The following is a 41,644-nucleotide window of genomic DNA, read 5'->3' on the forward strand; positions in this document are numbered from 1 at the left end:
CCAACGCGAAGGACAAGCCAATCGTCATCCCCACGGACGCCATGGCTTTGGTGCGATTCTCTTCCTGCGTCAGGTCACTGAGCAGCGCCATCAAAACACTGGCGATCGCCCCTGCTCCTTGCAACAGGCGCCCAAAGATAACGCCATAAATATTATCGCTTAATGCTGCAACGACGCTGCCAAGACAGAACACACCCAAACCGATAAATATTAACTTCTTGCGGCCAAAACGATCGGACAACGCCCCAAAAGGCACCTGCATCACAGCCTGACTCAAGCCATATACGCCTATGGCGAGGCCAAGCAGTGCGGGCGTTGCGCCCTCAAGCTCTCTCCCCAACACCATGAAAACCGGCAGCACCATAAACAACCCAAGCATTCGCATGGCGTACAGCGAAGCCAGCGCGGAGACAGCGCGGCGCTCCTGGGGCATAAACCTCTGCGTCTTTTGCATTTAACTACCGTACCAGTCCATCAAAAAGCGCATATTGTAGCATTTGACCAGCCACTTATTAATCGATTCGCAGTGGCTTTGCCCATCCTGTTTCCGTACTTATATAATGACCGGCTGTAAATTCCGGAGGTGAAAAGAATTTTATGGACACGATCCAAGTCCGCGGAGCCCGAACCCACAATCTTAAGAATGTCGACCTGGACTTGCCGAGAGACAAGCTCATCGTCATTACCGGGCTGTCAGGCTCAGGCAAGTCATCCCTGGCTTTCGATACGCTCTACGCGGAAGGCCAGCGGCGCTATGTGGAGTCACTATCCACTTACGCCAGACAGTTCCTGTCCATGATGGAGAAGCCGGACGTTGACCACATAGAAGGTCTCTCCCCCGCTATTTCCATCGAACAGAAATCCACCTCCCACAACCCTCGCTCCACTGTCGGCACCATTACTGAAATTTACGATTACCTGCGTCTGCTATATGCACGCGCCGGCGAACCTCGCTGCCCGGATCACGACATCGTTCTCGAAGCCCAGACAGTCAGCCAGATGGTGGACCGTATCCTGGAGTTGCCTCAAGACAGTAAATGGATGTTGCTGGCTCCTGTAATACGCAATCGCAAGGGCGAACATCTGCACGTGATTGAAGGCCTTCGAGCGCAGGGCTTCATTCGAGCGCGCATCGACGGCATCGTGACAGATCTCGACGACATTCCCCAACTGGATAAAAAGCGCAAGCATACAATTGAGGTCGTCGTCGACCGACTTAAAATTCGTGAAGACATCCAAACCCGCTTGGCGGAGTCCCTCGAAACCTGCATTGAGCTGGCGGAAGGTGTAGTCATCGCAGCACCAATGGATGGTGACGGAGAAGAGCTTATCTTTTCGGCGTTATTCGCCTGTCCCGAGTGCGGCTATAGCGTCAGCGAGCTGGAGCCAAGAGTATTTTCCTTCAACAATCCCGCCGGCGCGTGCCCCAGCTGCGACGGTCTCGGAGTGAAGCAGTATTTCGATCCTGACAAGCTGGTGGAGCGTCCAGAGCTGACGTTGGCGGAGGGAGCGATCAAAGGATGGGACAGACGCAGCGTATTCTACTTTCAAATGCTGACCAGCCTAGCCGAGCATTATGATGTCGACATAGAAACGCCTTTTGAAGCACTTCCCGAGTCGTTTCGAAATGCGCTTTTAAAAGGCAGTGGACGAACGGACATCAAGTTCAAATATGTAAATAGCCGCGGAGACATTGTCTTCAGAGAGCACCCATTCGAAGGCATATTGCCGAATATTGAGCGCCGTTACCGGGAAACGGACTCACAAATGGTGCGCGACGAGTTGTCTAAGTTCCTTACTCAAAAGTCCTGCCCAGATTGCCACGGCAGCCGATTGAAGCGCTCTTCTCGTCATGTGTTTATCGACAATAAGAGCCTGCCTGACACCTCGCACATGGCCATTGGCGACGCCAGTAACTTCTTTCATCACTTGTCGCTGCCGGGTCGTAAAGGTGAAATTGCGGCGAAAATCGTTAAAGAAATTCAGCTACGCCTTCAGTTTCTCGTTAACGTTGGTTTGGACTACCTCACCTTGGATCGCAGCGCGGAAACGCTTTCCGGTGGCGAAGCCCAACGTATCAGATTGGCCAGTCAGATCGGCGCAGGCCTCGTAGGAGTGATGTATGTTCTTGATGAACCATCCATTGGTCTCCATCAAAGAGATAACGACCGCTTACTGGCCACACTGACGCATCTGAGAGATCTCGGCAACACTGTCATCGTGGTTGAGCATGACGAAGACGCCATTCGTATGGCGGACTATGTCGTGGATATTGGTCCCGGCGCGGGAGTTCATGGCGGAGAAATCGTTGCGCACGGCTCTCCTGAACAGGTCATGGCTAGTGATAAATCCATCACAGGTCAATACCTCAAGGGAACGCGATGTATTGCGATACCAGAACAAAGAGTCCAGCCGGACCCAGACAAGCAACTGATCATTAGCGGGGCCACCGGGAATAACCTGCAGTCGGTCACGCTAAAAGTTCCTGTCGGACTGTTTACCTGCATCACTGGTGTATCAGGGTCAGGTAAGTCCACATTGATCAATAGCACTCTGTATCCAATCGCCGCCACCAAACTTAATATGGCGACCACTCTAACCGCCGAGCCTTATGAGTCAATAGAAGGTCTGGATCACTTCGATAAAGTTATAGATATCGACCAAAGCCCAATAGGACGCACTCCAAGATCCAACCCTGCTACCTATACAGGCATATTCACTCCAATTAGAGAGCTTTTCGCAGCGACTCAAGAAGCAAGGTCTCGCGGTTACAAACCGGGAAGATTCAGCTTTAACGTACGTGGAGGGCGCTGTGAAGCCTGTCAGGGAGACGGAGTCATCAAAGTTGAAATGCACTTTTTGCCTGACCTGTATGTCCCCTGCGATGTATGTAAAGGGAAACGCTATAATCGTGAAACTCTTGAAGTCACCTACAAAGGCAAGTCCATACATGACGTGCTGGAAATGACAGTAGAAGACGCTCGAGAATTTTTCGACGCCATCCCAGCAATCGCCAAAAAGCTGCAAACGTTGATTGACGTGGGCCTCTCCTATATCGGCCTTGGCCAGAGCGCGGTCACTTTGTCGGGGGGCGAAGCCCAGCGCGTTAAGCTATCTCGTGAGTTATCCAAGAGAGATACGGGTAAAACCTTGTACATTCTTGACGAACCCACCACAGGCCTGCATTTCTTTGATATTGATCAGCTACTTAAGGTATTGCATCGTCTGCGTGATCATGGAAATACGATTGTTGTCATTGAACATAACCTTGATGTCATTAAAACAGCGGACTGGATCATCGACCTGGGCCCAGAAGGCGGAAGCCGGGGCGGATTGATTATTGCCGAGGGTGCGCCTGAAACCGTAAAAGACAATGAGAAGTCTCATACCGCTCATTTCTTGAAACGCATTCTGGAAAGTTAGCTACCTAGCAGAGAATGTCAGGGAGTAGCGATAAATCAAAGCTCCCTGATCTAAGAAAATGCCTGCATTTGATTCAGGCATAAAAAAAGCCGCTAAAAGCGGCTTTTTAATATCCGAGAAGAACTTACTCTTCGTTGTCGCCTTCGGCTTCAACTACCGGACGGTCCACTAGCTCAACAAAAGCCATTGGAGCGCTATCGCCCGGTCTCAGACCACACTTGAGAATACGCAGATAACCACCAGGGCGATCTTTGTAACGAGGACCAATCTCTTCGAACAGCTTGGTCACAGCATCTCTGCTTCTCAGACGGGAGAAAGCAAGACGGCGGTTTGCAACAGAATCACTTTTAGCCAAAGTGATCAGCGGCTCAGCCACTCTTCTCAGTTCTTTCGCTTTGGGCACCGTGGTTTTGATCAGCTCATGCTCTACCAACGATGCCGCCATATTCCGGAACATCGACTTGCGATGCGCGCTAGTCCGGTTAAATTTACGACCACTTTTACGATGACGCATCTTCTTTATCCTTCAACTACACTGTTGGCGCGCATTAGCCGCCTAATACCCGATCATCGCCCCGAATGCTGGCGGGAGGCCAGTTTTCAAGACGCATACCTAAAGACAAGCCGCGTGAAGCAAGCACGTCTTTAATTTCGGTTAATGATTTCTTTCCCAGGTTAGGAGTCTTCAGAAGCTCCACCTCAGTGCGTTGAATGAGATCACCGATATAGTAGATGTTCTCAGCTTTTAAGCAGTTCGCTGAACGCACAGTCAGTTCTAAATCATCAACCGGCCGCAGAAGAATCGGATCGATCTCTTCTTGCTCTTCAACTTTTTCTGGCTCATTTTGCTGATCAAAATCTACAAAGACAGCAAGCTGCTGTTGCAGAATTGTCGCCGCCCTACGGATTGCTTCCTCAGGGTCAATCGTTCCGTTTGTTTCCAAGTCGATAACCAACTTGTCCAAATCGGTACGCTGCTCAACCCGAGCGCTTTCAACGTTATAAGCAACACGGAGCACTGGGCTGAAAGAGGAGTCAAGCTGCAATCTTCCAATTGCTCTTGTCTCATCATCAGCTGAGTTCCGTTGATCCGCAGGCTCATAACCACGCCCACGAGCCACTTTCAGTTTCATCTTAACGTCGCCATTTGAGTTAAGGTTGCAAATAACCATATCTGGATTTGCAATCTCAACATCATGATCAAGCTGGATATCGCTAGCCAGTACTGGCCCAGCGCCCTTCTTGTTCAGGGACAACGTTGCTTCATCGCGGTTGTGCATCTTGATGGCGAGATTCTTCAAGTTCAGAAGAATCTCAATCACATCTTCCTGCACACCTTCAACGGTGCTGTACTCGTGAAGAACGCCGTCGATCTCAACTTCGACGACAGCGCAACCCGGCATTGAAGACAGCAAAATGCGGCGTAATGCACTTCCTAAAGTATGCCCGAAACCGCGTTCGAGCGGCTCCAGGGTCACCTTTGCGTGAGTCGCATTGATTTGATTCACCTCGATAGTACGAGGTGTAAGAAATTCGTTTAATGAACGCTGCATAGACGCCCCTACTGGCTAAATTAGTTGCTGGCCTTACTTAGAGTAGAGCTCCACAATCAGGTTTTCGTTAATATCTGGAGACAGATCAGTACGTTCAGGAACTGACTTGAAGGTTCCAGACATCTTCGCAGCATCAACTTCAATCCACTCCAGAGTTGCGCGTTGTGCGGCTAACTCGAGTGAGCCTTTAATGCGAAGCTGATTCTTTGATTTCTCGCGAATGCTTACTACATCGCCAGGCTTGACCTGATAGGACGGAATATTTACAGCCTTACCATTTACCAGAATCGCCTTGTGTGACACCAGCTGACGGGCTTCGGAGCGGGTGGAGCCGAATCCCATGCGGTATACAACATTATCCAGACGACGCTCTAACAATTGGAGCAAGTTCTCGCCTGTAGCGCCTTTAATACGGGCTGCTTCTTTGTAGTAGTTACGGAATTGCTTTTCCAAAACTCCGTACATACGACGTACTTTTTGCTTCTCACGCAACTGTAGACCATAGTCGGAAAGACGACCACGACGCTGGCCATGTTGCCCAGGAGCAGTCTCCATGTTGCACTTGCTGTCAAGTGCGCGAGCTCCGCTCTTCAAAAACAGGTCTGTGCCTTCACGGCGAGACAATTTACATTTCGGTCCGATATAACGAGCCATTAGACTTCTTCCTCTTTAAACTCGACGCTTTTTGGGAGGACGGCATCCGTTATGTGGGATCGGAGTAACATCAGTGATGTTAGTGATCTTATACCCACATGCGTTCAATGCACGAATTGCGGACTCGCGACCGGGTCCAGGTCCTTTAACCAAAACATCTAGGTTTTTTAGGCCGTATTCAGCAGCCGCATTACCGGCTCTTTCAGCTGCTACCTGCGCAGCAAAAGGTGTGCTCTTTCTGGAACCACGGAATCCGGAACCACCAGAAGTCGCCCAGCTAAGTGCGTTCCCCTGACGATCGGTAATGGTTACGATAGTGTTGTTGAATGAGGCGTGGATATGCGCTACGCCGTCAACAACGGTCTTTTTCACCTTCTTACGGGTACGTGTACCTGGTTTTGCCATGCTCTATTCCTGATACTTATTTACGAATAGGCTTACGAGGACCTTTGCGGGTGCGCGCATTTGTCTTAGTGCGCTGCCCTCGTACCGGCAAGCTATGACGGTGACGTAAACCGCGATAGCAGCCAAGATCCTTCAGCCGTTTAATGTTCATTTGCACTTCACGACGCAAATCGCCTTCAACAACCATCTTGGCGATCTCGTTCCTCAGTACGTCCAGCTGCTCCTCAGACAGGTCTTTGACCTTGGCCTGGGGGCTAATGCCGGTTCTCTCACAAAGGCCACGTGAAGTGGTGCGCCCGATCCCATAAATATAGGTCAGGGACACTTCTGTGTGCTTGTTATCGGGGATATTGACACCCGCTATACGTGCCATCCATCTTACTCCGCATAAATGTTATTGGTAATAATTACCAACAAATTAAAAGGCGCAGAATGATAGCGCCTTCGTGTATACAAATCAAGCAACAGAGCTAAATATTAGCCTTGTTTCTGTTTGTGTCTTGGTTCTGTGCTGCAGATTACCATTACCGCACCATTACGACGGATAATTTTGCACCCACGACACATTTTCTTAACTGATGCTCTAACTTTCATTGCTATTCTCCAGTCTCACGCCGATTACTTAAAAACTTGCTCGACTATCGGACCAAACCGCTCTTGCCGTAATTTTTCAGGTTAGACTTCTTCATGAGTGAATCATATTGATGCGACATGAGATGAGACTGAACCTGAGCCATGAAGTCCATGACTACAACGACAACTATTAATAAGGAAGTTCCACCAAAGTAAAATGGTACATTCCATGAAACTACTAAAAACTGAGGCAACAGTGCTACAGCAGCAATATAAAGAGCGCCGAACACGGTCAAACGAGTAAGAACGCCATCAATATATTTTGCAGTATTTTCTCCCGGGCGAATGCCAGGAACAAATGCACCAGAACGCTTCAGATTATCAGCAACTTCCTTAGGGTTATACATTAATGCCGTATAGAAAAAGCAGAAGAACACTACTGCTATTGCAAATAGAATAATGTATAGCGGCTGGCTTGGACCAAGCGCCTGCGAAACAACCTGCAACCACTCCATTCCTTCGCCTTTTCCAAACCATTGCCCCAACGAAGCGGGAAACAACAGAATACTAGAAGCGAATATAGGAGGAATTACACCAGCCATGTTCACTTTTAAAGGAAGATGGCTGCTTTGCTGAGCATATACCTTACGCCCTTGTTGACGACGTGCATAATTAATTGTGATTCGGCGCTGCCCGCGCTCCATAAAGACCACGAAGGCTATAATCGCAACTGCGAATACCGCAACTGCAATTAGAGTCAGAACACTCATTTCGCCAAGACGTGCTTGTTCAAATGTTTGTCCAACCGCACCTGGCAGGCCCGCCACAATACCAGCGAAAATTAGTAACGAAATACCGTTACCGATACCCCGCTCGGTAATTTGCTCACCTACCCACATCAAAAACACTGCGCCACAAACGAAGGTAACGACAGCGACAAAGAAGAAGCTCGGTCCGGTTGTAAAGGTTACCCCTTGATTCGCCAGACCGACGGAAATACCAAACGCCTGAATGGTCGCAAGTAGCACTGTACCGTATCTAGTGTACTGGCTGATCTTGCGTCTACCCGCTTCCCCCTCTTTCTTCAGTTGCTCCAGCTGCGGACTGACAACAGTCAACAACTGCATAATGATCGATGCAGAAATGTAAGGCATGATACCCAGAGCAAAAATACTCATACGTTCCAGGGCTCCCCCTGAAAACATATTAAATAAGCTCAAGATAGTGCCCTGATTCTGATCAAAGAGCGCCGCGAGTCTATCGGGATTAATTCCTGGTACAGGTATGTGAGCGCCTACTCGATATACGAGTATCGCCAACAGTACAAACCAAAGCCGAGCACGAAGCTCGGCGAGGCCTTTACCTGCACCTGCGGGTAATGCGTTTAGTTTGGCCATTTATTCCTCGACTTTGCCACCTGCGGCTTGGATTGCTTCTTGCGCGCCTTTGGTCACTTTCAGTCCTTTAACAGTCACCGCACGGGTAATCTCTCCGGACAGAATAACCTTGACCTGCTTAGCCTGCTGATCAACGATGTTAGCCGCTTTCAACGCCGCCAAATCGATAATATCAGTACCAAGGCTGTCGATTTCACTCAGTCTAACTTCTTCAGAGAAACGGCCAACCCTTGAGGTGAAGCCGAACTTTGGCAGACGACGCTGCAAAGGCTGTTGACCGCCTTCAAAGCCAGGTCTGATAGTTCCGCCAGAGCGGGAAGTTTGACCTTTGTGACCACGGCCACCGGTTTTACCCAGCCCGCTACCGATTCCGCGCCCTAATCTTTTAGGAGACTGCTTAGAACCTTCGGCCGGCTTGAGAGTATTCATTTTCATATTACTCTCCTTCCACCTTCACCAGATAGTTAACCTTGTTAATCATACCTCTTACGGCAGCAGTATCTTCCACTTCCACAGTATGATTAATTTTTCTCAAACCCAAGCCGCGAACGCAGTCTTTGTGCTTAGGCAGGATTCCGATCGTACTCTTTACCAGAGTTACCTTAATAGTCTTTGCTGCATTGGCCATGACTTACCCCAGAATCTCTTCCACAGTCTTACCACGCTTAGCTGCAATCTCCTCAGGAGCTTGCATGGCCTTCAGGCCTTCAAACGTGGCGCGAACAACGTTAACAGGGTTGGTTGAGCCGTAACACTTAGCCAATACGTTTTGCACTCCAGCTACTTCCAATACAGCGCGCATTGCACCGCCAGCGATAATACCAGTACCTTCAGAAGCAGGCTGCATAAACACCTTAGCAGAGCCATGACGCGCCTTGACTGGATACTGCAAGGTATTGCCGTTCAAGGTTACCGTGATCATGTTCTTACGGGCGGCGTCCATAGCTTTCTGAATCGCAACAGGCACTTCACGCGCTTTACCACGACCAAACCCTACTTTACCGTTCCCATCGCCAACTACGGTCAAAGCTGTGAAGCCGAAAATACGACCACCTTTAACAACCTTAGCCACGCGGTTGACCTGAACAAGCTTCTCCTGGAGCTCTGCTCCTTTTTGTTGCTCGTTATTTGTCATATATTCAACCTCTTAAAACTCGAGTCCGTTTTCCCGCGCAGCATCAGCTAACGCTTTTACACGACCATGGTACTTGAAGCCGGAACGGTCAAAAGCCACTTTGGTAATGCCTGCAGCCTTAGCTCTTTCCGCGATCATTGCGCCAACTTTACCTGCAGCTTCTACGTTGCCGGTAGCGCCTGCACGCAAATCTTTATCCAGAGTGGAAGCTGTGGCCAAAACCTTGCTTCCATCCGCGCTGATAATTTGCGCGTAGATATGACGCGGCGTCCGATTGATGCTCAATCTGTCGACACCGAGTTCACGAATTTTATAACGGGTTTTCTTAGCCCGACGTAACCGAGAAATCTTTTTGTCACTCATAGCCGCGCCCTACTTCTTCTTAGCTTCTTTAACTCGAACTTGCTCGCCGGAGTAGCGAACACCCTTTCCTTTATATGGTTCAGGCGGTCTGATACTACGGATTTCAGCAGCAACCTGCCCAACTTTTTGCTTATCGATACCACGAATCACAATTTCAGTTTGGGTGGGAGTCTCAGCCGTAATTCCCTCAGGAATTTCGAATACTACAGGGTGAGAAAAGCCAAGAGTCAGGTTGATCGCCTTGCCTTGAGCCTGCGCTCTGTAACCTACACCGATCAGTTCCAGCTTGCGCTCAAAACCTTGAGTAACGCCAAGAACCATGTTGTTGATCAGCGCACGAGTGGTTCCAGCCAGAGCTCTTGCCTGGTTGGAGCCTTCTTTCGGGCCAAACGTCAATGCGCCATCTTCCTGCTTCACCTCAACAGAAGGATGAACAGACAAAGAAAGAGCGCCTTTACCGCCCTTGATATTAACCAGCCGACCGTCGAACTTAACCTCTACGCCAGCGGGAATCTGTACTGGATTTTTTGCTACCCTAGACATGATTCACTCCTAGAAGACGGTACAAATAACTTCACCACCAACGCCGGCTTTACGAGCTGCTCTATCAGTCATAACGCCTTTGGAAGTGGATACGATCGCGATACCCAAACCACCGTTTACGGTAGGCAGGTCATTAGCGGCTTTGTACTGGCGCAGACCTGGACGGCTCGCTCGGCTAATATTTTCAATAACCGGAGCGCCTTGGTAATACTTCAGTGTGATCTCAAGAACAGGCTTTGCTTCTTCACTAGCTTTATAGTCAGTGATAAAGCCTTCTTCTTTTAAGACGTTGGCCACAGCGACCTTCATCTTTGAGGAGGGCATACGCACAGTTTCTTTTTCCGCCATCTGTGCGTTACGGATACGGGTAAACATATCCGCCAAGGTATCTTGCATACTCATTTAATAGCTCCAAACATTTTAGTTGTGCAGCGCTTTCGGCCTCACGGCCGAAAGGCGCTTACCAACGGTCGAGCGTTACCAGCTTGCCTTTTTCAAACCAGGCACATCACCACGCATTGCGGCTTCGCGAAGTTTAATACGGGACAGACGGAACTTTCTCAATACCGCATGCGGACGACCAGTTACTTGGCAGCGATTGCGCAGTCTTGAAGGACTAGCGTCTCTCGGAAGCTTCTGCAACTTCATCTGCGCTTCCCAACGCTCTTCATCAGAGACATTCGGATTTGCAATAATGGCCTTCAACGCAGCGCGCTTCTCAGCGTATTTCGCTACGGTTTTTTCACGCTTGAGCTCACGCTCGCGCATTCCAACTTTTGCCATATCAGTTCACCTTATTTTCTGAACGGGAAGCTAAACGCGTTAAGTAGCGCTCTGCCTTCGTCGTCAGTGTTTGCAGAGGTCGTAATGGTGATATCCATTCCGCGGACTTTATCGATCTTATCGTAATCGATTTCCGGGAAGATAATCTGCTCTTTCACGCCCATAGAGTAGTTTCCACGTCCGTCGAATGACTTCTGGTTCAGACCACGGAAGTCACGTACACGAGGGATAGCTACATCAACAAGACGCTCAAAGAATTCCCACATACGATCGCCACGCAAAGTAACTTTGCAACCGATAGGAAAACCTTGACGGATTTTAAAGCCCGCTACGGATTTGCGAGCTTTGGTTACTACAACCTTCTGACCGGTAATAGCTTCCAAGTCCGCTGCCGCCGCTTCGATCTGCTTTTTATCGCCAAGAGCTTCGCCGACACCCATGTTAAGGGTAATCTTCTCAATACGAGGCACCTGCATAACGCTGCTGTAGGACATTTCCTTCATCAGCGCAGGAATAACCTCTTTCTGATATACCTCTTTATACTTTGGCATAATCAACCACCTAACCTTTAGTTATCGACAAGTTCGTTTGTCGACTTGAAGATGCGCACTTTCTTACCGTCTTCAAGAATCTTAAAGCCAATACGATCAGGCTTATCGGTGGCTGAATTAAAGATCGCCACGTTTGAAGCTTGAATGGGCGCCTCTTTCTCGACGATGCCGCCAGCAGTACCCAACATAGGGTTTGGCTTGGTATGACGCTTAACCATATTGACGCCGCTGACAACCAGCTTGCCGTCTTTCTGGACGCGATTTACTTTACCGCGCTTCCCTTTATCTCTACCTGCTATGACGACAACTTCGTCGCCTTTTCTGATCTTGTTCATATCTGGTCTGACTCCTATAGCACTTCCGGGGCCAGCGAGATAATTTTCATAAATTTCTCGCCACGCAGTTCCCGAGTCACCGGCCCGAAAATACGAGTACCGATGGGCTGTTCCTGGTTGTTCAAAAGAACAGCGGCATTGCCATCAAAACGAATCAAGGAACCATCCTGTCTACGTACGCCCTTACGGGTGCGAACTACGACAGCTTTAAGAACCTGACCTTTCTTTACTTTCCCGCGGGGAATAGCTTCTTTAACAGAAACTTTAATCACATCGCCGATACTCGCGTAACGACGGTGTGAACCACCCAGCACTTTAATACACATTACTCGACGGGCTCCGCTGTTGTCGGCCACGTCAAGCACGGTTTGCGTCTGAATCATCGGTTATCTCCACCTAACAGCTTTGCTTGACTAGACTTTTTCGGCCCGCTCAACAATGTTCACAAGCTTCCATGACTTAGTCTTGGAAAGAGGACGAGACTCTTGAACTTGAACGGTATCGCCAATACGACACTCGTTGTTCTCGTCATGAGCATGAAGCTTGCTTGAGCGCTTAACATACTTGCCGTACAGGGGATGCTTCACGCGACGCTCAACCAAGACCACAATGGACTTATCCATTTTGTCACTAACGACCTTACCGGTCTCAGTGCGCACGCTTTTCTCGTTCGCGGTCATATCACTCACCTGCCTTCTGATTTAAGACTGTCTTGACACGAGCAATGTCGCGACGCACTTTACGCAGAAGATGGACTTGATTTAATTGGCCCGTCGCCTTGCGCATCCGCAAGTTGAATTGCTCTTTCAACAAAGAGATCAGTTCATCACCGAGCTCTTCCTGAGTTTTGTTTCTCAATTCTGCAGCTTTCATTTACATCACCGTTCTTGTCACAAAAGTAGTTGCGACAGGAAGTTTAGCCGCTGCAAGCGTAAACGCCTCGCGGGCCAATTCCTCACTTACCCCCTCCATCTCGTACAGCATGCGGCCTGGCTCAATTTCCGCCACCCAGTATTCAACTGGACCTTTACCTTTACCCATACGGACTTCTAGAGGTTTCTTGGTAATCGGCTTATCCGGGAATATACGAATCCAGATCTTACCGCCACGCTTAATACGACGAGTCATAGTACGACGCGCTGCTTCGATTTGTCGGGCAGTTATGCGTCCACGTCCAGTCGCTTTTAAACCAAATTCACCAAAACTTACTTTGTTTCCGCGTTGCGCCAAGCCAGTATTGCGGCCTTTGTGGACTTTGCGGAATTTCGTACGCTTAGGTTGCAACATTTCACTGCCCCCTACTTAGAACTTTTCTTTTTAGCTGCTTTCTTTTCAGCGCGAACCTGTTCGATACCACCCAGGATTTCGCCCTTAAAGATCCATACCTTCACACCAATTACACCGTAAGTGGTATGCGCTTCGTGCGTAGCATAGTCAATATCCGCACGAAGGGTGTGCAAGGGCACGCGACCTTCACGGTACCATTCGGTACGAGCAATTTCTGCACCGCCCAAACGGCCGCCGACTTGAATTTTGATACCTTTGGCGCCCTGACGCATCGCGTTCTGAACTGCGCGTTTCATTGCACGACGGAACATAACGCGACGCTCCAGCTGACCGGCAACGCCAGAAGCAACCAGTTTAGCGTCCAAATCAGGCTTACGAATCTCTTCTATGTTGATGTGTACAGGTACTTTCATCAACTCGCCCACTTCCTGGCGCAATCTATCGACGTCCTCACCTTTCTTACCAATCACAATGCCCGGACGAGCAGTATGAATAGTAATCTTAGCGTTTTGAGGTGGACGCTCGATAATGACTTTGCTAACAGAAGCCTTTTCAAGCTTCTTCATCAGAAATTCACGAACCTTGATATCAGTCAGCAAATGATCTGAATAGTTCTTTTTGTCTGCGTACCAGACTGAATTGTGATCTTTAACGATCCCCAGCCGAATACCGACTGGATTAACCTTTTGACCCATCTGCTATCTCCTACTCTTCGGCTACCTTGACGGTGATATGGCAAGTCCGCTTGAAAATGCGATCCGCCCGACCTTTCGCTCTAGGCTTAATCCGCTTCATTGTAGGACCTTCGTCTACGCAGATAGTGGCCACCTTCAGCTCATCAACATCCAGCCCTTCATTATGCTCAGCATTGGCGATAGCTGACTCCAGCACCTTCTTGATAATGCTAGAAGCCTTCTTGGGACTAAAGGTCAATATATCCAACGCTTCTTCAACCCGCTTACCGCGCACCTGATCTGCAACTAAACGAGCTTTCTGAGCAGATAAGCGAGCACCAAATAATTTTGCCGCTACTTCCATCTCTATACCCTCTTACCGTTTAGCTTTCTTGTCTGCAGCGTGTCCGCGATAAGTACGTGTGGCTGCAAATTCACCCAGTTTATGGCCGACCATGTCCTCAGTCACATAGACAGGAACATGTTGGCGACCGTTATGAACTGCGATAGTCAAGCCAACCATTTCAGGAAAAATGGTGGAACGACGAGACCAAGTTTTAATTGGCTTCTTGTCTTTAACTTCTACCGCTGTCTCCACTTTCTTGAGAAGGTGAAGATCAATAAATGGACCTTTCTTTAAGGAACGTGGCACGAGAGACCCCCTTACTTAGCTTTGCGACGACGCACAATCATTTTGTCTGTACGCTTGTTCTTACGAGTTTTGTAACCCTTCGTAGGAACACCCCAAGGAGTAACCGGGTGCTTACCGAAGTTACGCCCTTCACCACCACCATGTGGGTGGTCTACCGGGTTCATCGCAGTACCACGAACGGTAGGTCTTACTCCACGCCAGCGTTTGGCGCCAGCCTTTCCGTATACGCGCAGGTTGTTCTCGCTATTGGACACTTCGCCCAAAGTTGCGCGACACTCAACAAGCACTTTACGCATTTCACCAGAACGCAAACGGATCGTTGCATAAGCGCCTTCGCGAGCGACAACCTGAGCTGAAGCGCCAGCGCTCCTAGCAATCTGAGCGCCCTTACCTGGCTTCATCTCGATACAATGAACAACAGAACCGACAGGAATGTTTCTCAGAGGCAAACAGCTTCCCACGCGGATCGGCGCTTCTTGACCAGAAGCAATTGCGTCACCTACAGACACGCCCTTAGGAGCAATGATGTAACGACGCTCGCCATCCGCATACTTCAATAATGCAATATGCGCGGTACGATTCGGATCATATTCCAAGCGCTCAACAACAGCAGGAATGCCGTCTTTGGTGCGCTTAAAATCAATTACCCGATACAACTGCTTATGACCGCCGCCCTGATGACGCACAGTGATTCGACCAGCGTTGTTCCGCCCGCCGTTTTTACGTTTTTTCTCAGTCAACGACGCTAAAGGAGCGCCTTTATGTAGCGACGGATTTGTAACGGCCACCACATGTCTACGACCGGGAGATGTTGGTTTAGTTTTAACAACTGGCATTTTCGCTCCCCCCTTACTCGACATCTACAAAATCGATAGATTGACCGGAGGCAAGACGAATATATGCCTTACGAATATCGTTACGCTTACCCATACCACGCGCAGTGCGCTTGGTCTTGCCCTTGATATTCACAACCTGCACCGACTCAACCTTAACATCAAACAAAGCTTCAACCGCTTTTTTAATCTCGGGCTTTTTGGCATCGGCCGCCACACGGAAGACCACCTGATTGTTGATTTCCGCTAACAATGTGGCCTTTTCCGAAACATGGGGGCCAAGCAAAACCTTATAGAGCCTTTCTTGGTTCATCCCAACATCTCCTCAATTTTCTTAAGCGCAGAGACAGTAACCAAAACCTTGTCATGCGCAATCAGGCTGACAGGGTTAATAGCAACAGCGTCACACACGTCGACATGCGGAATGTTACGGGAAGCCAAATACAGGTTTTGATCAACCGCATCCGCTACTATTAATACATTCTCCAGCCCAAGATCTTTCAACTTCGCATTGAACTGCTTGGTCTTTGGAGCTTCAACCGCCATTTCTTCGACAACAACCAAGCGCTCCTGCCTAACAAGCTCAGACAGAATTGACTGCATTGCTGCGCGATACATCTTTTTGTTCACTTTTTGGGAGTGATCCAACGGCGTAGCTGCGAATGTTTTGCCGCCACCTCTCCAGATAGGGCTGCGAATAGTGCCCGCACGAGCGCGACCACTACCTTTTTGACGCCATGGTTTCTTTCCACCGCCGCTTACTTGGGAGCGCGTCTTCTGGGCTTTTGAACCCTGACGACCACCAGCCAAATACGCAGTAACTACTTGGTGAACCAGAGCTTCGTTAAAATCTCTTGCAAAGGCCACGTCAGATACTGAAACAGTACCCTTACCCGCACCATTAATCGTTAACTCCATCTCTCACCCCTCTTATGCTTTAACCGCGGGCTTGATAACCACGTCTGCGCCGGTCGCTCCAGGAACTGCGCCCTTAATCAGAAGCAAACCTTTCTCTTCGTCGACTCTTACAACTTTCAGAGTCTGCACAGTGACGTTTTTATTACCCATCTGGCCAGCCATTTTCTTGCCTTTGAACACTCGTCCAGGAGACTGGTTCTGACCAATAGAGCCAGGAGCGCGATGAGAAAGAGAGTTACCGTGAGTGGCATCTTGAGTAGAGAAGTTCCAGCGTTTGATTACGCCAGCAAAACCTTTACCCTTTGAGCGTCCAGACACATCAACTTTTTGTCCGGCTTCAAAGATAGTGACGGAGACTTCGTCGCCAACCTTATACTCAGCAGAGTCAGTGGCGTCCAAAGTAAATTCACAGACAACACGCCCAGCCTCAACGCCAGCTTTAGCAAAATGGCCCGCCATAGGCTTATTTACACGTGACGCTTTAACTGAACCAGAAGTCACCTGGATTGCCCGATAACCGTCGACCTCAAGACTCTTAACCTGAGCAATGACGTTTTTCTCGACCTGAATCACAGTGACCGGGACGGCTGCGCCGTCATCTTCAAACAAACGAGTCATGCCAGCCTTACGGCCAACCAAACCAATCGCCATTTTTCACCTCTTAGTGCACGGGGCTTTCACCCTCTATGGCCACATACAAAAGTGTTACACCAATGAAGCGACGCAACATGCGTCAATCTTGCTTAGCCTAAGCTAATTTGGACATCAACGCCCGCAGCAAGATCCAGCTTCATTAGTGCGTCTACAGTTTTTTCTGTAGGCTCAACAATATCCAACAGACGCTTATGTGTGCGAATCTCATACTGATCGCGCGCATCTTTATTTACGTGCGGAGAGATCAACACCGTAAAGCGCTCTTTTTTGGTTGGCAAAGGAATTGGCCCGCGAACTTGCGCACCAGTACGTTTTGCCGTATCAACAATCTCTTGCGTGGACTGATCGATCAAACGATAGTCGAACGCTTTTAGCCTGATTCTAATTTTCTGGCCTTGCATTTATTTACTCCGAATCCAACGACGGAAGACAGCCATACCCTACAAAAAGGAGCCGCATTTTAAGCAGCTGGCTATTTCCTGTCAAGAGCACTTTTTAAACAGCTCAATAAAAAAGGGGGAGCGAACTCCCCCTTTTACCTTATGACTGGCTAGTCTTACTCGAAAATTTTAGCAACAACGCCAGCGCCCACTGTACGGCCGCCTTCACGAATCGCAAAGCGCAGCCCCTCTTCCATCGCGATCGGAGCGATAAGGCTGACTTTCATTTTTACGTTGTCGCCCGGCATAACCATCTCTACGCCTTCTGGCAACTCACACGCACCAGTCACATCCGTTGTACGGAAGTAGAACTGAGGACGATAGCCCTTGAAGAAAGGAGTATGACGGCCACCCTCGTCTTTGCTCAGTACGTATACTTCTGATTCAAAAACGGTGTGCGGAGTAATAGTTCCTGGCTTGGCCAGTACCTGACCACGCTCTACATCATCACGCTTAGTGCCGCGCAACAACACTCCAACGTTCTCACCTGCACGACCTTCGTCCAGCAGCTTACGGAACATCTCAACGCCAGTACAGGTAGTCTTGGTAGTATCTTTGATACCAACAATCTCAACTTCCTCACCAACCCTGACAATGCCGCGCTCTACACGACCAGTTACAACTGTGCCGCGACCAGAGATAGAGAATACGTCTTCGATCGGCATCAGGAACGGCTTATCAATGGCGCGCTCAGGCTCTGGGATGTAAGCATCCAGAGTCTCAACCAGCTTCTTAACAGCGCTAGTACCCATACCGTTATCGTCCTTACCTTCCAACGCCAACAACGCGGAACCAACGATAATTGGAGTGTCGTCGCCTGGGAATTCGTACTGGCTCAGCAGGTCGCGAACTTCCATCTCAACCAATTCCAACAGCTCTTCATCATCAACCATGTCCGCTTTGTTCAGGAACACGACGATGTAAGGAACACCAACCTGACGCGCCAGCAGGATGTGCTCACGAGTCTGAGGCATAGGGCCGTCAGCTGCGGAACACACCAAAATAGCGCCATCCATCTGCGCCGCACCAGTGATCATGTTCTTCACATAGTCAGCGTGCCCAGGGCAGTCAACGTGCGCATAGTGACGAATGGGAGATTCGTACTCAACGTGAGAAGTCGCGATAGTGATACCACGCGCCTTTTCCTCTGGAGCATTATCGATACCGTCAAACGCTACCGCCTGACCACCCCAAACTTCAGAACATACGCGGGTCAAGGCCGCTGTCAAAGTAGTCTTACCGTGGTCAACGTGACCAATGGTGCCTACGTTTACGTGCGGCTTGCTGCGTTCAAACTTTTCTTTTGCCACAGTCAGTTCCTCTCTAAATCACTATTCTAAAAAGTTTCAACTACGAATGATTAAACTATTTGCTACGTGCGCTAATAATAGCTTCAGCAACATTATTTGGAGCTTCCGCATACTGAGCGAACTCCATCGTATACGTTGCACGACCCTGAGTTGCTGAGCGCAGATCAGTGGCGTAGCCAAACATCTCGGCCAAAGGCACTTCTGCATTCACAACCTTACCAGACACGCTTTCATCCATACCCTGAATCAAGCCGCGACGTCGGTTCAAATCACCAACTACGTCACCCATATTTTCTTCAGGAGTGACCACCTCAACCTTCATAATAGGCTCAAGCAGTACGGCACCACCCTTGCCTGCAAGCTGCTTGGTAGCCATGCTGGCGGCAATTTTAAACGCCATCTCATTAGAGTCAACGTCGTGGTAGGATCCATCAAAAACAGTCGCCTTCAAAGCCAACAAGGGATAGCCGGCAAGGATACCGTTTTGCATCTGCTCTTCGATACCTTTCTGGATTGCAGGAACATATTCCTTCGGAACCACACCACCCACAATCTCATTAACAAACTCCAGCCCCTCGCCTTCCGCGCGCGGCTCAAATTTGATCCAGACGTGACCATACTGACCACGACCACCGGACTGACGAACAAATTTACCTTCGATTTCGCAGGTATTGCGAATAGCCTCACGGTACGCCACTTGAGGCTTACCAATATTAGCCTCAACCTTGAACTCGCGACGCATACGGTCAACGATAATATCAAGGTGCAACTCGCCCATTCCTGAGATAATAGTTTGCCCAGTTTCCTCATCAGTCTTAACGCGGAAAGATGGATCTTCTTGAGCAAGCTTGCCCAAAGCGATACCCATCTTCTCTTGATCCGCCTTAGACTTAGGCTCTACCGCAACAGAAATTACTGGATCAGGGAACTCCATACGCTCCAGAGTAATAATGTTATTTGGATCACACAAAGTATCACCAGTTGTAACATCCTTAAGACCAATCATCGCCGCAATATCGCCAGCGCGAACTTCTTTGATCTCTTCACGGTTGTTAGAGTGCATTTGCACCATCCGACCGATCCGCTCTTTTTTACTCTTAACAGGGTTATAAACACCCGTGCCAGACTCCAGAACACCGGAGTAAACACGAATAAACGTGAGCGTCCCAACAAATGGATCCGTAGCAATCTTAAACGCCAAGGCAGAAAACGGCTCATTATCGTCAGACTTACGTACTGCGACAGTTTCTCCGTCATCCAGAATACCTTCGATTGCCTTAACTTCTGTCGGCGATGGCAGGTACTCAATGACAGCGTCAAGCACAGCCTGAACACCCTTGTTCTTAAATGCAGAACCGCCCAATACTGGAACAATCTCGTTAGCCAAGGTGCGAGCGCGAATGCCAGCTTTAATCTCTTCCTCAGTTAACTCGCCTTCTTCCAGATACTTGTTCATGTAGTCGTCATTAGCTTCAGCAGCAGCTTCAACTAATTGCTCACGAAGCTTGGCGCATTTCTCCTGAAGATCAGCAGGAATCTCCTGATACTCAAAAGTCATGCCTTGATCGGCTTCGTTCCAGATGATCGACTTCATCTTAACCAGATCAACCACCCCCTTAAACTCGTCTTCAGCACCAATAGTCATCTGAAGAGGCACAGGAGTAGCGCCCAAACGATCTTTCAACTGTTTAACGACGCGCTCAAAGTTGGCGCCCGCACGGTCCATCTTATTCACAAACACCATGCGAGGAACTTCGTACTTGTTAGCTTGACGCCATACGGTCTCTGTCTGAGGCTGAACACCGGAAGAACCACAAAGTACGACTACCGCACCGTCAAGTACACGCAGAGAGCGCTCTACCTCGATGGTAAAGTCAACGTGCCCAGGAGTATCAATGATATTGACACGGTGCTGATCAAACTGCTGCTGCATGCCAGCCCAAAAACAAGTCGTCGCAGCGGAAGTAATAGTAATTCCGCGCTCCTGCTCCTGCTCCATCCAGTCCATTGTTGCTGCGCCGTCGTGCACCTCACCAATCTTATGAGAAAGACCGGTATAAAACAAAACACGCTCCGTTGTCGTGGTTTTACCTGCGTCAACGTGAGCACAAATACCGATATTACGGTAGCGCTCTATGGGAGTTTTACGTGCCACGATTAATTACTCCAAAATTAAAAACGGTAATGGGAGAAAGCCTTATTAGCTTCCGCCATACGATGGACGTCTTCACGCTTCTTGACAGCAGCCCCACGGCCTTCAGCAGCTTCCAGCATCTCAGCCGCCAGACGTGCAGCCATAGACTTCTCACCACGCTTACGGGAGTACTCAACCAACCAGCGCATAGACAGCGCCATTTGACGAGATGGTCGAACTTCTACAGGCACCTGATATGTAGCGCCACCTACACGACGGGACTTAACTTCAACCAAAGGCTGAATGTTTTCCAGAGCAAGTTCAAATGTTTCAATTGGCTCTTTTTTGGCTTTGTTGGACACAATATCCAGAGCACCATAAACAATACGCTCCGCTACTGACTTCTTACCACTTTCCATTACGTGGTTAATGAACTTAGCCAGTTTCTTACTTCCGAACTTAGGATCCGGCAGGATTTCACGCTTCGCAGCGACTCTTCTTCTTGGCATGATAAGCCCTCAAAAATAAAAAAGGTCTTCAGGTAAATCTGACATGACTAAAAGCCAGCCAGCCTTACTCTTATCCAACAACTATTATCAAGACTTGCCACGCTTGGCGCCGTACTTAGAACGACCCTGTCTACGATCGTTTACGCCAGCAGTATCCAAGGTTCCACGCACGGTGTGGTATCGCACGCCTGGCAAGTCTTTTACCCGGCCGCCGCGGATCAACACAACACTATGCTCTTGCAGGTTATGACCTTCACCACCAATGTAAGAGGTTACTTCATAACCATTTGTTAAACGAACACGACACACTTTCCGCAAAGCTGAGTTCGGCTTTTTCGGGGTAGTCGTATATACACGGGTACATACGCCGCGACGCTGCGGACAACCTTGAAGCGCTGGAACATCGCTTTTCGCGACTTTACGGCTTCTAGGCTTGCGTACCAATTGGTTAATGGTTGCCATTCAAGCTTACTCCGTTAACAACAGATAGATATTTAGTGCCCAACTATAATAAGGGCGCCAAGTGTACTGACGCCCATTCAACGAGTCAAGGCGACTGAGGCTAAAAAACCACCAGCCGCCTTCGACATTGCAGATTATTTATTCAGTTCTGCGCTCAACGCCTGAACAACATCTGCTGCGCTAACGCCACCTTCCTTCTGCATGCGCTTGCGTCTTCTCTCCTGATGGTAAGCAGACCCAGTTCCAGCAGGAATAAGTCGACCTACAACTACGTTTTCTTTCAGACCACGTAGATGATCCTGCTTACCAGTTACGGCCGCTTCTGTCAGAACGCGAGTAGTCTCCTGGAACGATGCAGCAGAAATGAAGCTTTCTGTCGCCAAAGACGCTTTAGTTATACCTAGCAATACTCGTTCGTACCGCGCAGGCATCTTCGCCTCTTCTCCAGCCTTCTCGTTCTCTTCCAGAAGTTTCACCAGCTCAACCTGATCTCCTTTAATGAGAGTGGTATCCCCAGAACTCAACACATCAACCTTACGAATCATCTGGCGTACGATAACTTCAATATGCTTATCATTTATAACAACGCCTTGAAGACGGTATACATCCTGAATTTCGTTAATGATGTACTTAGCCAGCTCACCAACCCCCAGCAACCTCAGAATGTCATGCGGGTTAGATGGGCCGTCAGAGATAACCTCTCCCTTCTCTACGCTCTCACCTTCAAATACGTTTAGCTGACGCCATTTAGGAATCAAAATCTCAAATGGATCAGTATTATCGGTTGGCGTAATAACTAGACGCTTCTTACCTTTGGTTTCCTTGCCAAACGAAACAATCCCTGAAATTTCAGCAAGTATTGACGGCTCTTTAGGCTTACGAGCCTCGAACAAGTCAGCAACTCGCGGCAGACCACCTGTAATGTCGCGCGTCTTGGATGACTCTTGCGGTATCCGCGCAATTACATCACCAACCTCAATAGTATCCCCATTCTTCAAACTGAAAAGTGAGTTTGGAGGCAGAAAATACTGCACCGGAGTATCGGTACCTGGGAACTTCATCTCTTTGCCGTTTGCATCAAGCAATTGCAGCATCGGACGAATATCTTTTCCAGAAGCCGGGCGATCCTTCGGATCCATTACCTCAATATTAGACAGACCTGTAATTTCATCTGTCTGGGTCTTAACAGTAATGCCCTCTTCAACACCAACAAAGATCGCTTTACCGCCAACTTCTGTGATAATCGGGTGCGTATGTGGGTCCCATTTGGCGACGATCTCACCTGCGGCAACCTGTTGACCTTGCTTAACACTCAGCTCAACACCGTATGGAAGCTTATACCACTCCCTTTCCCGACCAGCTTCGTCTGCAATCGCCAAAGCAGATGACCGAGAGACTACAACCAAGTTGCCATTCTTTCTCTCAATGTGTTTCAAGTTATGCAGACGAACGGTTCCACCATGCTTAACTTGAATGTTATCGACTGCAGAAGCTCTTGATGCAGCACCACCGATGTGGAAAGTACGCATCGTCAACTGTGTTCCCGGCTCGCCGATTGATTGGGCAGCGATTACGCCAATAGCCTCACCGACGTTAACCAAGTGACCACGCGCCAAATCACGACCATAGCAGCTTGCACATACGCCGTATTTGGTTTCACACGTGATCGGAGAACGAACCAAGATCTCGTCAACGCCCGCCTTTTCAAGCGTTTCTACAGTAGTTTCGTCAAGCAATGTCCCCGCAGGAACAACGACATTCTGGTTGTCAGATGCAGAGTACACATCACTTGCCGTAACACGACCCAGTACTCGATCCCCCAAAGGAACAACAACGTCGCCGCCTTCAATATGGGGAGTAACCAGCAGACCTTCGGAAGTGCCGCAATCCAAATCGGTTACGACCAAGTCCTGGGCGACGTCAACCAAGCGACGCGTCAAATATCCAGAGTTAGCAGTCTTCAATGCCGTATCCGCAAGACCTTTCCGCGCACCGTGCGTAGAGATAAAGTACTGGAGAACGTTCAACCCTTCCCGGAAGTTAGCCGTAATCGGCGTCTCGATGATAGATCCATCGGGCTTCGCCATCAGACCACGCATACCAGCCAACTGACGTATCTGAGCCGCAGACCCCCGTGCACCAGAGTCAGCCATGATGTAAACAGAGTTAAAGGAATCCTGATCGACTTCTTTACCGTCTTTATTCACGACCTTTTCTTTTCCAAGACGATCCATCATCGCTTTGGAAACTTTATCGTTGGCGCGTGACCAAATATCAATAACCTTATTGTACTTCTCGCCCTGAGTTAGCAGACCGGAAGCAAACTGCGACTCAATCTCTTTAACTTCATTTTCCGCAGCGTCAATAATCTTCGCCTTCTCATCAGGAATAACGAAATCGTTAACACCAATTGATGCGCCGGAGAGAGTCGCATAATAAAAGCCGGTGTACATGATCTGGTCAGCGAAAATGACCGTTTCCTTTAGACCAACTCGACGGTAGCAAGCGTTGATCAGACGTGAAATCGCCTTTTTGGTCATGTTCTGGTTAACCAACGAGAACGCTAGACCTTCCGGGAAAATATCAAACAGCAACGCGCGACCAACGGTGGTATCAAGGACAGACACGGTGACGGTCTTGTTGCGGTCTTCGTCAATAACGACGTCGCGAATCCGGACCTTGACCTTTGCCTGAAGGTCAACCTTCTTAGCCCCGTAAGCGCGTTGCACTTCCTTGATATCGGAGAAAACCATTCCCTCACCCTTCGCATTAATACGCTCCCTGGTCATAAAATAGAGACCAAGAACAACGTCCTGCGAGGGAACAATAATAGGATCCCCGTTAGCAGGCGAAAGGATGTTGTTTGTAGACATCATCAATGCACGCGCTTCCAACTGAGCTTCCAGCGTCAGTGGAACGTGCACAGCCATCTGGTCACCGTCAAAGTCCGCGTTATATGCTGTACACACTAACGGATGCAGCTGTATCGCCTTACCTTCGATAAGAACAGGCTCAAACGCCTGAATACCCAATCGGTGAAGAGTTGGCGCGCGGTTCAACATGACAGGGTGTTCCCGGATAACTTCGTCCAGGATATCCCAAACAACAGCCTCCTCACGCTCAACCATCTTCTTGGCGGCTTTAATCGTTGTAGCCAAACCACGATGTTCAAGCTTGGAGAAAATGAACGGCTTAAATAGCTCCAGCGCCATTTTCTTAGGCAATCCGCACTGATGCAGACGCAAGGTCGGGCCTACAACGATTACAGAACGACCAGAGTAGTCAACTCGCTTACCAAGCAGGTTCTGACGGAAACGACCCTGCTTACCTTTGATCATGTCAGCCAAAGACTTCAACGGACGCTTATTGGAACCAGTAATCGCGCGGCCACGACGGCCATTATCCAACAACGCATCTACAGACTCCTGCAGCATCCGCTTTTCGTTACGCACGATGATGTCTGGAGCATTCAACTCCAGCAGGCGCTTCAGACGATTGTTTCGGTTGATGACGCGACGATACAAATCATTCAGGTCACTTGTAGCGAATCGACCGCCGTCAAGAGGAACCAATGGGCGCAGATCCGGCGGCAGAACCGGCAATACTGTGAGAATCATCCACTCGGGATGATTACCAGATTCAGCAAAAGCTTCCATAAGCTTCAAACGCTTGGATAGCTTCTTGATCTTGGTCTCAGAGTTAGTATTTGGAATTTCTTCACGAAGTCGCTCAATTTCGTCTTCTAGCTCCAAATCAGCCAGCAGTCCCTGGATTGCTTCGGCGCCCATGCGAGCGTCAAATTCATCTCCGAACTCTTCCAACGCTTCGTAATACTGCTCGTCGGAAAGCAACTGCCCTTTCTCAAGGGTAGTCATACCTGGATCAATGACGATAAATGATTCGAAATACAAAACGCGCTCGATATCTCGCAGAGTCATATCCAGCAGCAAGCCGATACGGGAAGGCAAAGATTTCAAAAACCAGATATGCGCAACTGGCGAGGCCAACTCAATATGCCCCATACGCTCACGGCGAACATTGGCCGGAGCAACTTCTACGCCGCACTTCTCACAAATAACGCCTCTATGCTTAAGACGCTTATACTTCCCACAAAGACATTCATAATCTTTGATTGGGCCGAAAATTTTGGCGCAAAAAAGCCCATCCCTTTCCGGCTTGAAAGTTCTGTAATTAATAGTTTCGGGCTTTTTGACTTCACCAAATGACCATGAACGGATCATATCAGGCGACGCCAAGGAGATACGAATCGAGTCAAACTCGTGAGCGTAGTTCTGATTTTTAAGTAAGTTCAGCAAATCTTTCATTGGCTAAGGCCTCTGACTGATCAATAGAAGCGATTTTCTCGCCCCTTAGTTAATTCGGTTTGCAGCAAACACCCGCTCTTTACTTCAGTTGCGGGTGTTTGTGAAGGTTCATGCCGCGTCTTAGTTGGCCTCGAGTTCGATATCGATACCCAAAGAGCGGATCTCTTTAACCAATACGTTAAAGGACTCTGGCATACCCGGCTCCATACGGTGATCGCCGTCTACGATGTTCTTGTACATCTTCGTACGACCATTAACGTCATCGGATTTAACCGTAAGCATTTCCTGCAACGTATACGCTGCGCCATATGCTTCCAGTGCCCAGACCTCCATTTCCCCGAACCTTTGTCCACCGAACTGGGCTTTACCGCCCAACGGCTGCTGCGTAACCAAACTGTAAGAGCCGGTAGAACGAGCATGCATTTTATCGTCGACCAAATGGTTCAACTTCAGCATGTACATATAGCCCACAGTTACTTGACGTTCGAAGCGCTCACCGGTACGACCGTCATACAGCCAGACCTGCCCGCTATCATCCATGTCCGCAAGACGCAGCATCTCTTTGATTTCTTTCTCTTTGGCGCCATCGAAAACAGGTGTAGCCATAGGCACGCCTTTCTTCAGGTTGGCCGCCAAGACCAGAACTTCGGAGTCAGACAATGAGTCCAAATCTTCGTTGCGTCCGCCAATCCCGTTATAGATCTCGTGCAGGAACTTGCGAATTTCCGCGGCTTGCTTCTGCTCCGCCAGCATCCTGTTGATTTTATCACCAAGCCCTTTCGCCGCTGCGCCCAAATGAGTCTCAAGAACCTGTCCCACGTTCATACGGGACGGTACGCCCAACGGGTTCAATACGATATCGACCGGGTTGCCCTGCTCATCGTAAGGCATATCTTCAACTGGCTTGATCGCAGAAATAACACCTTTGTTCCCGTGTCTTCCCGCCATTTTGTCACCAGGCTGAATACGACGCTTCACAGCAACATAGACCTTGACGATTTTCAAAACGCCTGGAGCCAAGTCATCGCCAGACTGCAACTTGCGCTTTTTATCTTCGTAACGGTCTTCGATACTCTTACGACGCTCTTGCAACTGCCCTTCCGCCTTTTCAAGCAGTTCATTCAGTTGTTCGTCCGCCATGTTCAACTTGAACCATTCTTCTTTCTCGAATGCGTTGAAGTGAACTTCAGTCAGAGTATCGCCTTTCTTCAGACCAGGACCGCCAATTACTGACTGGCCCAGCAATGCCGACCGCAAGCGCTCGAACGTTGCGCCTTCAACGATTTTATACTCATCGTTTAGGTCCTTGCGGAACTTATTCAGTTCAGTTTGTTCGATTTCCTTCGCGCGCTGATCTTTCTCAACGCCATCGCGGGTAAACACTTGAACATCAATAACTGTTCCGCGCATACCAGTCGATACGCGCAGGGAAGTATCCTTCACATCAGAGGCTTTCTCACCAAAGATAGCGCGCAGCAGTTTTTCTTCTGGCGTCAACTGAGTTTCACCCTTCGGCGTCACTTTGCCGACCAGAATGTCGCCTGGCTCAACTTCCGCTCCAATATAGATAATTCCGGAGTCATCCAATTTCGCCAACGCGCTTTCGCCCACATTGGGAATATCCGCTGTAACTTCTTCCGGCCCTAGCTTGGTATCCCTTGCAACGCAAGTGAGCTCCTGGATATGAATCGTGGTGAATCGGTCCTCCTGTACAACTCTCTCAGACACAAGGATGGAGTCCTCGAAGTTGTAACCATTCCAAGGCATAAACGCGATGCGCATGTTCTGCCCCAGCGCCAGTTCCCCCAAGTCAACAGATGGACCATCAGCAAGCACATCGCCACGCGCAACTTCGTCACCTTCCATCACCAGAGAGCGCTGGTTGATGCAGGTGTTCTGGTTGGAGCGCTGGTACTTAGTGAGGTTATAGATATCAACCCCAGCGTCGCCGGCTTCGGTTTCATCATCGCTCACACGAACAACGATACGAGCAGCGTCAACGCTAACAACAACCCCACCGCGCCGCGCAACCACGCACACGCCGGAGTCCTGGGCCACATAACGCTCCATACCTGTACCAACCAGAGGCTTTTCCGCCTTCAGCGTAGGGACAGCCTGTCGCTGCATGTTCGATCCCATCAATGCTCGGTTAGCATCATCGTGCTCCAAGAACGGGATCAGAGACGCCGCCACAGATACAACCTGACGAGGTGATACATCCATCAACGTCACTTTTTCAGGCGGCATTACGGTAAACTCGTTCTTATGACGAACTGTTACCAACTCGTCAATCAAGCGACCGTTTTCGTCAACTGCCGCGCTTGCCTGTGCAATAACGTAGTCGCTCTCTTCAATAGCAGACAGATACTCAATATCGTCAGTCACCAAGCCGTCCACGACCTTACGATACGGACTTTCCAGGAAGCCGTAGGTATTTGTGCGGGCGTATGTGGCCAGTGAGTTGATCAGACCGATGTTTGGACCTTCAGGCGTCTCAATAGGACAAACACGACCATAGTGAGTCGGGTGTACGTCGCGCACTTCAAAGCCAGCGCGCTCGCGCGTCAAACCACCAGGTCCCAACGCAGAAACACGACGCTTATGCGTTACTTCAGACAGAGGGTTATTCTGATCCATAAACTGAGACAACTGACTGGATCCGAAAAACTCCTTTACAGCTGCAGCAACTGGCTTGGCGTTGATCAGGTCCTGAGGCATAAGCCCCTCAGACTCCGCCATGCTCAGACGCTCTTTCACCGCACGCTCAACGCGAACCAGCCCTACACGGAACTGATTCTCGGCCATCTCACCGACAGAACGCACACGACGGTTACCAAGATGATCGATATCATCCACAACGCCTTTACCATTACGGATATCGATCAACGTCCTCAAAACGTCAATAATATCTGAATGACTCAGAACGCCCAGCCCTTCTGTTTCTTCGCGCCCCAATCTGCGGTTGAACTTCATGCGCCCAACAGCGGAAAGATCATAACGCTCTTCTGAAAAAAACAGGTTGTTGAACAGATTTTCCGCTGACTCTTTTGTCGGCGGCTCACCTGGGCGCATCATGCGATAAATTTCGACCAAAGCTTCTAACTGTGAACGCGTCGCATCAATTCTTAGCGTATCGGAAACGAAGGGGCCACAATCCAAGTCGTTGGTATAAAGCGTTTCAATTCTCTTGATGCCCGCTTTTTCAATCTTCTCGATAGCGTCGTCAGTAATCTCAGTATTACACTCAACAATCACTTCCCCAGTTGAAGGGTCAGCGATATTAGTTGCAGTAACTTTGCCTAATAAATAGGAGCTTGGAACACGCAGACGTTTTAGGCCCGCCTTTTCCATTTGTCGAATATGTCTGGCTGTAACCCTACGCCCTTCTTCTACGATTAGGTTGCCCTCGTCATCTTTAATTTCAAAGATGGCGATATCACCACGCAGACGGCTAGGAACCAAATCCAGGAAGTATTCGCCGCCCTCTACTTCAAACAGACTGTTCTCGAAGAACATTTCGAGCATTTCGTCAGCGGCGTATCCCAAGGCGCGCAAAAGTATTGTCGCCGGCAGCTTTCTACGACGGTCTATACGAACGAACACGCAATCCTTCGGATCGAACTCGAAGTCAAGCCAAGATCCGCGATAAGGAATGATCCGCGCCGAATAAAGCAATTTGCCGGAGGAGTGAGTCTTGCCTTTATCGTGATCAAAAAATACGCCTGGAGATCTATGGAGCTGAGATACGATGACACGCTCAGTCCCATTGATAACGAAAGTTCCGTTTTCGGTCATTAACGGAACTTCTCCCATATAAACTTCTTGTTCCTTGATATCTTTAATCGCCTTCGTAGACGATTCTTTGTCATAGATGATCAAGCGAACTTTAACTCTTAAGGGCGCCGCATAGGTAACGCCGCGCAGCTGACACTCAGCTACATCAAATACGGGCTGGCCCAGCCGGTAACTTACATATTCTAGGGCCGCATTTCCCGAAAAGCTGACAATTGGAAATACCGACTTGAACGCAGCGTGCAAGCCGACTTCCTGCCGGTCTTCGATTGCTACGTCTTGCTGTAAAAAATCATGATAGGAGTCTAGCTGTATGGACAGGAGGTACGGAACGTCCATTACTGCTGGAAGCTTTCCGAAGTCTTTACGAATTCGTTTTTTCTCGGTATAGGAGTATGTCATCGATATTCCCCAGCTTTCTTCAAACTGACTCTGGTGTGCTCGAAGGAGTTCGACAACCGCAAATGCTTATTACGGTTCGTGCGAAATTTTGGTCGCAAAGTTATAGCTTGCACAACGGAAAACGGCTGACGTTGAATAAACGCCAGCCGAATTCTTCTTTAATAGCCTAAAGCTAGCAAAGTTTTACTTGAGTTCAACCGTAGCGCCGGCTTCTTCAAGTTCTTTCTTAGCTTTTTCTGCGTCGTCTTTGGAAAGAGCTTCTTTAACAGTTGAAGGCGCGCCGTCAACCAGATCTTTAGCTTCTTTCAGGCCCAGACCAGTGATGCCGCGAACTACTTTGATCACGTTCACTTTCTTCTCGCCTGCAGACTGCAGAACTACGTCAAATTCGGTTTTTTCTTCAACTGCTGCTGCGTCAGCAGCAGGGGCTGCAGCTACTGCAACTGCAGCTGCTGCGGAAACGCCGAACTTTTCTTCCATTGCTTCAACAAGCGCAACTACATCCATTACGCTCATTTCTGCGATTGCATTAAGGATATCGTCTTTTGACAGAGCCATTTCTAAAATCTCCTAAAAGCCAAAAATAAAAAACCGTTATGCCGCTTCTTGCTTCTTGTCGCGAACTGCCGCAACTGCACGTGTCACTTTCGAAGGAATTTCGTTCAGTGTCCGTGCAAGCTTGGTGACAGGCGCTTGCATTACGCTCATCAACATCGCCAGAGCCTGATCCCTTGTCGGGAGTTTGGCCAGACGATCGATCTGATCAGCGCCAAGCATCTCACCACCAACAGCAAGAGCCTTGATTTCAAACTTGTCGTTTTCTTTTGCATAGTCCTTGAGCAAGCGAGCTGCCGCTCCTGGATCTTCCATAGAAAACGCCAAGATTGTGGGGCCAACAAAAGCTTCGCGCGCGCACTCATACTCAGTGCCTTCAACAGCACGGCGAGCCAGAGTGTTACGCACAACCCTCAAAGAAACGCTTTCTGCACGAGCTTTAGCGCGCAGTTCAGACATTTTATTCGAGGTTACGCCTCTATAGTCGGCAATCACCAATGACAAGGCCTTACTGGCAGTCTCATTGACTTCAGCGACAATCGCTTTCTTGTCTTCGAGTCTAATTGCCACCGGATTTCTCCTATGTGTACCGGCCAAGCCGGTTAGTCGTACTATGTCTCACTGAGACGTTTACGGCTTTTAAGCAGGAAAACTACTACCAGCCGTCTGCGCAGGAACTTTTAATCTTCCCGGCTTACGCCGGGAAAAGCCTGCGGTCTTGGACAGCCTACGGCTTATGCCGAAAGACCACCAAAATCTTCATATTTATACAGCCAAGCTATTCTGATCAATCAACAGACCTGGGCCCATTGTTGATGACAGGGTCACCTTCTTGAGGTAAACGCCTTTCGCTGAAGAAGGCTTAATTTTCTTCAGATCAGCAATCAAAGCTTCCAAGTTCTGTTTGATGTGCTCCGCAGAGAACTCAACGTTACCTAGAGGAGCATGAATGATGCCGTTTTTGTCTGTTCTGTAACGAATCTGGCCCGCTTTAGCGTTATTAACCGCCGCTTCAACGTCAGCAGTTACAGTTCCTACTTTGGGGTTAGGCATAAGGCCACGAGGCCCTAAAATTTGGCCTAACTGACCAACAACACGCATAGCGTCTGGAGTTGCGATGACAACATCGAAATCCAAGTTGCCTTTTTTCACTTCTTCAGCCAAGTCGTCCATACCTACGATATCAGCGCCAGCCGCTTTTGCTTTATCAGCATTTGCGCCCTGCGTGAACACTGCAACACGAACAGTTTTTCCTGTCCCGTTTGGCAGGACAGTAGAGCTGCGGACCACTTGGTCTGATTTACGAGCATCCACTCCAAGGTTCACGGATACATCGATAGATTCTTTAAATTTCACAGGGGCGGACAGCTCAGTCAAAAGGGCTACCGCCTCTTCTACACTGTACGCTTTACCAGCTTGCACTTTTTCACGAATCGCCTTTTGGCGTTTAGTCAACTTAGCCACGTTTTACTCCTCTACGTTCAAACCCATGCTTCTAGCTGTGCCAGCGATAGTTCGAACAGCAGCGTCGAGGCTACCCGCAGACAAGTCAGGCATTTTAACATTCGCAATTTCTTCCAATTGCGCACGATTTACTGTACCTACCTTTTCTGTATTCGGACGGCCAGAGCCGCTCTTAATACCAGCCGCTTTTCTAAGCAATACTGAAGCAGGTGGAGTTTTAGTAATAAACGTAAAGCTACGATCACTGTATACGGTAATTACAACTGGAGTCGGCAAACCAGGCTCAAGATTCTGGGTCTTGGCGTTGAACGCCTTACAGAATTCCATGATGTTTACACCGTGTTGACCTAATGCAGGACCAACAGGGGGACTTGGATTAGCCTGGCCGGCTTTTACTTGCAACTTGATATAGGCATTAACTTTCTTAGCCATTTTTCCTCCTAATGGGTTTAACGCACTTAGTGCTCCCCGAACAGACACAAAAAGCTCGCCCCACCTAAGGCGAAGCGAGCAGTCGTCATGCGAACTTTAATCTTTTTCGACCTGACTAAACTCCAGGTCGACTGGCGTTGAACGGCCAAAGATAAGAACCGCCACTTTCACCCGACTTTTTTCGTAGTCTACTTCTTCAACCACACCATTAAAGTCGGCAAAAGGACCATCAATGACACGAACCACTTCACCAGCCTCAAACAAGGTTTTCGGTTTAGGCTTATCTGCGCCGCTTTCAACTCGACGAAGAATTGCCTCAGCCTCCTTGTCACTTATAGGGGCAGGCTTATCAGGAGTGCCGCCTATAAAGCCAAGCACACGAGTTGTGGACTTGACCAGGTGCCAAGTATCATCATTCATTTCCATTTGAACAAGCACATATCCAGGGTAGAACTTGCGCTCACTCTTGCGCTTCTTTCCCTCTTTCATCTCTACGACTTCTTCTGTAGGAACCAAGATCTCACCAAACTGATCTTCCATCCCTTTAAGCACTATGCGCTCCTTAAGGGAGCGCATAACATGCTTCTCGAAGCCGGAGTAGGCTTGAACAACAAACCATCGCTTAGACAAAGGCCTTCTCCTACCCTATTAAGCCTGACACAAGCCAGCTGATCAGGGAATCAATGACCCATAGCAGCAACGCCACTACAAGGACAAAGACAACCACTATCAAGGTTGTCTGAGTCAACTCGGGCCTGGTTGGCCAAACCACCTTCCTTATCTCCATGCGAGCATCTTTGAGCAAAACCAAGAGAGCCTTTCCTTTCTCCGTTTGCACAGCGACGAAACCCGCCACCAGAGCCAAAGCGACCAAAGCAAGCACACGATAAAGAAGCGACTGATCAGCGTAAAAGGAGTTACCAACAACCCGTACGGCAACCAAAGCAACAACAAGCAGCCACTTCAGCTTATCGAAAGCTCCAGAGCTTTTCTCTATGTTTGAAGACATAACCACCCAAACCCAAAATTTAAGGTGGCAGGCCAGGAGGGAATCGAACCCCCAACCTGCGGTTTTGGAGACCGCCGCTCTGCCAATTGAGCTACTGGCCTACCTTAAAAAAGGTTACTCGAAAATTTTAGCAACAACGCCAGCGCCCACTGTACGGCCGCCTTCACGAATCGCAAAGCGCAGCCCCTCTTCCATCGCGATCGGAGCGATAAGGCTGACTTTCATTTTTACGTTGTCGCCCGGCATAACCATCTCTACGCCTTCTGGCAACTCACACGCACCAGTCACATCCGTTGTACGGAAGTAGAACTGAGGACGATAGCCCTTGAAGAAAGGAGTATGACGGCCACCCTCGTCTTTGCTCAGTACGTATACTTCTGATTCAAAAACGGTGTGCGGAGTAATAGTTCCTGGCTTGGCCAGTACCTGACCACGCTCTACATCATCACGCTTAGTGCCGCGCAACAACACTCCAACGTTCTCACCTGCACGACCTTCGTCCAGCAGCTTACGGAACATCTCAACGCCAGTACAGGTAGTCTTGGTAGTATCTTTGATACCAACAATCTCAACTTCCTCACCAACCCTGACAATGCCGCGCTCTACACGACCAGTTACAACTGTGCCGCGACCAGAGATAGAGAATACGTCTTCGATCGGCATCAGGAACGGCTTATCAATGGCGCGCTCAGGCTCTGGGATGTAAGCATCCAGAGTCTCAACCAGCTTCTTAACAGCGCTAGTACCCATACCGTTATCGTCCTTACCTTCCAACGCCAACAACGCGGAACCAACGATAATTGGAGTGTCGTCGCCTGGGAATTCGTACTGGCTCAGCAGGTCGCGAACTTCCATCTCAACCAATTCCAACAGCTCTTCATCATCAACCATGTCCGCTTTGTTCAGGAACACGACGATGTAAGGAACACCAACCTGACGCGCCAGCAGGATGTGCTCACGAGTCTGAGGCATAGGGCCGTCAGCTGCGGAACACACCAAAATAGCGCCATCCATCTGCGCCGCACCAGTGATCATGTTCTTCACATAGTCAGCGTGCCCAGGGCAGTCAACGTGCGCATAGTGACGAATGGGAGATTCGTACTCAACGTGAGAAGTCGCGATAGTGATACCACGCGCCTTTTCCTCTGGAGCATTATCGATACCGTCAAACGCTACCGCCTGACCACCCCAAACTTCAGAACATACGCGGGTCAAGGCCGCTGTCAAAGTAGTCTTACCGTGGTCAACGTGACCAATGGTGCCTACGTTTACGTGAGGCTTACTACGCTCAAACTTTTCTTTTGCCATTTGACCATCCCCTAAAGAAATGCAGCAGCCGAGACTTCAGTGAATTAATTAGTGGAGCTCATGACCGGAATTGAACCGGTGACCTCATCCTTACCAAGGATGTGCTCTACCGACTGAGCTACATGAGCAAAACCAATACCACAAAGCGTGGAGCGGGCAGCGGGAATCGAACCCGCGTCATCAGCTTGGAAGGCTGAGGTAATAGCCACTATACGATGCCCGCACTTGAATAAGTGGTGGAGGGGGCTGGATTCGAACCAGCGAAGCTTGCGCGTCAGATTTACAGTCTGATCCCTTTGGCCACTCGGGAACCCCTCCCAGAACAGGCTCACCCACCACAAGGTGAAACCCTAGAAAATGGAGCTGGTGGACGGAATCGAACCCCCGACCTGCTGATTACAAGTCAGCTGCTCTACCAACTGAGCTACACCAGCTCTACATCTCGCCTGTTTCGCGAGGCCGCTATACTACGGAAGTTCCACACCCGATGCAATACTTTTACAAAAAATTTGTCTCTTATTTGTGTTTAAGTTTCTTTCATCCAAAACTTTATCCACCCTCGCCACTGTTTGAAGGTTCGCCTCCTCCTTTGTAGCCACCCAATACTCAAGCCGTTCCTTTGGAACCTCCTTAATCTTGGCGTCATAGCCCTCACTTATTCTCTGCTTCAGCAGGCGGTTTGCCGAATCCACATTTTTAAATAAACCCAGAGAAATACCATTCCGCAGCTCCCCTTGACTAATTAGGTAGCTGTCAATCTTCCTCACTTGAAGCTCTCGCAATTTAATTATCGCAGTTTTACGACTCTCCACTGGCTCTAAATAGACCCAGTACTCGGGCGCCAAGCTAATATTCTTAGGAAATGCAACAGATTCAACATCTCTTTTTTCTAAAGCTATTTTTAAACTTTGAGCCTGAGCATCACCCTCAAAAGGCCCCATCAAGAGGCAAAGCCTCTCTCCTTTCGAAACTGGCGTTTCCGGGAGCTTTTCTATACTGGACTTATCCCCGACCTCTTCTTCTTGCACATCAACTTCACTAAGCAACGTTAAGCGGTTAGCGCCAACCCCAGATAACGCAACCCTATTCCGAACTTCCTCTAGCCCCTCTCGTTTTTGCAGCTCAAGCCATTGAACGGCAAAAACGAGCCCATTCAGCATAAGTAAAGAAATAAAGATCCAGCGCACAGGTCCAACCCCAATCAGTTCACAGGAACAGCATTAGCAACAATTCGCAACCCGTCCAAGACCAAGTCTTCTACATAAGTGTATGCCTCATCATTTCCCAACAAGGCTTTTACGCCCCCCCCTGTACAAACTATTCGACTTTCAGCACATCGACGCGCAACACTTAAAACAAATGCTTTTTGCATATAATACACTCCCCTCTCAATACACTCTCTAGTGGAGCTACCTGGAATAAGTTCAGAATCGTACCCATAGGTTCCTTTAAGCGCCGCCGTGTTTACATTTAGAGACTTCAACATCAGCGCGCCCCCAGGAGCAATGTATCCGCCCTTGTGCACTCCAAATTTATCCACATAATCCACCGTAACGGCAGTACCACAATCAATAACACACAGATCTTCTGGATACTTACTATAGGCCGCAATTAAAGCAAGCCACCGGTCAACCCCCAATGATGCATAGTCCGCATATGCGTTTACCAATGAGCCATACGAAGACGCCGTTTTCGCCCAGAAAACATCTTTTATATCCTTTAGGACCTCTCGAATCGCATCATCAACTTCCTTCGAGGAGACGCTACTAACAAAAGCTCTACAGGCCCCCTTTGTTGGCATACTCCATTTCTGAGCATTGGCGCCATAGATAATGATCCCTCGATCAATCACTCTACCAGACTCAACGAGACGCCACTTTAACCCTGAATTCCCCGCATCAAGATCAAGCTCTTTCATGAGACCGGCCTAACTGTGATTTCCCCTCCAGCAAGAGATCTGAGACACCCATCTTCCCCTCGAACCAGGGCATACCCTTCATCGGAAACCCCCAAGTATTCACCGCTCCAACATTTATCTCCACTCATGACCATTACATTCCGCCCCTTGAGCAGGTCATATTCATCCCACAGCTCTCTCAAGCCAGCAAACCCTTCAGCTTTGTAAGACTCAAGACATGCCAAGACGGAGTCAGCCAGGGCCACGCATAGCTGATCCCTATCCACTCTTACATCACACGACTCAGATAAAGCCGTCCAGGGCTGATCAATAGCCTGCCCCGCCTCCCGCTCCATAAGAACATTAACTCCCAAACCGATAATCACATGCACAGGCCCCTCTTGCTCACCTTGCACTTCCAACAATAGCCCCGCCAACTTTTTCTCGGAGTACCAGACATCATTTGGCCATTTTAGGGAAACTTGTATACCACATACCGTTTTTATAGCATCGGCAACAGCCGCACCTATCGCAAGACTTAAACCATTTAGGACCGAAAACCCACCAGACAACCTAACAGCCACACTCATGTAAATATTTTGAGCAAATGGACTAACCCACACCCTCCCCCTTCTCCCCCTGCCCGCCGTCTGCCTTTCTGCGAGCAAAATATCATACAGGCCAACGGGTAAATCCTTGCTACTTTCAAGAAGCTCTGCGTTAGTGGAGCCTACAGACTTTAGCACGTTAAACTCACGCACCCTTTCCCCCCAACGCTCTTTTAGAGCGTTGCGCAGTCGCAACTCATCGAGCAAATACAAAGGGCGCTCAAGCCGATACCCCTTTCCCTTAATTGACTCGACCTTTAGCCCATAACCCGCCAATTGCGAGACCTGCTTCCACACTGCAGTCCGCGTCACCCCCAAAAGCCCACCCAGCTCCACCCCAGAATGAAACTCACCATCAGAAAGTATTTCGACCAATTTCTCATTCATACATCAAGCCTTTTCTGACCTTCCCTTTTAAAGAGGAAGCTTCCGATTATGACAAAGTTCCCATTTGGCCAAAACCACAAAATCATAGACAGCTCGCGCGCCCAATTTCATACCGCAAACAGGGCCCTTCACGCCCAACCACAGCTGCACAGATAAAATAGAGTCGACCCCAAAACCTCGACAGGAGTCACCTTTGAATGCGTAAACCGCTGAAGGTTGCCACCCATTCCACGTGAAGCCTGCCACCCGGACCGGAGCAAGGCTGCCACCCATCGGAGCGTAGCGACGCGGGGTTTCTCTTCTTACTCCGAAGTCTCGGCGCCCGTCAACTTTGCCTGCTGTTTCCGCATGGACTCGCCCCTGAGATTGATCTTGTAGGCGTTGTGAACCAGACGATCCAGAATGGCATCTGCGAGGGTCGCGTCACCGATCAGTCCGTGCCATTCCTCAATGGGTAATTGGCTAGTGGCGATGGTGGAGCGCCTTCCGTGCCGGTCTTCCAGAACCTCCAGCAAGTCTCTTCGGTTCTCCGCGCTCAGCTTCATCAGCCCCCAGTCATCCAGGATCAGCACGTCAACCTTGGCGAGGCTGGTCAGGAGTTTCGAGTATTGCCCGTCGCCTTTGGCAATGATCAGCTCCCGCAACAGTCGGGTCAGGCGCACATACTGTGCGGTGTAGCCTTCCCGGCAGGCCTTATGCGCCAGGGCGCAGGCCAACCAGGTTTTGCCGACCCCGGTGGGGCCGGTGATGAGCACGTTCAGGCGCTCCTTTACCCACTGGCATCCAGCCAGTGACTGGACCAGTCCTTTATCCAGGCCTCGTGAGTTCCGGTAATCCAGGTCTTCGAGGATGGCGGCGTGTCGCAGCTTGGCCCGGCGCAACCGGCTGCTCATGCGCTGGTTGTCCCGCTCGGTCATTTCCCGGTCGACCAGCAATCCAAGGCGCTCCTCGAAGCTCAGGTCGCTGATGTCGGGGGTGGCCGACTGATCCTCCAGGGCGGCGGCCATGCCGGTTAACTTGAGAGCGTGGAGTTTATCCAGTGTGGGATGTTTCAGCATGTCAGGTTCCTTTAGTGGTAGTAGGCGGGACCGCGGATGTTGTCGTGGGTGTCGGGCAGGGCCAGCTCCTGCTGCTCTTCCAGAGGTTGCTGATCCAGGCGATGCTTGAGGATGGACTCAATGCTCTTGTAGCGGTAGCTACCCAGCGTGAGCGCCCGTTGGCAGGCGGCTTCGAGCCGTGTCTCCCCATAGCTCCGCCCCAACCGGAGAATGCCCAGGCAGGAGCGGTAAGCCTGCTGTGGGTGTTTGCGGGCGCCCAATGCGGTGCGGATAAGCTTCTCCGTCGCCAGCCCGGTCTTGGCCGCCCAGGCGATTAGCCGCTCCGCAGACCACTCACCGGCTTGGCGATGGGACTCTGGCATGTGAGCGGCGATGGTGCTATGCCGGCCCTTCTGATCCGAACGCCGATGGCTGGCGATCCGGTTGCCTCGGTAGAAGCATTCGATGGTGTTGTGGGTCATCCTGACCTCCACCTCTTTCTTGATCAGGGTGTAAGGCGCCGAGTAGTAATGCCCGTCGATGGCGATGTGGTAGTCGATGTGTACCCGGGCTTTCCTCCACTCAGCGTAGACATACGGCTCTGCGGGTAGCGGTTGTAGAACCGGTTTGTCCAGCTGTTTGAAGTGATCGAGCCGGCAGCCGGGCAACTTACGGAAGGGGCGGTTGTTGAGCGTCTCCAGTAGCTCACGAATGGTGGCGTTGAGTTGCCCCAGGGAGAAGTGCTGACGGTGGCGCAGGGCCGCCAGGATCCAACGCTCGACGATCAATACGCCGCCTTCCACCTTGGCCTTGTCGCGGGGCTTACGAACCCTTGTCGGGACAATGGCGACGCCATAATGGGCGGCCATGTCCTGATAGGTTGGGTTGAGATCCGGTTCGTAGCGGTGGGCCTTGCTGACACCGGAGCGAAGGTTGTCCGGAACCACCAGTTCCGGCGTCCCGCCCAAGAACTCGAAGGCCCGGATGTGGGAGCCAATCCAGTCTGGCAACGACTGGCTCCAGGTGGCTTCGGCATAGGTGTAATTGGATGCGCCCATCACCGCCACAAAAACCTGTGCTTCATGGATCTCACCGGTGGTGCGGTCAATAACGGGCACGGTGTGCCCGGCATAGTCCACAAACAGCTTCTCACCGGCCCGATGGTCCTGGCGCATCACCAAGTCCAGCTTGCCGCGCCAGATTCGGTAGTGCTCGCAGAACCAGCTGTATTGGTAGCCGTTCGGATTGGCTTCCCGGTACTCCTGCCAGAGCAGGAACAGGGTGACGTTCTTGCCCCGGAGTTCTTCGTGGATTCGCCGCCAGTCCGGAATACCCCGGGCCTGTGCTGGCAGGTCTGGCGGCGGCGGGAAGAGCAACTGCTCCAACTGGGCTCCACTCAGATTCTCTGGCAACGGCCAGCTAACATCCGCTTCGGCGGCCCGTCGGAGATACTCGCTTACGGTGGGGCGGCTGATGCCGCAGGCTTCTGCAACCTGCCGGTTGCTCAGCCCGCGCTCCCACTTGAGGCGAAGGACTTCTTTAATTTTACGCATGGATAACCTCTTCGCTGGCATCTGGCCCTCTCCGGATGAAAAGGGTCAAGAGTACCGTTAGTTATCCCGCACCGAACGTTTTGATGGGGAATTCAGGCAGCGTGCCGGGGTGGCAGCTTTACCGTGGAATGGGTGGCAGGCTTCGTCTGGAATCAGTGGCGACCTTGGTCTGGAATACGCAGCTTGAAGATGAAACCGGCTCAATCAATATCCTTGTCTGGAAAAAAACAGCGATAGCGCAAATGGATATTCTGGTCAAAGCGCGGCTGCTAATGGTATATGGGGAGTTAGATAAGGACGAGGAAGGAAGGGTAGCGCACGTCCTCGCCCATCGCTTGACAGACCTGACGCCGCATCTCGAAGAGCTGGAATCGCGCTCGAGGGACTTTCACTGAGCGTTGAAGGAAGGTTGTCTTAGGAGGATGGGGATAGATGATCCAGCACAGCTGGTGTTCTTTTGACATAAAAAAAACCCGTCACGGGGACGGGTTCTTCGTATTAAGAGCCTGACGACGACCTACTCTTGCATGGGAATCCACACTACCATCGGCGCTGGACTGTTTCACTTCTGAGTTCGGAATGGGATCAGGTGGTTCCAGTCCGCTATGATCATCAGGCAAAACCGTTAAGCTTTGTCTTAGTTCTAGCTTGTCTAGTTGGCGCTTGGTCAGAAGACCTTTAACTTGGATAAGCAGTTATACTCAATCAATACCGGTAAATTACTTCGGTGTTATATGGTCAAGCCTCTCGGGCAATTAGTACTGGTTAGCTCAACGCCTCGCAGCGCTTACACACCCAGCCTATCAACCTCGTGGTCTACAAGGGCCCTTTAGGAGGATCAAGTCCTCAGGGAGATCTTATCTTGAAGGGGGCTTCCCGCTTAGATGCTTTCAGCGGTTATCCCGTCCGAACGTAGCTACCGGGCAATGCGATTGGCATCACAACCCGAACACCAGCGGTTCGTTCACTCCGGTCCTCTCGTACTAGGAGCAACTCTCCTCAAATCTCCAACGTCCACGGCAGATAGGGACCGAACTGTCTCACGACGTTCTAAACCCAGCTCGCGTACCACTTTAAATGGCGAACAGCCATACCCTTGGGACCGGCTTCAGCCCCAGGATGTGATGAGCCGACATCGAGGTGCCAAACACCGCCGTCGATGTGAACTCTTGGGCGGTATCAGCCTGTTATCCCCGGAGTACCTTTTATCCGTTGAGCGATGGCCCTTCCATACAGAACCACCGGATCACTAAGACCTACTTTCGTACCTGCTCGACGTGTTTGTCT

Annotated in this window: 49 protein-coding genes, 5 tRNA genes and 2 rRNA genes (2 of these 56 running past the window's edge); 2 read left to right on the plus strand and 54 right to left on the minus strand. The window is 49.9% G+C overall.

Going from position 1 to position 41,644, the window contains the following annotated elements; genetic code table 11:
* Positions 1–454 carry the start of an MFS transporter gene (locus HCH_RS27825; protein ID WP_011399892.1) on the minus strand. The gene continues 929 nt to the left of window position 1, outside the view, so the window shows 454 of its 1,383 coding nt (coding positions 1–454); it begins with the start codon at positions 452–454; its stop codon lies beyond the left edge, outside the window.
* Positions 455–597: 143 nt separating this feature from the next.
* On the opposite strand from HCH_RS27825, the gene uvrA reads away from it, so the two are divergent.
* Positions 598–3,423, plus strand: a complete 2,826-nt coding sequence (gene uvrA, locus HCH_RS27830; RefSeq protein ID WP_011399893.1) for an excinuclease ABC subunit UvrA — start codon at positions 598–600, stop codon at positions 3,421–3,423.
* A 124-nt stretch (positions 3,424–3,547) separates the two neighbouring features.
* Here uvrA and rplQ read toward each other — a convergent pair whose 3' ends face one another.
* The 51 genes from rplQ to istA all read right to left on the minus strand — a co-directional run bounded on the left by rplQ (position 3,548) and on the right by istA (position 40,378).
* Positions 3,548–3,937: a 50S ribosomal protein L17 gene (rplQ, locus tag HCH_RS27835; protein WP_011399894.1), complete on the minus strand. Its 390-nt coding sequence runs from the start codon at positions 3,935–3,937 to the stop codon at positions 3,548–3,550.
* A gap of 34 nt (positions 3,938–3,971) precedes the next feature.
* Positions 3,972–4,976 (minus strand): DNA-directed RNA polymerase subunit alpha, encoded by a 1,005-nt coding sequence (locus tag HCH_RS27840; protein WP_011399895.1) that lies wholly within the window; start codon positions 4,974–4,976, stop codon positions 3,972–3,974.
* A gap of 33 nt (positions 4,977–5,009) precedes the next feature.
* Entirely contained in the window at positions 5,010–5,630 is a 621-nt protein-coding gene (rpsD, locus tag HCH_RS27845; protein WP_011399896.1) for a 30S ribosomal protein S4, read from the minus strand.
* 15 nt (positions 5,631–5,645) lie between these two features.
* A complete protein-coding gene (gene rpsK, locus HCH_RS27850; protein WP_011399897.1) occupies positions 5,646–6,035 on the minus strand; it encodes a 30S ribosomal protein S11 in 390 nt (129 codons plus the stop codon).
* Positions 6,036–6,051: 16 nt separating this feature from the next.
* Positions 6,052–6,408 (minus strand): 30S ribosomal protein S13, encoded by a 357-nt coding sequence (gene rpsM / locus HCH_RS27855; RefSeq protein WP_011399898.1) that lies wholly within the window; start codon positions 6,406–6,408, stop codon positions 6,052–6,054.
* Positions 6,409–6,512: 104 nt separating this feature from the next.
* Positions 6,513–6,629, minus strand: coding sequence for a 50S ribosomal protein L36 (gene rpmJ, locus HCH_RS33335; protein ID WP_011399899.1), 117 nt, complete (start codon positions 6,627–6,629; stop codon positions 6,513–6,515).
* 44 nt (positions 6,630–6,673) lie between these two features.
* The gene (gene secY / locus HCH_RS27860; protein WP_011399900.1) at positions 6,674–8,005 is read right to left on the minus strand and encodes a preprotein translocase subunit SecY; all 1,332 of its coding nucleotides are present in this window, start codon (positions 8,003–8,005) and stop codon (positions 6,674–6,676) included.
* The gene (rplO, locus tag HCH_RS27865; protein ID WP_011399901.1) at positions 8,006–8,440 is read right to left on the minus strand and encodes a 50S ribosomal protein L15; all 435 of its coding nucleotides are present in this window, start codon (positions 8,438–8,440) and stop codon (positions 8,006–8,008) included.
* A gap of 1 nt (position 8,441) precedes the next feature.
* On the minus strand, positions 8,442–8,633 hold the full coding sequence (gene rpmD / locus HCH_RS27870) for a 50S ribosomal protein L30 (RefSeq protein WP_011399902.1): 192 nt from the start codon (positions 8,631–8,633) through the stop codon (positions 8,442–8,444).
* 3 nt (positions 8,634–8,636) lie between these two features.
* A complete protein-coding gene (gene rpsE, locus HCH_RS27875) occupies positions 8,637–9,140 on the minus strand; it encodes a 30S ribosomal protein S5 (protein WP_011399903.1) in 504 nt (167 codons plus the stop codon).
* Between the two features lie 12 nt (positions 9,141–9,152).
* Positions 9,153–9,503, minus strand: a complete 351-nt coding sequence (gene rplR, locus HCH_RS27880; RefSeq protein WP_011399904.1) for a 50S ribosomal protein L18 — start codon at positions 9,501–9,503, stop codon at positions 9,153–9,155.
* Between the two features lie 9 nt (positions 9,504–9,512).
* Complete coding sequence (gene rplF, locus HCH_RS27885) at positions 9,513–10,046, minus strand: 50S ribosomal protein L6 (RefSeq protein ID WP_011399905.1); 534 nt, start codon at positions 10,044–10,046, stop codon at positions 9,513–9,515.
* 9 nt (positions 10,047–10,055) lie between these two features.
* A complete protein-coding gene (gene rpsH / locus HCH_RS27890) occupies positions 10,056–10,448 on the minus strand; it encodes a 30S ribosomal protein S8 (RefSeq protein WP_011399906.1) in 393 nt (130 codons plus the stop codon).
* Between the two features lie 75 nt (positions 10,449–10,523).
* Positions 10,524–10,829 (minus strand): 30S ribosomal protein S14, encoded by a 306-nt coding sequence (gene rpsN / locus HCH_RS27895; protein ID WP_011399907.1) that lies wholly within the window; start codon positions 10,827–10,829, stop codon positions 10,524–10,526.
* Between the two features lie 11 nt (positions 10,830–10,840).
* Positions 10,841–11,380: a 50S ribosomal protein L5 gene (rplE, locus tag HCH_RS27900; RefSeq protein WP_011399908.1), complete on the minus strand. Its 540-nt coding sequence runs from the start codon at positions 11,378–11,380 to the stop codon at positions 10,841–10,843.
* A 17-nt stretch (positions 11,381–11,397) separates the two neighbouring features.
* Entirely contained in the window at positions 11,398–11,715 is a 318-nt protein-coding gene (gene rplX, locus HCH_RS27905) for a 50S ribosomal protein L24 (RefSeq protein ID WP_011399909.1), read from the minus strand.
* 14 nt (positions 11,716–11,729) lie between these two features.
* Positions 11,730–12,098 carry a 50S ribosomal protein L14 gene (gene rplN, locus HCH_RS27910; protein ID WP_011399910.1) on the minus strand — a complete coding sequence of 123 codons (369 nt, stop codon included), beginning with the start codon at positions 12,096–12,098 and terminating at the stop codon, positions 11,730–11,732.
* 30 nt (positions 12,099–12,128) lie between these two features.
* Positions 12,129–12,395 (minus strand): 30S ribosomal protein S17, encoded by a 267-nt coding sequence (rpsQ, locus tag HCH_RS27915; RefSeq protein WP_011399911.1) that lies wholly within the window; start codon positions 12,393–12,395, stop codon positions 12,129–12,131.
* A gap of 1 nt (position 12,396) precedes the next feature.
* The gene (rpmC, locus tag HCH_RS27920) at positions 12,397–12,588 is read right to left on the minus strand and encodes a 50S ribosomal protein L29 (protein ID WP_011399912.1); all 192 of its coding nucleotides are present in this window, start codon (positions 12,586–12,588) and stop codon (positions 12,397–12,399) included.
* Complete coding sequence (rplP, locus tag HCH_RS27925; RefSeq protein WP_011399913.1) at positions 12,589–13,002, minus strand: 50S ribosomal protein L16; 414 nt, start codon at positions 13,000–13,002, stop codon at positions 12,589–12,591.
* Between the two features lie 11 nt (positions 13,003–13,013).
* The gene (gene rpsC / locus HCH_RS27930) at positions 13,014–13,697 is read right to left on the minus strand and encodes a 30S ribosomal protein S3 (protein ID WP_011399914.1); all 684 of its coding nucleotides are present in this window, start codon (positions 13,695–13,697) and stop codon (positions 13,014–13,016) included.
* Between the two features lie 10 nt (positions 13,698–13,707).
* The gene (gene rplV / locus HCH_RS27935; RefSeq protein WP_011399915.1) at positions 13,708–14,040 is read right to left on the minus strand and encodes a 50S ribosomal protein L22; all 333 of its coding nucleotides are present in this window, start codon (positions 14,038–14,040) and stop codon (positions 13,708–13,710) included.
* A gap of 12 nt (positions 14,041–14,052) precedes the next feature.
* On the minus strand, positions 14,053–14,328 hold the full coding sequence (rpsS, locus tag HCH_RS27940) for a 30S ribosomal protein S19 (RefSeq protein WP_011399916.1): 276 nt from the start codon (positions 14,326–14,328) through the stop codon (positions 14,053–14,055).
* An 11-nt stretch (positions 14,329–14,339) separates the two neighbouring features.
* A complete protein-coding gene (rplB, locus tag HCH_RS27945) occupies positions 14,340–15,164 on the minus strand; it encodes a 50S ribosomal protein L2 (RefSeq protein ID WP_011399917.1) in 825 nt (274 codons plus the stop codon).
* A 13-nt stretch (positions 15,165–15,177) separates the two neighbouring features.
* Positions 15,178–15,474, minus strand: a complete 297-nt coding sequence (gene rplW / locus HCH_RS27950; protein ID WP_011399918.1) for a 50S ribosomal protein L23 — start codon at positions 15,472–15,474, stop codon at positions 15,178–15,180.
* Complete coding sequence (gene rplD / locus HCH_RS27955) at positions 15,471–16,079, minus strand: 50S ribosomal protein L4 (protein WP_011399919.1); 609 nt, start codon at positions 16,077–16,079, stop codon at positions 15,471–15,473. The genes rplW and rplD overlap by 4 nt, the downstream gene beginning before the upstream one ends.
* 12 nt (positions 16,080–16,091) lie before the next feature.
* On the minus strand, positions 16,092–16,730 hold the full coding sequence (gene rplC, locus HCH_RS27960; RefSeq protein WP_011399920.1) for a 50S ribosomal protein L3: 639 nt from the start codon (positions 16,728–16,730) through the stop codon (positions 16,092–16,094).
* A gap of 92 nt (positions 16,731–16,822) precedes the next feature.
* Complete coding sequence (rpsJ, locus tag HCH_RS27965; protein ID WP_011399921.1) at positions 16,823–17,134, minus strand: 30S ribosomal protein S10; 312 nt, start codon at positions 17,132–17,134, stop codon at positions 16,823–16,825.
* A 155-nt stretch (positions 17,135–17,289) separates the two neighbouring features.
* Positions 17,290–18,483, minus strand: coding sequence for an elongation factor Tu (gene tuf / locus HCH_RS27970; protein ID WP_011399922.1), 1,194 nt, complete (start codon positions 18,481–18,483; stop codon positions 17,290–17,292).
* Positions 18,484–18,538: 55 nt separating this feature from the next.
* The gene (fusA, locus tag HCH_RS27975; protein ID WP_011399923.1) at positions 18,539–20,638 is read right to left on the minus strand and encodes an elongation factor G; all 2,100 of its coding nucleotides are present in this window, start codon (positions 20,636–20,638) and stop codon (positions 18,539–18,541) included.
* Positions 20,639–20,655: 17 nt separating this feature from the next.
* Positions 20,656–21,126, minus strand: coding sequence for a 30S ribosomal protein S7 (gene rpsG / locus HCH_RS27980; RefSeq protein ID WP_011399924.1), 471 nt, complete (start codon positions 21,124–21,126; stop codon positions 20,656–20,658).
* Between the two features lie 87 nt (positions 21,127–21,213).
* Positions 21,214–21,588, minus strand: a complete 375-nt coding sequence (gene rpsL / locus HCH_RS27985; protein WP_011399925.1) for a 30S ribosomal protein S12 — start codon at positions 21,586–21,588, stop codon at positions 21,214–21,216.
* Positions 21,589–21,722: 134 nt separating this feature from the next.
* Positions 21,723–25,913, minus strand: coding sequence for a DNA-directed RNA polymerase subunit beta' (rpoC, locus tag HCH_RS27990; protein WP_011399926.1), 4,191 nt, complete (start codon positions 25,911–25,913; stop codon positions 21,723–21,725).
* A gap of 120 nt (positions 25,914–26,033) precedes the next feature.
* Positions 26,034–30,107 carry a DNA-directed RNA polymerase subunit beta gene (gene rpoB / locus HCH_RS27995; RefSeq protein ID WP_011399927.1) on the minus strand — a complete coding sequence of 1,358 codons (4,074 nt, stop codon included), beginning with the start codon at positions 30,105–30,107 and terminating at the stop codon, positions 26,034–26,036.
* 183 nt (positions 30,108–30,290) lie between these two features.
* The gene (gene rplL, locus HCH_RS28000) at positions 30,291–30,665 is read right to left on the minus strand and encodes a 50S ribosomal protein L7/L12 (protein ID WP_011399928.1); all 375 of its coding nucleotides are present in this window, start codon (positions 30,663–30,665) and stop codon (positions 30,291–30,293) included.
* A gap of 36 nt (positions 30,666–30,701) precedes the next feature.
* On the minus strand, positions 30,702–31,232 hold the full coding sequence (gene rplJ / locus HCH_RS28005; RefSeq protein WP_011399929.1) for a 50S ribosomal protein L10: 531 nt from the start codon (positions 31,230–31,232) through the stop codon (positions 30,702–30,704).
* A gap of 195 nt (positions 31,233–31,427) precedes the next feature.
* On the minus strand, positions 31,428–32,126 hold the full coding sequence (gene rplA, locus HCH_RS28010) for a 50S ribosomal protein L1 (protein WP_011399930.1): 699 nt from the start codon (positions 32,124–32,126) through the stop codon (positions 31,428–31,430).
* 3 nt (positions 32,127–32,129) lie between these two features.
* Positions 32,130–32,558, minus strand: a complete 429-nt coding sequence (gene rplK, locus HCH_RS28015) for a 50S ribosomal protein L11 (RefSeq protein WP_011399931.1) — start codon at positions 32,556–32,558, stop codon at positions 32,130–32,132.
* 96 nt (positions 32,559–32,654) lie between these two features.
* The gene (nusG, locus tag HCH_RS28020) at positions 32,655–33,188 is read right to left on the minus strand and encodes a transcription termination/antitermination protein NusG (RefSeq protein ID WP_011399932.1); all 534 of its coding nucleotides are present in this window, start codon (positions 33,186–33,188) and stop codon (positions 32,655–32,657) included.
* A 10-nt stretch (positions 33,189–33,198) separates the two neighbouring features.
* Positions 33,199–33,567, minus strand: a complete 369-nt coding sequence (gene secE, locus HCH_RS28025; RefSeq protein WP_041600015.1) for a preprotein translocase subunit SecE — start codon at positions 33,565–33,567, stop codon at positions 33,199–33,201.
* A gap of 25 nt (positions 33,568–33,592) precedes the next feature.
* Positions 33,593–33,668, minus strand: a tRNA-Trp gene (locus HCH_RS28030).
* Positions 33,669–33,681: 13 nt separating this feature from the next.
* Positions 33,682–34,875, minus strand: a complete 1,194-nt coding sequence (tuf, locus tag HCH_RS28035; RefSeq protein WP_011399922.1) for an elongation factor Tu — start codon at positions 34,873–34,875, stop codon at positions 33,682–33,684.
* A gap of 52 nt (positions 34,876–34,927) precedes the next feature.
* Positions 34,928–35,003: transfer RNA gene (locus HCH_RS28040), tRNA-Thr, on the minus strand.
* A gap of 20 nt (positions 35,004–35,023) precedes the next feature.
* A tRNA-Gly gene (locus HCH_RS28045) sits at positions 35,024–35,098 on the minus strand.
* A gap of 11 nt (positions 35,099–35,109) precedes the next feature.
* A tRNA-Tyr gene (locus HCH_RS28050) sits at positions 35,110–35,193 on the minus strand.
* A gap of 40 nt (positions 35,194–35,233) precedes the next feature.
* Positions 35,234–35,309, minus strand: a tRNA-Thr gene (locus HCH_RS28055).
* Positions 35,310–35,342: 33 nt separating this feature from the next.
* The gene (locus tag HCH_RS28060) at positions 35,343–35,903 is read right to left on the minus strand and encodes a hypothetical protein (RefSeq protein ID WP_238384938.1); all 561 of its coding nucleotides are present in this window, start codon (positions 35,901–35,903) and stop codon (positions 35,343–35,345) included.
* Between the two features lie 173 nt (positions 35,904–36,076).
* Positions 36,077–36,793 carry a type III pantothenate kinase gene (locus tag HCH_RS28065; protein WP_011399936.1) on the minus strand — a complete coding sequence of 239 codons (717 nt, stop codon included), beginning with the start codon at positions 36,791–36,793 and terminating at the stop codon, positions 36,077–36,079.
* Entirely contained in the window at positions 36,790–37,767 is a 978-nt protein-coding gene (locus HCH_RS28070) for a biotin--[acetyl-CoA-carboxylase] ligase (RefSeq protein ID WP_041598981.1), read from the minus strand. The genes HCH_RS28065 and HCH_RS28070 overlap by 4 nt, the downstream gene beginning before the upstream one ends.
* Positions 37,768–38,069: 302 nt before the next feature.
* The gene (gene istB, locus HCH_RS28075) at positions 38,070–38,825 is read right to left on the minus strand and encodes an IS21-like element ISSpu5 family helper ATPase IstB (protein ID WP_011399938.1); all 756 of its coding nucleotides are present in this window, start codon (positions 38,823–38,825) and stop codon (positions 38,070–38,072) included.
* A gap of 11 nt (positions 38,826–38,836) precedes the next feature.
* Complete coding sequence (gene istA, locus HCH_RS28080) at positions 38,837–40,378, minus strand: IS21 family transposase (protein ID WP_011399939.1); 1,542 nt, start codon at positions 40,376–40,378, stop codon at positions 38,837–38,839.
* 14 nt (positions 40,379–40,392) lie between these two features.
* Between istA and HCH_RS34920 the strand changes: the two genes are divergently transcribed.
* Positions 40,393–40,752, plus strand: a complete 360-nt coding sequence (locus HCH_RS34920) for a nucleic acid-binding protein (protein ID WP_011399940.1) — start codon at positions 40,393–40,395, stop codon at positions 40,750–40,752.
* A 109-nt stretch (positions 40,753–40,861) separates the two neighbouring features.
* Here HCH_RS34920 and rrf read toward each other — a convergent pair.
* Positions 40,862–40,974: ribosomal RNA gene (gene rrf / locus HCH_RS28090) — 5S ribosomal RNA — on the minus strand.
* A gap of 117 nt (positions 40,975–41,091) precedes the next feature.
* Positions 41,092–41,644 (minus strand): 23S ribosomal RNA (locus tag HCH_RS28095); it runs 2,338 nt beyond the window's last position.

This window comes from Hahella chejuensis KCTC 2396 (assembly GCF_000012985.1).
Taxonomy (GTDB): domain Bacteria; phylum Pseudomonadota; class Gammaproteobacteria; order Pseudomonadales; family Oleiphilaceae; genus Hahella; species Hahella chejuensis.

Coding starts and splice junctions, on each gene's coding strand:
- uvrA (WP_011399893.1), top strand. CDS start 598: ATGGACACGATCCAAGTCCGCGGAGCCCGAACCCACAATCTTAAGAAT.
- rplQ (WP_011399894.1), bottom strand. CDS start 3,937: ATGCGTCATCGTAAAAGTGGTCGTAAATTTAACCGGACTAGCGCGCAT.
- HCH_RS27840 (WP_011399895.1), bottom strand. CDS start 4,976: ATGCAGCGTTCATTAAACGAATTTCTTACACCTCGTACTATCGAGGTG.
- rpsD (WP_011399896.1), bottom strand. CDS start 5,630: ATGGCTCGTTATATCGGACCGAAATGTAAATTGTCTCGCCGTGAAGGC.
- rpsK (WP_011399897.1), bottom strand. CDS start 6,035: ATGGCAAAACCAGGTACACGTACCCGTAAGAAGGTGAAAAAGACCGTT.
- rpsM (WP_011399898.1), bottom strand. CDS start 6,408: ATGGCACGTATAGCGGGTGTCAATATCCCCGATAACAAGCACACAGAA.
- rpmJ (WP_011399899.1), bottom strand. CDS start 6,629: ATGAAAGTTAGAGCATCAGTTAAGAAAATGTGTCGTGGGTGCAAAATT.
- secY (WP_011399900.1), bottom strand. CDS start 8,005: ATGGCCAAACTAAACGCATTACCCGCAGGTGCAGGTAAAGGCCTCGCC.
- rplO (WP_011399901.1), bottom strand. CDS start 8,440: ATGAAAATGAATACTCTCAAGCCGGCCGAAGGTTCTAAGCAGTCTCCT.
- rpmD (WP_011399902.1), bottom strand. CDS start 8,633: ATGGCCAATGCAGCAAAGACTATTAAGGTAACTCTGGTAAAGAGTACG.
- rpsE (WP_011399903.1), bottom strand. CDS start 9,140: ATGACAAATAACGAGCAACAAAAAGGAGCAGAGCTCCAGGAGAAGCTT.
- rplR (WP_011399904.1), bottom strand. CDS start 9,503: ATGAGTGACAAAAAGATTTCTCGGTTACGTCGGGCTAAGAAAACCCGT.
- rplF (WP_011399905.1), bottom strand. CDS start 10,046: ATGTCTAGGGTAGCAAAAAATCCAGTACAGATTCCCGCTGGCGTAGAG.
- rpsH (WP_011399906.1), bottom strand. CDS start 10,448: ATGAGTATGCAAGATACCTTGGCGGATATGTTTACCCGTATCCGTAAC.
- rpsN (WP_011399907.1), bottom strand. CDS start 10,829: ATGGCAAAAGTTGGAATGCGCGAGCGTGAGCTCAAGCGTGAAAAAACC.
- rplE (WP_011399908.1), bottom strand. CDS start 11,380: ATGCCAAAGTATAAAGAGGTATATCAGAAAGAGGTTATTCCTGCGCTG.
- rplX (WP_011399909.1), bottom strand. CDS start 11,715: ATGAACAAGATCAGAAAAGGCGACGAAGTTGTCGTCATAGCAGGTAGA.
- rplN (WP_011399910.1), bottom strand. CDS start 12,098: ATGATTCAGACGCAAACCGTGCTTGACGTGGCCGACAACAGCGGAGCC.
- rpsQ (WP_011399911.1), bottom strand. CDS start 12,395: ATGACCGCGAACGAGAAAAGCGTGCGCACTGAGACCGGTAAGGTCGTT.
- rpmC (WP_011399912.1), bottom strand. CDS start 12,588: ATGAAAGCTGCAGAATTGAGAAACAAAACTCAGGAAGAGCTCGGTGAT.
- rplP (WP_011399913.1), bottom strand. CDS start 13,002: ATGTTGCAACCTAAGCGTACGAAATTCCGCAAAGTCCACAAAGGCCGC.
- rpsC (WP_011399914.1), bottom strand. CDS start 13,697: ATGGGTCAAAAGGTTAATCCAGTCGGTATTCGGCTGGGGATCGTTAAA.
- rplV (WP_011399915.1), bottom strand. CDS start 14,040: ATGGAAGTAGCGGCAAAATTATTTGGTGCTCGCTTATCTGCTCAGAAA.
- rplB (WP_011399917.1), bottom strand. CDS start 15,164: ATGCCAGTTGTTAAAACTAAACCAACATCTCCCGGTCGTAGACATGTG.
- rplW (WP_011399918.1), bottom strand. CDS start 15,474: ATGAACCAAGAAAGGCTCTATAAGGTTTTGCTTGGCCCCCATGTTTCG.
- rplD (WP_011399919.1), bottom strand. CDS start 16,079: ATGGAGTTAACGATTAATGGTGCGGGTAAGGGTACTGTTTCAGTATCT.
- rplC (WP_011399920.1), bottom strand. CDS start 16,730: ATGGCGATTGGTTTGGTTGGCCGTAAGGCTGGCATGACTCGTTTGTTT.
- rpsJ (WP_011399921.1), bottom strand. CDS start 17,134: ATGCAAGGCCAGAAAATTAGAATCAGGCTAAAAGCGTTCGACTATCGT.
- rpsG (WP_011399924.1), bottom strand. CDS start 21,126: ATGCCAAGAAGAAGAGTCGCTGCGAAGCGTGAAATCCTGCCGGATCCT.
- rpsL (WP_011399925.1), bottom strand. CDS start 21,588: ATGGCAACCATTAACCAATTGGTACGCAAGCCTAGAAGCCGTAAAGTC.
- rpoC (WP_011399926.1), bottom strand. CDS start 25,913: ATGAAAGATTTGCTGAACTTACTTAAAAATCAGAACTACGCTCACGAG.
- rpoB (WP_011399927.1), bottom strand. CDS start 30,107: ATGACATACTCCTATACCGAGAAAAAACGAATTCGTAAAGACTTCGGA.
- rplL (WP_011399928.1), bottom strand. CDS start 30,665: ATGGCTCTGTCAAAAGACGATATCCTTAATGCAATCGCAGAAATGAGC.
- rplK (WP_011399931.1), bottom strand. CDS start 32,558: ATGGCTAAGAAAGTTAATGCCTATATCAAGTTGCAAGTAAAAGCCGGC.
- secE (WP_041600015.1), bottom strand. CDS start 33,567: ATGTCTTCAAACATAGAGAAAAGCTCTGGAGCTTTCGATAAGCTGAAG.
- tuf (WP_011399922.1), bottom strand. CDS start 34,875: ATGGCAAAAGAAAAGTTTGAGCGTAGTAAGCCTCACGTAAACGTAGGC.
- HCH_RS28065 (WP_011399936.1), bottom strand. CDS start 36,793: ATGAAAGAGCTTGATCTTGATGCGGGGAATTCAGGGTTAAAGTGGCGT.
- HCH_RS28070 (WP_041598981.1), bottom strand. CDS start 37,767: ATGAATGAGAAATTGGTCGAAATACTTTCTGATGGTGAGTTTCATTCT.
- istB (WP_011399938.1), bottom strand. CDS start 38,825: ATGCTGAAACATCCCACACTGGATAAACTCCACGCTCTCAAGTTAACC.
- istA (WP_011399939.1), bottom strand. CDS start 40,378: ATGCCAGCGAAGAGGTTATCCATGCGTAAAATTAAAGAAGTCCTTCGC.
- HCH_RS34920 (WP_011399940.1), top strand. CDS start 40,393: ATGAAAAGGGTCAAGAGTACCGTTAGTTATCCCGCACCGAACGTTTTG.